Raw genomic sequence first — 45,262 nt, 5'->3', positions numbered from 1 at the left:
GAGGCCCTGCGCGTCACCGCCCGCCTCCGCGACGAACAGGGCTTCGACCTCAACGGCCAGGTCGTCTTCGGCGTCGGCGAGAACTTCCTCCTCGCCGAGGGCCAGTCCGGCTACCGCGCCCCCGGCAACACCGAGGGCGGCCAGTTCCGTATGCCGCTCAGCACCCGCCACCCCGCGACCGAGGTCGCGCACACCGGCCGCGCCGTCTGGCTCGAATCCCCCGCCGAGTACGAGCGCCGCTACCCGGCGATGTGGCACCTCACCTCCCGGCGCGGTCGCGAGGCGTGGGCGTACCTCCCGCTCGTGACCGGCGGCAAGGTCCAGGGCGTCTGGCTCGCCGCCTTCGGCGCCCCGCGCACGTTCAGCGGCGCGGACCGCGCCCTGCTCCGCACCGCCGCCGCCCTCCTCGCCAGCGCCCTCGAACGCTCCCGCACCGGCTCCGCCGAACTCGCCCTCTCGCGCGGACTGCGCTCCAGCATGGGCGCGGCGGCCGACGGCGTCCGCAAGGGCCTGACCGTCGCGAACCGCTACGTGCCGACCGGCGGCGGCCTCATGGTCGGCGGCGACTGGTACGACGTGATCCAGCTCCCCGGCGGCAAGATCGCCTGCGTCGTCGGCGACGTGCAGGGCCACGACGTGCACGCGGCGGGCCTCATGTCGCAACTGCGCACGGCCGTGCACGCCTACGCGGCCGAGGGCCACGGCCCCGACGCGATCCTCGCCCGCACCTCGCGCTTCCTCGCCGCCCTGGACGAGGACCGCTTCGCGACCTGCCTGTACGTGGAGGCCGACCCCGCCACGGGCGTCCTGATGCTCGCCCGCGCGGGCCACCCCCACCCCGTCCTGCGCCTGCCGGACGGTACGTGCCTGATCAAGCACGTACGCGGCGGGCTCCCGCTGGGCCTGCTCGGGGGTGCCAACGACTACCCCGTCGACCTGGTCGAACTCGACCCGGGCGAGATCCTGATGCTCTGCACGGACGGGCTCATCGAGAACGGCGGCGACGACATGTTCACCGGCTGGGCCCGGCTGCGCGACGCGCTCACCGAGGCCGACCCGGACGACCTGGAAGGCATGGCGGACCGCCTCCTGGACACCGTCGAGCCCCCCGACCCGGAGACCGCCCCCGCGCACGGCGGCGACGACATCGCCCTCCTCCTGCTCCGCCGCGACTCCCACCCCGAGGACGGCGCGGGCGCGGTCCCCGAACGCCGCCTCCTCCTCACGCTGCGCCAGGACCGCCCCGAGGGCCTCGCCGAGGCCCGCGAGGAACTGCGCCTCCTCCTCCACGACTGGTCCCGTCAGGACCAGGTGGACACGGCGGTCCTGCTCACCTCCGAACTCCTCGGCAACGTCCTCGTCCACACCGACCAGTCCGCCGCCCTCGGCGCCCGCCTCCTCGGCCACCCCGGCGCCCGGCACCTCCGCGTCGAGGTCACCGACCAGGGCGACGAACTCCCCCACCGGCAGGCCCCCGGCGAACTCGCCTCCTCCGGCCGCGGCCTCATCCTCCTCGACCTCCTCGCCTCCACCTGGGGTGTCCGCCCCGAACCCGAGGGCAAGACGGTCTGGTTCGAACTGGACGAGTCCGAGGAGGACACCGGGGCGGCGGAGAAATCGGAAGAAGAACTCCTCAAGGGCTGGTGACCCGCGAAGCCCGGCCTCCCCGCAGGCCCCCCCGGCGATCCCCGCCCCGCACGGCGGTACCGGCACCGGCACCGCGGCATGGGCGGCTGTCACACCTTGTACTCCCCCCGGGCTTCGGGCGAGATCACCAGGTGGTACTCGCTGTCGGTCGTGCGCTCCAGGCTGATGTACAGGCCGACGTAATTCGTCGAGCGCATCGTCGTGGACAGCACGCCCCAGTGGAGGACCGTGGGCACGTTTCCCTGCCCGGAGATTCTTTTGGGGTCGTGGCTGATCCTGAGTTCCTGAACGCCGTGGTCCGTCCCGTCGATCCAGGTGCGGAAGGCGACGACGACCTCCTGCTCCGTGTCCTTGCCCTCCGTCGGTGTCCACGGCAGACCACCGAAGAAGTCCTCCCGGAAGTAGCGCTTGTGGTCCATCGAGGCGTCTTCCTGGCTCAGCCGGAGATTGCCCGTCGGATTGCTCCCCGCGGACTTCGTCTGTTGTGCCGCCGTGTTGTCGAGACGCTTGAACCAGCGACGCTGCACGTTCGCCGTGGGAAAGGGAGCGGGCCCGGCCGGTGCGGGGTGCGGGACGGCGACGGGCGCGCCCGGTCCGGCCGACGGCGCGGCTCCGGACTTCTTCGGAGCCACCGGCTCGGCGGCGGGGGTCAGCGGCGCGATGTGGGAGCTGAGGCCCGGAAGCTTTCTGAGCCCGGCCGGCACCGGCTTGAACAGGCCGTTGATCGTGGCCGCGATCGCGCTGTCGTTGTCCTCCGGTGTGTCCGGCGTCTTTTTCCTCCGCACCCTTCGCGCCCCGGACTCGGAGCCGATGACGATGTCGGCGCTCTTCTCCAGGTTCGCGATGAGGTCCGTCGTGAGAGGACTGCACGACGTGGTCTCGGCGATGAGGCCGTCGAACCACCGCGACACCTCGCTCGTCACGTCCTCGCCCTCGCCGGCGTCCCAGTCCACCCACGTCGAGGCCTCGTAGTTCCAGCCGAGACCGCCGGCCGTCAGGTTGCTCGAACCGACGAACAGGGAGCGCGGGCCGGGCGAGGAGGCGAAGTAGACCTTGGGGTGAAAGGTCCGCCGCGGGTCGTGAAAGACGTATCCCTCGTCGGCGATCCCGAGGGCGAGTTCCAGGCCCTCCTTCGTGGCCCCGCCTTCGCTGACCCCGAGTATCAGGAGCACCTTGCCGCCCTGGCCCCGGAACTCGCCGAGGGCGTCCCAGACGCGACCGAGGCCCGAGCGCTTGGCCCAGGCCACCGCGATCCTCAGCTCGTCGAAGCCGCCGTCCCGCGCGTGTTCGATGAAGTCGACCAGGTTGGGCTGATCGGCGAAGGGCTGTCCGGCAAAGCGCATTTTCATGGCCGTCAGGGTGGCACAACCGGTTACCGACCGACGTCCCACCGGTGGGGTAGGGTGACGCCTTCAGTAACTGAAGCGAAAGTTGGTTCGATGCGGACTCGGGACGAAGTCAGTGACGACAAGCTGCGCGGGGGCTTCTACTCGCCCGATGTTCTTGTCGAGCTCTGCATCCGCCGGTCCGCCGAACTGCTCGAAGGCCGGTCGGGTCTCAGCGTGCTGGAGCCGTCCGCCGGGGACGGCGCCTTCCTCCGCGGAATCCGGCGAAGCGATGTCGCCGCCTGTGTCGAGCGGGTCGAAGCCGTCGAGATCTTCGCGGAGGAGGCCGCCAAAGCGGCCGATGTCCTGCGGTCGATGGACGTGCGGGGGCACGTGGCCAACGAGAACGTCCTGGAATGGTCGCAGGGGCGCGCCCCGGAATTCGACTGGGTGCTGGCGAACCCTCCCTACGTGCGCTTCCAGTTCATCTCGGACGAGGACAAGCAACGCGCGAAGGAGATCAGTTCCGGGCTCGGCGCGACAGGCAGTTCCGTGTCGAACCTCTGGATTCCCGTCTTTCTCCTGTCCTTGTCGAAACTGCGTGACGGCGGCGTCTTCTCCGTCATTCTCCCGACCGAATTCCTGACCGGAATCTCCGCGAACGCCGTCCGCAACTGGCTCCTCGCCCACGCGACCGATCTCACGATCGACCTTTTCGAGCCGGGATCGTTTCCCACCGTATTGCAGGAAGTCCTCATCCTGAGCGGCCGGCTGTCGAAGGGCGCCGACTCCGGCTCGGTCGTCCGGTTCCACGACCACAACGGCTCCGTCCGCTCCTGGTCCCACCGGGTGGCGACGGCGTCGGGCACGTGGACCAGCTATCTGCTGCCCCCGGAGCAGAACGACGCCCTGGCCGCCGTTCAGTCGATCCCCGCAGTGGGGCGGCTCGGTGACGTCGCACGGTTCAGTGTGTCGACGGTGACGGGTGCGAACGGCTACTTCTGCGTCGACTCGGCCCTCCTTGAGGACTACGGCCTGGAGGAGTGGGCGATCCCCCTCCTGCCGCGGGCCCGCCACGCGGAGGGGCTGATTTTCACCAGTGAAGAACAACGGGACCTGGCCGACGCGGGCCGGCCCGCGTGGCTGCTCAGTTTCGCGGCGACCACTTCCTCCCCCGAGGCTCACGGACCGGCGCGGCAGTACCTCGACGAAGGCGTTCGCCTCAAGATCCCGCAACGCTTCAAGTGCCGCGTGCGCGAGCCCTGGTACCGGGTCCCCGTCGTGCCCGCCGGGGATCTGCTGCTGTCCAAGCGGTCCAACCGCTACCCGCGTGTCATCTCCAACCACGCGAAGGTCGTGACGACCGACACGATCTACAAGGGAAAGATCCTGGCAGGCGCGCCGATCGCGGCGGACGACTTCACCGCCGCGTTCCACAACTCCCTCACGATGCTGTCCGCCGAGATCGAGGGAAGGAGTTTCGGGGGCGGAGTCCTGGAGCTCGTCCCCAGCGAGGTCAGCACCCTGCGCGTCCCCGTCGTCCCGGGGGCCGCCGCGGAACTGCCGGAGCTCGACAAAATCTCCCGGACGCACGACGACCCGGAGGCCCTGATCGAGGCCACGGACAAGATGCTCACCCGGCTCATCCCCGAACTCGACACGCGAACGATGGGCGTCCTGAGCGACGCCCGGCACACGCTGATGGACCGTCGGCTGCAACGCACGCACACGAAGTTCTACGGCTGAGAAAAGCCGACCGCCGTGCAACGGCCCCGGCCGGCAGACCCCCCCGCCCCCGCCACGTGAGAACCCGGGCAGCCGGGGCTTGTCCACGGCCCCTGACGTTGGACAGGGTGCCTCGGTGACTTCTTTCACGCGGCGGTACGCGAGTGGAGACCATGACGGCGTCTGGGCCGACCTGCGCCGCCTCGGCACGGTCCCGGACGCGCCCGACGAGGACTGCCGGGAAGTGGCGTTCGCGACGATGCGGCGGGTGGCAGCCCACGTGGACCGCCTCGCGGAGCGGCTGACCGGCCTCGGGCTCGTGCCGGTCATGCCCGTCCGCGAGCCGGTCACCGCCGAGGACCTGCGGGAACTCGACGCTCTTCGCGCCGAAACCGGCCCCGTACCCCCGGCCCTGGACGCCTGCCTCCGGCAGGTGGGCGGCGCGTGGTTCGCCGGGGACTGCGCCGCGCTGAACGAGTGCTACGCGACGGGAAACCAGTACAGCGCCGCTCCGGTCCTCCCCGACCCGCTGGTGCTCCCGACCGCGCGGTACCTGCGCGAGAGCTGGAACGCCCACCGGGACGCCGCCGAGGACGGCGAGGAGGACTTTTTCTTCGACTTCGCACCCGACGAGTTGCACAAAGCCAACATCAGCGGTGCCACGCACGACATCGACATGAGCGCGTACGTGGCCGACCCGGTCCTTCACGGCGTGGCCGGCCGCCCCGGCATCACCCTGGTCGCCTACCTGAGACTGTCGATCGCCTGGGCCGGAATGCCAGGCTGGTCCTTCGCCGCCCACCACACCCCCCCCCGCAGCCCTGATCCCCCTACGCACACCCCCCGCCTTCTGACCCACCCCGGCGAAGCACGGTCCTACGCCGTCCCCAAGCACCGCCTTCAGCACTCCACGGGGACAGCCCTCCACCACGACCACGCCACCCCCCAACGCCAAAGGGCCCCACCGTTCCCGGTGGGACCCTTCGACGTATTGCCCGGTGAGAGCAATGGCGGAGGATACGAGATTCGAACTCGTGAGGGGTTGCCCCCAACACGCTTTCCAAATGTTCGTACGGGGGTCCGACGGGGGTCATGGGCGTCCTGACCTGCGGCGGAACGTTCGGGGTGGCCCTGTCCGGACGGGGCCGGACGGCGGCGAATGAGACCAGAACTGAGACCCGCCAGCCCCGGCCTTCCGTGATCATCTAGGAGCCCTCGGGGGCTCATCAGGCCGGTGGGGATCCGGTCCTTGAAGCGCTTGCACCGCTTCTGTCAGCTTCCATGGAGCAGTTCCAATTCGGCATGGCATTCGTGATCACGGACTCGACGGCTGGGCCGACGCCGGATTATGCGTCGGTGCCGCAGGCTTCCTTGAGGATGTCGAGGCTCGCTTGGTCCTTTGGCTCGGAACGCCGGAACTGGGGATGGCCAAGGTCCATCTGCAGCGCGGCGTGAAGTGGCGCGGGGTAGCGGGTCCGGTCGGACCACGAGAGTGCCTGGTGGCTGAGTCGGGCTGCGGCGACGGCGAGGGCCTCGCGCTCGTACCCGTAGCGTGTGTGCATCGGAGTGATTTCGCGCGTGGTCATGCTGTACCAGGGGGAGTTGAGCTCGTTCTCCTTGCGCTCGTCAGCGTTCTTTGACGCCTTGCCCGGGTCCGCGCGCCAGCGGGTCTTCCACTGTCCGTGGCGCTTCTTACCGTAGTTGCGGGGCTCGGTGAACAGGAACCACGGATGCCCCTCGGGTCGCTCTTCAGGGTAGTAGAGGTCGCTGGAGGTCTTAAGCGGCTTGGTGGTGCCGTTCTTCAGCTTCTCGGTGACGGATACGAGTCGCGGCATCTCGGCCTGCGCGCAATTCATGCGGATGATGCTGACGGGGTTCCAGGAAGCGGGCAGGCCGCTCCCCGGAAGCCACAGGCGCGGGTCGTTCGGGTCCGGGGGGAGGCCCTGCTTGTTGTTATGCAGGCCCGGCCATACGCGGCGGCTGGCATGGCCGTCGATCATCAGGGCGTACGGGAGCCCATCGAGCTCGTCGCTGAGCTCTTGGAGGGCGGTACGGACGTCCTCGCCGGCCTGTGCCCAACGCTGCATTTCGCCTTGGCCGTCCTGCGTGTGCAGAGGGTAGTTGGAGGCGTGGAAATTGCTCTGCGCCCGCGCATAGTGCTCCCACTGCGGGTGGATGTTGCTCCAACCGAGCATGCGCCAGGTCTCGCCGGCATTGCGGGACGGGATCACCGCGGTGGCGGTGATGATCCTCTTGGGCTGTCCCTTGTACTTGCGATCGGTGGCCTGCTTGCGGATATGGATGCCCACGAAGGCCATGCGAGGCAACGGATAGGGGTCGTCTTCAGGGTAGAGAGCACGCTCGAATCGATCGTCGATCACGCCGCACGATCGGTACAAGTCCAGCTGGCCCATGTAGACGCGGTGGTCTTCGAACGCCGCAGCGGGCCTCTTGACGGTACTGAACGACTTGGTGAACGGGTCGAAGGTGCGGCCGACCAAGAACTGAGACGGCACTCTGGCCTTTGCGAGCTCCCGTACTACCTGGTGTTTGGCGTCATTCTCGGCGAGGGCGGACTTCACCTCGGCGGGCTTCATGCCTTCATGCTCCTCCCCGCGGACGGGGAGCTCCGTCTCGCACCAGGCCGCGAGGAGCACGCCCGGTTCCGCGAACTGGCTGATGAGGGCCTCGGCGTCCGAGGCCCTCTCCTTTCCAGGACCGTGCTTCAGCAGAGCCTCGGCGTTGCAGAAGACTGCCTCGATGCCCTCCGCGAGAGGCGTGGTGTCCCTTCCGTTGGGGTTGGGGTCGATGTGTTTCGGATCGAGGCTGTAGGGGTGGGCGAGGCCATGGATCATGCGCGTAAGGGTCTCGTCTCGGTACCAGAGGCACAGGATCCGGAGCTTGGTGTAGCCGGCTGCTTCGATGGACCGCCGGATGCTATCGGGCGAGGGATTACCGATGAGGTCGATGTAATCCCCGTCGCTCTTTCGCTTCTTCTTCTCCTTCCCCTGCGCCGAGGTGGCGGGTTCGTGGAGCCGCTTGCCGAACACGTTCCCCTTCGACTTCAGCTCGAGCAGAGAGACGGTGTCGCCGAAGGCGCGCCGGATCTGGTCCTGGAGAAGAGAGAGCTGGTAGATGCCGGCGCCGGTACCGACAGCGAAGGAGTCCGTTTTGGGCATGGTCGGCCGGATGGTGCCCGGCGCGGGCGTGAGGATGTCTACCCTCTTACCGTCTTCGTCCCTCAGGTTCAGGCGGTGGCGTTCGTCGGCAACGCGCTCTTCCAAGGCTGTGAGCGCTGTCCGGTCGGCGTCGAGTTTAGCCAGGATCTCCAGCGCGTGTTTGTTCGCCTGGCGCAGGCCCCACCCGTCCAGAGAGAGGGAAAGCAGTGGGCGCTGCGTCCCTTGATCAAGCAAGGCAGTGCGCGCGTGGACCACGGTGTTGTTGACGCGGCGGATGTGTGCGTTCAGGTTCAGGACGGGGTTGGGCTCGGCAGTGTAGGTGGCCATTTTCACCGACACGCGGGACATTGCGTACTGGACTTGCGTCCGCGTGGGGTCCTTGGGACGGGCGGTGGCAGCCTCACTGAGATTGACAGGATGGGCCAGGGAGGCGAACAGCGGGCCGATGGGGTGGTCCCATGCGAGCAGGTCGCCGTCGCTGTCGGGTCGGTAATACACGGCCGCGGTGTTGGTGGACGGCCGCCAGTCGACGATGCGTTCCTTCGTCTCGCCGTCCTTCGTCTCGTACGGCTCGCGGACCGGTTCCACTTCCGTGTCCAAGAGCGGTTTAGCGGCCAGCTTCTTCGCGATGTGCCACTTCACCGCCTGATAGGCCCAGCTTTCAGGGCTGGCCGGCCTGTCGTCTTTTTTGGCGAGGATGTTCTCGGCGAGGCTGAGCGACTGCGGGGTGACGTCGGCCACGAGTTTCGCCAAGGCGGGCTCGTCCATGAACGGGATCTCGTCGAGAGGGATCTTGCGGACGATCCCTTCCAGGTAGGTGAAGACATTCTTGAGGACGGCGGGTTCGACGGGGCTGAGCGTCACCATGAACGCCAGGTCTCTGTCCAGGTACACATACCCGTCAGTGATCTGCTGGAGGACGGTGACCGCGATGGAGTACGGAATCAGGAAGGGGTCGGAGTCCTGTACGCCTGCGATCCGCTTGCTGTTGCGGTTGGCCGTGCTGCCCAGGTCACGCCAGGCTCTGCGCGTCGGCGAGTGGTAGTCACCGAAGCCCCAGACCAGGGCGGTCATGCCGTCCAGGAGCTGTGGGGTGCACTTGATCGATGTGGTGTGTGCGGTGAGATCCCGCTGCGTGCTGCGACGCCCCATGGACGGTCTTACCTCTTCTCTCGGCTTTTCTCCCTGGCAGGGAGAAAAGCCCCCGCCTGCACCAAGGGAGGGCGGGGGCAGATGTAGCTCGTTCAGAGCATCTCGCGATCGAGTCCTGCGTAGGTGAGGAATGCCTGAAGTGCTTGACCGTAGAGCTCGTTCATGATTGCCCGCTGCTCGGGGTTCCAGTCGGCATAGATCTGCTTGATGATCGTGGCCAGGTCGGAGCTGAACTTCTGGTCGTGGATGGCGTGGTCCACGATGTGCAGGGTCATGTCGGTTTCGCCGCGGCGGGCTCGGCCGGCGAGCTGGATGAGCAAGACGAGCATTCCTGCGACGAGTTCTTTGCGCAGGTCGTGGTCCATGTTGGAGAACCGGGCCGGGGAGCGGAGGATCTTGGAGAGTTGCTTCCAGGATGCTTCCCCGGCTCTGCGCAAGTCGGCCAGCGGGGTGTCGCTGCCGCCGACGGGGAGGGTGTTGACGCCGGCGGCGTTGACGCTCGCGTGCAGCCAGTCGGTGTCCTCGATGCTGAGGACGGGCCGGACACAGAGGTAGATGTCGCGGACAGCGGAGCGTGTGCCCACGACGATGTTCAGACCTCGTCCGATGACAGCGAGGGGGGCGATCAGGATTTCCCCGCGTTCGGGGAAGTCCTTCAGTTCCTCGCGGACCATCCTGTCCACATGAGGAGGCAGGTGCTCCTCGTAGTTCTGCTTCTCTGCCTTCTTCACGAGCAGGCAGACCCGGTGGTTAAGACCGTCGGCTTGCGCCACTCCGGAAGCGAGGTGGGCGGCCTGCTCGTAAGAGTTGACCGTGAGAATGGCACGGGCTCGCTCCGGCTCCCGTTTCTCCAGGTAAGCCAGGCGTCGGGCGAGCTGCTGCTCGTAAAGACCCCGCCCGAGATCTCGCAGGGCGTTGGGTTTCAGTTCCGGTGGCAGACCACCGATACGCATCGCGTCGCCGGCGCCACTGCGTACAGGGGTTGCGAGAGCGACGATGGATTCGGGGCGCGTATCGGGCAGCCACCATCGCACCGGGGCGTGGATGTGCTCTTGCACGGCCTGCGGCAGGTAGGCAGTGGCCGACAGCCCCATGACGGGACGCTGCACGCCGGCGGTCAAAAGCGATGTCAGGCCGCCGAGTTCGGAAACGAACGTATGCGGATCGCCTCCGAACGACCGGGACAGGAGCTCGGCCTCCTTCTCCTTGTTGTCCATGCCCTTAACCTGGTAGCCGTGGATGGAGCGGCCCAGCATCGCCAAGGGGTACAGGGTGGCGACCGTGCTGCTGCGCATGGTCTCAAGGATCTTGCGGACCGACCCCAGGTCCAGGTAACGCAGGGTCTGTGCCTGCGCGCGCAGTTCGTCGAGTGCGCCATCGAGTTCGCGCAGCACCGTCCGGGTGACCAGCAGGTTGATCACAGCAGCCTGCCGGTGCGCGTCGGGCACGAGCCCGAGGAGAAGCTTGCGCATCTCGTCGCGGGTGTCCGTGAGATGGTCCTGGCCGCGCTGCGCTGTGAGCGTCATCAGGGCGGTCTGAACGGCGTCCCAGTCCGCGCCTTCGGGGAGGTCGAACTCTTCCTCGTCCGGCTCAGAGCCGTACCAGCGGGCGGGCATGATTTCGTTGAGGAAGGCGAACAGCTCGGGCGGGATGTCCTCGGCCGCAGTCGCTTCGGGGAAGAGGATCTGGAGGATCTCGCGGTCCCGTGAGTGGGCCAGACGCCAGCCGGTGTTGTCGCGGCCGGCGCCGTCGGGGCCGTCCATTTCGTTGCCGGGATTCAGCTTCAGCCCACGTCCGGAGCAGAGCCACAGCAGCAGCATCTCGGCCATGAGGCGGGCATGGCTGACCGGTGAGACGAGCCCCATCTCGTGGACAACAGGAAGGTTCTTCGCGTCGGAGTCGATCTCCCGCAGTGCGGTCGTCCTCTTCCGGGAGGCGAGGGTGATTTCCGAAGTGCAGCGGCTGATCGCTGCTGTCTGGAAGGCGTCGATCTCGTCGATCACCAGGGCATCGCAGGCGCGCAGGGTCATCTCCAGGACGCTCATGCCCCGGGTGCCGCGCGCCTGACCGCGGAACTCCTGCCCGTCCAGCACGACACCGATTCGAGTGCGTCCTTCGAGCAGGTTTGCGTGGTTGGTGACGATGACGGCCGCGTTGGTGGCCCGGTAGAACTGCTGAAACTTGCCGCACGTCGGTGCGAACGGGCAGGTCAGCCGGTTGGAGCCAGTGGCCTCAGAGGTCAGCGAGGTGCAGTTCTCTTCCCCGTAGGGGTACAGGGTGGGCGGGTCCATGAGCGCCCGCTGCGCGCATCCGGTCGACAGAAGGCCGATGTCCGTCCTGGCGCGACGGTCCCACTCGTCGATCTGGGTGGAGGTGCCCAGGGCTGCATAGTCCATGGCGCGCCGGTGCATGCTTGACGGGGACATCAACGGCGTGCAGTGAGTGGGCTCGATGAGCCGCTTGATCTTGTGGAGATAGGCCAGGTCGTTATTGATGTCCCAGGCCATCTCCAAGGTGGCCCGGACGTCTGTGACGCCGAGAGCGATGCGCCGGTCGTTCAGAGCAGCCCATGAGGCCAGAACCCTCACCAGGACGGTCTTGCCGCTTCCCGTGGGAGCGTTGAGCAGCTGCAGATCGCCAGCAGTCAGGTCGAGTTCGGTCAGCGCGCCCGTCGTCGTCTTCATGCTCTTGAAGAACCGCTTGAGCACCTTGTGCAGGTAGCGGACGCTCTTGTCCTGCCCGCTGAGGGTCTTGGCGACCTCCAACAGCTGCTCCACGGTCGGTGCGACCCGGTCACGCGGCGGCCGAGTGTGCACCTGAGGCAGGAACTCATGCCCGGGTGCTTCCCGAAAGTCGGGCGTGGCCGGGATGACGATCTCCCTGCTGGTCGTGCCGTGCTCCGGGCCCAGGTAGGCAGTCCTCGTCTTCAGCTTTCCCGGGCCGGCGAATGCCTGGGCCTTGGGGCGCTTGCCGAAGGTGAAGAAGGGGCCGGTGACGCGTTGCACGTAGCCGAGAAAGTCACCTCCCATACGCGGGATCGCTGCGTCCGCACGGTGTGGATCTCCAGGTGGCAAACGCAGCGAACCTCCGGAGCGATCGGCGATGTCCGGCTCTGATGACAGGACTCCGAGCATGGCGAGCACCGAGGTCCGGAGCTTCTTCGGATCCGTCCAGTCCTGAGCCATCAGGGTCATAACCTGACGGATGAGGTTTCGCTCAGTAGTGGGCAGGTTCGCCCACTCGGACCAGGCTTGCGGCTTTCGGTGCGCGAAGAACGTGGCTTCCTCGAAGCCAGCCAGAACATGCCCCTCGTCGTCCTTGCGTGGGAAGTAGTGGGCGGCCAGCGCAAGTGCTCCGGCGAGGCCGGCCTCCGTGCCCGTCATGTCGCCGCTCATGCCTGGCCCCCCTTGGCGTGGTTGATGACCATCTCCAGGTATTCCGTCGCGGTCATCGCCGCTTTCATCCCGTGTCTGCGGCACACCGCATTGAGCTGGTCCACTTGCTCCCTGCGATGGTCAGGCACCACCAAATACTCGGCGCCGCCTCGGTCGCCGCCGTCCAGGTCGAGTTTGCTGACCAGATGGTTGGACCAGGTGTAGTCCTTGAAGTCGGCCATGAACTGGGGTTCATCGTTGTCGGCATGGGTCATCCACAGGTCGCACTGATCCCCGTTGGGCCACAGGTGCGACGTCCAGGGTGTGCCCTCGAGGCTGGCCGAGACTGCCCGATGCAGGGCCAGCTCGGGAAGTCCGGGTACCACGGTGTATCGCCATACGGGCCGCACCAGCACGACCGTTTCCTCCACCGCTCGGGCCTCCGGCATTAGCGGAACGGCACCGGTCCACAGCGGGGCGAAGCGACCCGAAGGCACTCGGCACTCGAATGTCGGGTGCAGCTCGGGAGCCGTTTTCCGGCGAGTGGTCACGACGAACTCGTATGACGCGCCCGTCTCATCGTGCCAGGGGTACAGGCAGCGTACTTGGCCGCGGATACGCCCGGTGGATCGGTCTGTCGTCACCTTCATCGGCCACTGACAGGCCGGACAGGGCCACCACCAGCCGCTGTACTGCGCGTATTGAGCGATGGGGCGGTAGAAGTCGTTCGCCCGGGAAGGCAGGCTGAGGGTAGCCAGATCCTTCCTTGGGACGGTCGGGTTCTCGACCAGCGTCCTGCGGTGCCTCTCGTAGAAGGGGCCCTTGATCGCGCTGAAGATGGATTCTTGGCTGTACTCGTCATCCAGCTTGGGCTTGGTGACCTGGCCGCTGAACTTCCCGACCTTCTCCGCGGCGCGCATGACACGTTGCGCCTCGTGCCGGAAATCGAAGCCGTCCTCGGTTGCGACGCCGTCGCTCTCCAAGAGCCGTACGCCGGCGAGTTCCTCAGCGTTGATCCACTCGGGCAGCAACCTCTCGAGGGACCCCGCCCGTTCACCGGTGAGTCTGCCCATCAATTCGTCGAAGGCGATGTGGTGTTCGGGACCACATGCCGCCATCAGAATCCCGTGGGCTTCCATGAGGCGGTCCAGACGCCGGGGACCGGTCAGCTCCCCGGCAGCCACCGCGTGTTCACACACCGCGAATGCCTTGACGATTTCCAGCAGGACATGGGTCTGCTGGACCGTGGTCGTGTCTCCGTGTCGAGTCATCGGTGGGGAGGCTACGACACCCCACTGACAATGGGCCTCGGTGTCACTCCGTCGGGTGATCAGGTGAACGTATTTGCGATCGAATCAACGTCGACGGTTGGATACAAGGACCGGTAGGTATCGATGTGGTCCTTGATATGGCATCGGCCGGAATCGGTGAGGAACCAGCGGTAGGGTCCGTGGTCCGCTCCGTCAGGGAGACGCAGAACGATGAAGCCGCGGCTGGGCGTGCGCCCGTCGGGGCTCTGACCCACGGCAAGGTAGTGCGGTCCTCGCCCAGCGAGGCTGCCGTCCACGCCTTGCGTCCCTGCCCGCGCGACACGAACCACGATCTTCCACAGCCACCGCGAGAGTAGCGCTGCAGGCGGTGCTGGAGCGGGAGTAACCCCGAGCGCTGCGCGCGCGACCGTTCTGCCGTGCCGAGTCATCTCTACGCGCGTACGCGGAACATCCCCCAGTCCATCGACGTACAGGCGATCCCGGTAAACGATGATCAGGCCCCGCCTGTCCAGTGCGCTCACGGAGGATCCCGTCCCCGGATCGTGAATGCCGGCCTCCCGGAGCCGCTCCTGGATGCGGGTGAAGCCGACAAGGTCGGCTGGCGCACTGAGTGCCAAGGTCAGTCGTCGCCACGCTGCAGCGGGCGGTTGGGCCTCCCCTGCATAGCGGCTCTGGCGCTGTTCCTCTTCTGCTTCCTGATCCTGATGGAAGATGCACGCCAGGTAGCTGCGCTGCCGCTCGTTGAGCTCACGCCAGGTTGTCAATGCGCTCTCGGACGCGTTGCGAGGTCGACGAGCTGGAAGCGCGGGGGCCGCGTCGTTAGGGCGCGTGCGGCGCCAGGCATCAATGACTACGCGGTCAGGGATTCCGTAGACCTGGGCCAGCATCCGTGCCACTCGGCCTTGGGTTTCGGGCGACAGCCAAGTCCGCCCGCGCACCGGGCGGCCACGCTCAAGGTCACGTATCTTCTCAGCGCTGATGTGCAGACCTTGCGATGCTCGTTTACGGCGAAGCAGCGAAGCGACCTCGGCGGTACTCATACCCGCCCGATGACGCAGATCCTGCAGAGTCTCGGTTCCCCGTTCGCTCGCAGTCAGGTCTTGCGCATCGCAGCGCAGCACCTTCAACAGGCGCCCGAAAGCGCGATCGCTTACCGCTTGCGTTCCGGCCTCCCAGCGGCGTACGGATGCAGGTGAGACGCCAGTGGCTTCGGCCAGCTCCTTCACGCTCATACTTCGGAACTCACGCTGCTGTCTCAGAGCGTGAGGAGTGAGGGACTGTGCCATACCTCCCAGCAAAACGCAGTCGACGGGCCGGAGCAACCACCATCCAGTGGAACAACGCCGAGCGAGTCCGCGAAGACTTCCACGGCAACGCCGAGACAACCTGAGAGGTAAGAGCGTCATCTCGGCGGACAGCGTGAGCTGCGCTTGTCCTCACCGCTGGTAGGACCATGCCTGGCCGCTCTGCCGGTACTGCTCGACAGGGATGGGCTCACTGTCGGCGGCCATACGTGCGGTGTAGAGGAGGCCGTCGAGGTGATCGATCTCGTGGTGGATCAGGCGGGCGAGTCCGCGTTCGTACGTCGTGGTGATCACCTGGCCGTCCAGGGTGCCGGCCACCACGGTGATCCACAGCGGCCGAGGGGCCAAGCCGCGTACGTCGAAGAAGGACAGGCAGCCCTCGAACTGCTCGTCCGTCTCCTCGGAGCGGTCGGTGATCCGCGGGTTCAGCAGGACGATCGCCGGAGCATCCGCGGCAGCGGGCTGGACGAGGGCGGCGGCCCTTCCGATCCCGATCTGTGGTGCCGCGAGGCCCATGCCCTTGGCGAAGGGGTGGACCTGGCCGATGCGCTCCATCGCGGTGAACAGTTTCTCGACGACCTCCTCGGCGACCTCGCGCTCGCTGGGCAGGTCGAACTCTCGGGCGCGCTCGGCGAGGACGGGTGCGCCCTCTTGGACGACGCCGAGGTCACGCATTCGCTCGCTGGGCCGCACCTGGATCACCTGAACTCTCCGTGATTCGTGTCGCGTTCGGGTCGAGCCCGGAACCGCCATTCCAGACGGTACCGGGCGTGGAGGTCTGGCGTGGACGTGCTCCAGGAGAAGACGCGTACCCCGTCCTCCTCGCGCCGGATCGGAGCGGTCCGCAGCGGCGCCGCCTCGGCCGTCATGGACGTCTCCGTGCCCCATACGGCTGGGTCGAGGCCGACGGGGAAGGCGAGTTCGACTTCGAGGTGCTCGGTGGGCAGGCGGACCGCGCGCTGGAACCAGCGGCCCCACTTCTCCTCGCCGACCGAGTAGGCGTACTCGATCCAGACCTCCTCGCCCGGGTAGAGCGGGAAGCGGCCCTGCTCGTTCTCGAACAGCAGCCACACTTCCTTGAACGCGTCGCGGTCGTGCTTCGTCTGCCACTTCATCGTCTCGCCGTGGCACGTCGCGGTCAGTGCGAGTTCGTCCCAGGTCAGCGGGTGTTCGCGGTAATGGGCGTTGGAACGCTCGGGCTCACGGGGGTAGCGGTCGACGCTGATCCGGATCAGGTAGCGGGTGATCGGCTCGCTGCCAGTGTTCCGCAACAGTCGGCGCATCGTCAGCCGGTAGTGGGTGCCGTCGAAGTCCAGGCGGGCGCCGTCGTGCGCCACGATGATCGCTGAGCCCGTCGCGTAAGGCTGCTCGGGGCGGCGCGGGGCGGGTGGAGCCGCCGCCGGGGCCGTTCGGTTCTTGGCGGCCTCGTAGTCCAGCCAGCGCTTCCAGAGGGCCTTGCCCGCGTTGAGGGTCTCCTCCGCGCGACGCGCGAAGTCCCCGGTCGGCTTGTGCCGGCCGGATTCCACGTGGCTCACGTACGACGGGTCGAAGCCCATCTTGAGGGCGAGCCCCCGCTTGGACAGACCGCGCACCTCGCGCCAGTACGCGAGCTCCGCTGCGAACGCCTCGGCGGCTTGTTCGACGGTCGGGCTGTCGTCGCGCTCGTCCATCAAGGCCCCCGCCCCGGCTGCTGGATGAGATGAATGAACCGTGAGTGATCTCGATTCATCATTCTGTCACGCTCCTGGTCGCCGGTTTCCTTCTTCTGCCAGCCCGGGTCTCCACCCGGGCCGAGAGAAGGAAGGCTCAAGCGATGCGCCTGCTGTACCTGCTCAACGTCTCCAACTCCAGTCGGCTCACTGCCGATTCCGGCTACACCTTCGCCGACATGCTCACCCCGGCTCTGGCCGACGCCGGGGTCGAGGTCACCGTGGCCGCTCCCCTCCCGGCCGGTGACGGCCGCGTGGACTTCGTGCGGACCACGTCGCCGTCGACCAAGTACCGGGCCCGCTTCGACCCGAGCGTCGGCGCCATGGTCCGGCTGTTCCGCCAGCAGCAGCCCGACGTGGTCGTGGCCAACCAGATCGAGGCCGCCCCCGCGATCCGTGCCGCGCTCCTGGAAGCCGGAGTGGACGCGAGGATCGCCGGTTACTGCCACTACCTGCCGTTCTCCTTCACCGACACCGGCCAGTTGGTGCCGGACCCCGCGATGGACGACGGTGGGCTGGGCCGCAGCGTGCTGCTGGCCTTCGCCGCCGGTCTCGCGGCCTGCGACCGCGTCCTCGTCCACTCCGGCACCGCCGCCTCGTGGACCGTCGCTGCCGCCACCCGCACCGGCATCGAGATCAGCGACAAGTTGCATGTGGTCCCCGCGCCCAGGGACGTGCGCCTGGTCCGCGACCCCGCCGAGATCACCCCGCCGGACGGCCGAGCTGTCGGCATCTACAACCACCGTCTGTACGCCCACTACGGCACCGACCGCTTCACCCGGCTCGCCCGCCACCTCGTCGCCGAGGCCCCGGTGCGGCTCACCGTGATGGACCTGTTCGGCACCCGTAGCGCCAAGCGGGTCCGGCTGGACCCGAGCCCCGAGCGGAACCTGGAGGAGCTGGCGTCCGTGGACGGCGTCGCCATCGCCTCCGACCGCGGAGACCGCATCCGTTACCGCAACCTGCTGGCCGGCGCCGACTTCGGCATCGCACCGTTCCGGCCCGGCTGCCCCTGGTCCATGTCGGTCATCGACTGCCAGGCGATGGGCCTGCCCGTGATCGGCCCTCGCATCGGCTGGCTGGCCGAGCACCTCGACCCGGAGCTGGTGTTCGACACCGACGACCAGGCCGTCCGCATCGCCGAACGCCTCGCCACCGACCCGGAGTTCTACCTGGTGCACGCCAAGCGCGCGCACGCCTCCACCAGTGACCTGACGCCCGATGCGGTGGCCGCCCGCTACCTGGAAGCGATCAAGTGACCGGCTTCGACGCGGTCCTGCTTTCCTACGACGAGCCGCTGGCCGACTCCCTGCACACTCGCCTGGCCCGCGTGCTGGGCGGAACCGTCAAGCGCCTGCACGGGGTGCGCGGGATGCGCCGCGCCTACCGGCTCACCGCCGAACTCGCCGACACCGAGCAGTTCTTCCTCGCCGACGGCGACTTCGCCATCGACCCCGCCTTCCCCGCCGGGGCGGTGGAGCCGCTGGCAGCGGGCGTGTCGATGCGGGTCTGGCAGGCCGTGAACCCGGTCAACGGCCTCACCTACGGCTACGGCGGTCTCAAGCTGATCCGCACCAGCGCACTGCGGGAGATGGGCCAGGCTGTCGACGTGCTGGCGGCGTTGCCCGGCCGGGTCGAGTTCAGCCCGGACACCGCCGGGGTCACCCTCTTCAACCAGACCCCGTTCCACGCCTGGAAGGCGGGCTTCCGGGAGTGCGCGATGCTCGCGCGCGGCAGCGAGTACGGCATGACCGACTCCTCCGCCCAGGAACGCATCGAGGCGTGGACGGCCGGCAAGGACGGCGACTTCGCCGACTACGCGGCAGCCGGGGCCCGCGACGGAATCGACTTCGCTCGTACTGCGGCCCGTGACCCCGAGCGCTTCGAGGCGCTCAACGACCCGCCCACGCTGCACCGGCACTTCGTCGCGCTGCACGGCGAGCAGGCGGTCGCCGGATGAGTACGGGCCCACTGGTCCTGATCGAGCCGCTGGCGCACCTCGGCGGCGGGCACCACCAGCGCACGCTGACGGCGCTCGCCGCTGCCCGCCCAGGTGCCGTGGTCATCGCCCCGCGGGGGGTCGCAGACGGACCCGGACCGCTGCTGCGGTCCGGCGCCCGCGTCGCCACGCGGCCGGTGGGCCCGGCGGCGAAGACTCTGCTGGCCGCAGCCCGCGCGGCGGAACGCCTTTCAACCGTCGGCAAGCGCGCCTTCCGCTCACGGCGCTGGCCGTTGCCGCTCCGCCGGCTGCCGCACCAAATCACCCTGGTCGCGCGCTGCCTCACCGAAGCCGGATGCCTGCGTACCGCACGCCGCCTCGCTTATCAGCCGACGGCCGTGGTGATCCTCAGCGCGAGCGAAGCCCTGCACGGCATGGCCGCTCTGCTCGGTGGCACCCCGCACCTGCGGTTCGTGCACGAGCTGGCTACCACCGAAGACGCGCCGGTCCGGCTGCTCGGTCGGCTCGCCCGGCGGAGCGAGAAGCGCGTGATCGCCCTATACCCGACCACCGCCGTCCGCGACCGGCTCTCCCCGGTCTTCCCCCACCTCCCAGGGCGGGTAAGGGCGTTCGCGGTCGACGACGGCCAGCCCCTCACCGCCGCCGAACGCGACGGAGCCCGCGCCGCCTTCACCATCTCCACCTCGGCAGCAGCGGTCAGCCTGATCGGCGGCTGGTGGCCCTACAAGGACATCGCCACCATCGACGCGGCCCTGGCCCGTCTCACTGAGCCGCTGCACGTCCTTGTCTGCGGCACTCCGCTGGACGACGCGGTACTCGAACGGTGGCACCGCCTGCCCCGCGTACGGGTGCATACCGTGCCCGGCCCGGTCGGCGAGGACGTACTCCGGCTGGTCTACGCCGCCGCCGACGCCGCCGTAGTGGCCCGGTGTCCCGGTACGGGCAAGGAGTCCGGCCTGGTCATGGACGCCGCCCGGCTCCGTGTCCCGCTGATCGTCTCCGACCACGACCCGGACCTGACCGAACGGCTGGCCGGGCAGCCCTGGGCGCGGGTGGTCCCGGCCGGCGACCCGTGTGCCCTTGCCGCCGCGCTCGACGCTCTGGCGGACGGGCCGCCGGAGCGGCCGGGACTGAAGGCCCCCACGGCAGTGGACATGCCGTCGGCAACCGAGCAGGCCGCCTATTTCATCGACACCTACACCGAGCTGATCAAGGAGCACCGATGATGCCCGCCGCCCCCGCCCTGGTCGCCGTGATCGGCGCGGTCGAACCGGCTCTGCTGACCGCCTGGACCGCCCACTACCGTCGCCTCGGCGTCGAGCGCTTCCACCTCGCCTTCCACTTCGCCGAGCACGTCCCGGACGCCTGGCGTCGCCAACTGCTGGACACCGCCTGGGAACTCGGCCTACCCACAAGCCTGGTCAGCACCGGGCCGTGGCACGAGCACACCAACACCGAACTGCGCGACGCTCTGCGCGAGCAGGCAGGCCCCGGCTGGCACCTGCTCGCCGACTCCGACGAGTTCCAGACCTACCCGGCCGCGCTCAACGACGTGGCGGCGGAGGCCGAGGAGAACGGCCGGGCAGTGGTGGGCGGCCTGATGCTCGACCGAGTCAGCGCGGACGGCAGACTCGCGCTCTGGCGGCCCGAGAGCGGGCTTGACAGGACCTTTCCGCTCGGCGGCCACCTCACCCACCGTCTCCTGCAGGGCGACCCTCGCAAGATCGTCCTCGCCCTCTCGGACGTCACCGTCGCCTCCGGCAACCACCGCGCACCCGGCCGCAAGCCCGACTCGCAGGCCCTCGCCTGCGTCCACCACTTTAAGTGGCGCTCCGGTGTTCTGGACGACCTCCGCCGCCGTGTCGACCGCTTCGCCTCCGGCGCATGGAGCGAGCAGAGCCCCGCCGTCCGGGACGAGGCCGGCCGCCTGCTGGAGCACGTCGACCGCCACAACAGGCGCATCGATGTCTCCGACCCGCGCCTCGGCTTCCGCCACGTCACCCTGGAGCGGATGCCCCACGGCTGGGCCACCGAAGCCGCCCGGATCGCCACCGCCTGGCGACCGCCCCGTCAGAGCCGGCCCGGCTCCACGATCTCCTCGCCCTCGCCGTGAGGCGCCTCGAAGCGGGCGAAGAAGTCGTCCAGCGCCTCGGGGGTCACGATCAGCGCGTTCGCGTCCCCCCGCTGGTTGCGCTCGGCCAGCCTGCGCAGCAGTTCGTCCCGCTCGACCGGGAAGTACAGCAGGCGCCACCGACCGCCGGCCGACTCCACCAGTTCCTTCATCGTGTCGCGGTCTTTGCGCGGCCACAGCCCGTGGTCCCACACCACGTCCCGGCCCTCGGAGACCAACTCGACCAGCCGGGAATGCAGTTCGGCGACGACCGGGGCCTCCTTCTCGAAGTAGGTGTTCTCGGGATAGTCGACGCCGTACCGGCCGTGCCGCTCGTGGACGACCTCGTCCACCGACAGCCGTACCGCCCCCTGCGGCTCCAGCTCCCGCCGGGCGTAGGTCGTCTTCCCCGAACCGGTGATCCCCACCAGCAGGAACACCACCGGAGCACTCTCGGTCACCGGGAACTCCCTTCACCACCACCCATGGTCACCAGCAAGTCTGCCACCACGGCCTACTCAGGAACCGCCTTCCGCCCTCTCCGCCACCTGAAGGAGCACACGCGTGCCCGCCTCCGCACTCGCCCGCCTGCTGCGGGCCTACGTCCGCCACACTCCCGGAACGATCGGCAAGGCCCAGCTCGTCGACCGCTTCCTCGACGACCACCTGCGAACCCGTCCGCTCGACACCAAGGCCCGGTTGCGCTCGGGTGACCTGGTCACCGTCACCACCAGCGACGTCATCCAGCGCTACCAGTACCTCTTCGGCGAGTGGGAGCCGAACCTGAGCGCATTTCTGCGCGACCGCCTGCGGCCGGGGGACACCTTCATCGATGTCGGGGCTCACCGCGGCGCGTTCAGCCTCCTGGCCTCCCACACGGTCGGACCGACCGGCCGAGTCGTCGCCATCGAGCCCACCCCGCAGTTCTACGACGACCTCACCAGCGCGGCCACCGCCAACCACCGGACCAACATCCGCCCCGTCCGCGCCGCCGCCACCGACCACACCGGCACGCTGGCCCTGTACCTGGAGGACCCGGCCAACCTCGGCCACACCACCGCCACCCAGCCCCGCCACTTCCACTCCACCTTCGCCGTGCCGGCCGCACCACTCACCGAACTCCTCGACCAGACCGAGCTCGCCACCGCCCGAGTCATCAAGATCGACGTCGAGGGCGCCGAGGCAGCGGCGGTCAGGGGGCTGCGGCCCGCACTGCCCCATCTGCGTGCGGACGTGGAGCTGGTCGTGGAAGTCACCCCCAAGCTCCTGGCCAAGCAGGGAGAGAGCGCCACCGGCATCATCGCCACCCTGCGCGAGCACGGCTTCCACCCGTACACGCTCACCAACGACTACGACCCGGCCACGTACCCCCGAGCCATGCGCCGACCGAAGTCGCCCGTCCGGTGCGCCGAGCCCCCGAAGCACATGACCGACCTCGTCTTCTCGCGCACCGACGCCGCCCGGCTCACGCTCGGGCGCCGAGCGACCAGGCTGTCCTAGCTGCGGAGCCAGTCTCAGTTCCCCGGACCACCGGAATCCTCAGGCACTTCACCAAGGAGTGGCACCGTGACCACCACCAACGTCATGAACAGCCGCAACGTGGTCAGCGTGATCGTCCACGACCGGAACAACCGCACGATCGCCGCCGTGCTCTACGCCGCCCGCAACTGGTCTCCGCAGCCCGCCTGGACCCTCCCCGGCGGCAAGGCCGAGCCCGGTGAGTCCTTGGACGAGTCCGCCGCACGCGAACTTGAGGAGGAGACCGGCCTGCTCGTCGACCCGGCCGATCTCGTACTCGTCCAGGTCATTCACGTAGAGCAGGGCTTTGACCAGGCCGGGCAGTTCGTCCTCTTCGTCTTCGCCACCGAGAAGTGGACCGGCGAACTGACCAACACCGAGCCGGACAAGCATCTGGCCGCCCGGTGGGTGGCGGCAGATTGTTTCCCCGAACCGGCGTTCCCGACCTCCGCGCAGGCACTGGCCGCCTACCACGAGGGAGGTCCCTCGTTCGTTCGCCACGGATGGCCGGTCACCGCGCAGTAGGCGGAGGCGGGCCCCACCAAGTCCTTTCGCCATGCTCGCGCTCGGAGATTCAGTCGGTCCTCCGTTGGGTGTCAGCGTCGGCGTGCAGGGGCGCTGGCGGTCCTTGGCGCCGGTCGGCACGGCGGGTGTGTGTGGGGGCGTGGCCTGCGGGGGGCTGCTGTCGTGAACTCGGGCAGCCTGGACTCGCTCGACGATGCGGTCGGCGGTGGCGTTGCGGAGCCCGGGACGGCTGCCGGAGAACACCCGAGCCGGGCAGGCCGGGCGGAGAATGGAACCAACCTGGGGTACTCCGAGGGGGCGCGGTGCGGCGCCGGGCCGGAATCCGCAGAGCTTGGGGAGCCGTAGACGTGACACAACGTAGGCGCGTCGTCGTCGGAGCGGGCGTCGCCGGGCTCACCACCGCGATCGTTCTCGCGGAGGCGGGACTGGCGGTGCACGTGGTGGCCGAGGAGATCCCGGGGGTCACGTCGTTGGCGGCGGGGGCGATGTGGGGCCCGTACCTGGTCGAGCCGAAGGCCAAGGTGGACGAGTGGAGCCGACGGTCGCTGGAGGTCTTCCGGGAGCTGGCGGGCGACCCGGCGACGGGCGTACGGCTGACGAGCGGCGTCGAGGCATCGCGTACGGCGGAGGCTCCACCGGAGTGGGCGACGACGCTGCCGGACTACCGGTCGTGCGGGCCGGCCGAGCTGCCGCCGGGGTTCACGGCCGGATACCGGTTCACCGTCCCGCTGATCGACATGCCCGTCTACCTGGGGTACTTGCTACGCCGGCTGGAGGCGGCCGGAGGGACGGTCGAGCAGCGGCGCGTGACCTCGCTCGCGCAGGCGGGACCGGCCGACGTGATCGTGAACTGCTCGGGGATGGGGGCGCGGGAGCTGACCCCGGACGCTGATCTACGGCCGATTCGCGGTCAGCACGTCGTGGTCGAGAACCCGGGCCTGACGGAGTTCTTCTCGGAGGACACGGGAACCTCGTCGGAGCTGCTGTGCTTCTACCCCCACGGGAAGACAGTTGTGTTGGGCGGTACGGCAGTGGATGGCGAGGGTGGCCTCGCGGGCGACGACGAGGCGGCGGCCGGGATTCTGGCCCGGTGCGCGGAGGTCGAGCCGCGACTGGCCGGGGCGCGCGTTCTGGAGCACCGGGTCGGAGCCAGGCCGACCCGCGCCGCCGTGCGCGTGGAGGAGGAGCGGGCGACGGGCGGGGCGCGGGTCGTGCACAACTACGGGCACGGGGGCGCGGGGGTGACGTTGTCGTGGGGGTGCGCGGGGAAGGTGCTCGACTTGGTGAGCCGTGGGCGCGGGGCGCCGTGATCTCTGGGACTCCGTGTCGGTGATGACTCCAGCCGATGGTTTCAGCGGTGCCGTGTGCGGCTGGGCGCGGGAGCGAGGGCCGGGGCTCCCTCGGGTGGGGTGGAGCTGGCGGCGCGACGAGTCTTACGGGCGGGAGCCTTGGGCGCGTCGGCTGACAATGCGCCCAAGTGCCGTATGCGCCAGAGCAGGACGTCGCTGACGTCCTTGGCCGAGTCCAGCTCGCGTCGCGCCGCCGCCTTGCGGAGCAGGGCGCGCGGATCGCCGCCCCCGCGTCGCACCTCGTCGAGGGTCGCCGCAAGCGCGGGCCAGCCTGGCTCGGCGAGGACGCGGTCGGCGAGTTCCGGGAGGGCGTTGTGGAGGGTGGCGGCGTGGTGGCGGCGCTGGGTGGGGGTGAGCACGGTGCCGTTCTTGTGGAGGCGGGCAAGCGGTGCGGCGGCGGCCGTTCGGTAGGCGGCGCGCAGGTGCTCAGCGGCCCGATGGGCCGCTTCGGCTTGCTGCTCGTGGTGCTTGGTCGCGTGCCAGCGGGCTGCGGCGGTGACCAGGAAGACGAGCATGTCCAGCGCCATCGCTGTGGCGGCTCCCTCCTCGCCCCGGCCGAAGGCCGGGCCGCTGTGGACGAGGTCGCGGGCCGCTCGGCGCAGCGCTTGGCTGTGGCCGTGGGCGGCGCGGATGTGGGAGCGGGAGGCGCGTTCGTAGGCGGTCGCGGCGGCGCGTAGGTGCTGGCGGGTGTGCGCGGCAGAGGTCTGGGCGAGGGCGTCGAGGACTTCTCCGGTGGCGGCGACGTGCGCGGCGACCACGGTGTCCTCTCCGTGGTCGATGACGAGGAGCGCTTCCCAGGCGGCGGTCATGGTGCGGCGGCGTGCGAGCGCGGGGCCGTTGGTCACGGGGAGATCCGTCCGCCGCGTACTCTCCGGCGCGGCCCAGCGGGCGCGGATGCGCGGGAGGGAGAGGTCGGGGGCGAGCTTGGAGCCGGAGTACCAGACAGGTTCGTTCTTGCCGTTGCGGTCGCCGGGCTGGGCGACGGTGTAGCCGATGACGTCGCCCGAGGGGGGCGACGCGCGTGCGGACGCGCAGGCCGGCCTCGGAGAGGCGGCGGAAGAACTCCGCGTCGCTGGACGCGCCCGCGACGGCGCTCCGGACGGCTTGGCGGAGCTCTTCGCGGGGTGTGCGGTCACGGTTCCTGCGGGCGGCCTTGTGCTGTTCGGCGGGAGTGGGGCGCTTCGCGGCGGTGCCGTCGCCCGTCCTCACGCGGCGCAGCCCGTAGTCCTTCTCGATGGCGCGGCACTCGGTCTGCGCGCGCTTGGCGGAGAGGTGGTGGCGGGGGCGGCGGCCGTCCTCGCGTACGAGGGTCGCGACGAGGTGGATGTGGTCGTCGGCGTGGCGGACGGCTGCCCAGCGGCAGCCCGCGCCGTCGCCGGGGTCGATGCCAGTGGCGGCGACGACGCGGCGCGCGATGTCGGCCCACTCGGCGTCCGTGAGGGTCCTGTCTTCGGGGGCGGCGCGTACGGAGGCGTGCCAGACGTGGCCGGCGGGGCGGGTGTCGGCGGGCAGGAGGTGCAGCGGCTCGTCGAGGAGGCGGGCGAGGTCGGCGCGGGTGGTGTCCGGGTCACGGCCGGGGTCGGGGGCTTGGTGGTCGAAGGAGGCGACGAGGTGCGGGTCGGTGTGCTCCTCGCGGCGGCCCGGCCCGTAGAGGTAGGCGAGGAGGCGGGCCGTGTCGCGGCCCTGCTTGTGGAGGGACGGGATCACCGGGCCGGCCCGCCCGCGTCCGGGCCGGTCATGCGGGCGGTCAGCCGCCTTATCCCCTCGGCGGCCTGGCGGACGGCGGTGAGGGTGGTCTCCACGCCGGTCGGGTAGACGCCGCTGTTCAGGGCGTGGGCGACCTGGTTGAGGTTGTTGCCGATGTGGCCGAGCTGGCGTTGCAGGCTGAAGAGTGCGGTCAGGGTGTCGCGTCGGTCGGCGATGGTGGCGGCGGTGCGGTCGAGGTCGCTGGCGGCGGCGAGGCCGCTGTGCGCGAGGAATCCGGCCACGCTCATCCCGACCGTTTCTGCCGCCGTGCTGACGGCCGCGAGTTCGGACGCGCTGAGGCGGACGCTGTGCGCGCGGCGCTGCTCGCGCTCGCGGATACGGGCCTTGGCCCGGCGCCCTCCCCGCCGCGCACCGCCCTCGGTCGCCGCCTCCCGTGCCCCCTGGCGCGGGAGCGGGCCCGCCACCCCTGGGGCGGGCTCTGGTTCGGACGCGCCCCCCACGGGGGAGTGTCCGAACCTACAACTTGCTCCGCCTGAACGGTCGGTGGACGACTGCGGCTGCTTGGACGGGGCGGGGGTGTCGCGGTGCTGCTGGTGCATGGCGCTCCTTCAAGGGGGTTCAGTCGGTGGGGCGTTTCAGTTCGGCCTTGAGCTGGCGGACGATCTCGCCCGCGTGGTCGCTGGCGACGCTGTATCCGGCCTCGCGCACGGCCTTCTCCAGGAGGTCGCGGGACAGGCGGCCCCGCGCGGCGTGGATCTCGTGGGCGACGCGGCGCAGGTGGTCGTCTGAGGCGCGGGGCTTGCGGCCCGGGGAGCGGTGAGGCTCGGGAGCCGTACCGGTGGCGGGCGGACGCGTCCCGCCACGCCCGTCCGGCTTCTCCGGGCGGACGGTGTCGTCGGGCCGGGCTGTTTCCGGGCGGGCGACAGGCTGAAAGGGCGCTCCGCCCGGGTGCTCCCGAGGCCCGTCCGCTGCCCGCCCGGCTGTGCTCACCTGCGTGGGGCCGGGCCGCCCGCCCGTCCCCGCCCAACGCGCGGGCAGGTCGACGGTCGCCAGATCAGCGGCCTGACGGCGGGTCGCGAGCTGCCGGAGGAACTGCCCGTCGCGGGTGGGATCGGCGTCGATCCCCGCCCGTGCGAGCGCCCGCGACAAGCGGCGGACCACGCGCCGCCCGGACCGCCTCGCCCTCCGCCCGGGCGGCATCTCCGAGAGCCGGGCGGCCAGGGCGACGGCCCGCCGCGCCGCCCGGTCCTGGACGATCTGCTCGGCTCCCCGGTCCTGCTCGACGATCCCGAGCCGGGCCAGCAGCCGCTCACGCCCCTGCCGTACGAGGACCGCGCCCAGCCCGCGCGACGCGGCGTCGGGCGCGCGGTGCCGGAGCTCGATGCCCATCGCCGAGTGCCAGAGCACGGCGGCCATCACGGGTCCGACGAAGGCCCGCACCGTACCCCCGACAGGCCCGGACTCGGCGTACGCGGGAAGTGTCTGCACGGCGGTGATCACCCACACCAGGACCCCGGGCAGCCCGGCCGCCCGCCTCGGCCCGTGCAGGTTCTGCCGCGCCAGCAGCGCCATCGCGAACAGCGCGAGCTCGGCGGCGCCGAACATCACCGTCCGCTCAACACCGTCCCGCATGTCGAGGTGGTGCGCCGCGAACCGCCAGCTCGTGTCCGCGCTGTACGCGGTGCAGCACGCGGCGGCGAGCGCGGCGACCTTCACCGCGACCGTGCCGCGCCCGCCCGTACGGACTCGCCGGAGACGGCCGGCGGCGAGGAGGGCGACCGCGACGAGCACTCCGCCGACCGCGAGCGGCGCGGTTCCGAGCGGGTTGGTCACGCCGCCTCCCGCTCGCCGCGCGCCACGGCGAGGTCGCGGCGCGTCGGGTGCGGGGTGGCCCGGCGTGCGTTGCCCCGCGCCCGCCCGTCCGGGCTGACCCGGCGGCTGCGGCACGCCTCGCCCGCCCGCGCCCGGCACCACGGGCACGGGACGCCGAGCGCGTCCGGGAGCCCCTCCCATACGGCCGCCTCCCGCGCGGTACGGGCCGGGCGGTACGGAGCGAGCGCGGCCCGCGCCTCGGCGGGGATGCGGGACCCGACGGAGCCGAGACGAGCCGCGACGTCGCGGTGCGGGCCCCCGCTCGTGAGCTGCCGATGCGACGCGGGGGCGGCCTCACCGGCCGCCACGGCCCCCCGCGTACGGGCCAGTTCGGCCTGCCACGCGGCCGTGTCGTCGGGGTCGGCGGCCGGGGTCGGATCGGTGTGCCGGTCGAGACGGTCGCGGCGGTGCGCGCGCCAGGCGCGGGCGATGTCCACGGGCAGCGGCGGGTACGGCGAGGCGAGCACCTGCGCGCGCACCGTCTCGCGGACGTCCCAGCCCTGGCCGGTGGTGAAGGGTATGTCGTGCAGCAGCTCGTGCCACTGGGCGAGCTGGTCGCGGGTCTCACCCGGGTCCGTGCGGATGGTGCGGGGGTCGAGGCGGCCGAGGTAGGCGAGGACTGCGGCGATCTCGTTGCGTTCCATGGTGGCGGTCACTCCGTTCCTGTCGGTTCGGCGAGGGCGTCGAGGAGGGCTTGCAGGTGGGCATCGGCTCGGGTCATGCCGGTGGCGGGCCGTGCGCCACCGAGGGCCGGGGTGGGCTGCGGCGGGGCGGGGGTGTGTTCTCGGGCGATCCACGCACGCCAGTCGGCAGCCCAGGCGGCGGCCGGGCGGGGCGTGCTGGTCACCCGGTAGGCGCGCCATTTGTCGTCGGCGGCGCGCAGCCCCGCCTCACCGAGGCGGGCGAGGTGCCCGGCCCGGCGGGACCACTCCCGGGAGGCGGCGTCGGTCTCCCACTGAGCGGCGGGGATCGGGGCGGGACTGCTGCTGTACCTACCGTTCACCTTCGGTTCACTACGGTTCTGGGGGCCGGAAAACGCACCCCCAGCGGGCCGGAATCCGCTCCCCGAGGGGGCCGTTATCCGTGCCCCCGGGTCGCGATCCGCACCCTCGACCGGTTCGTGTTCCGGACCGGAGGAGGGCGGGGCCGATTCCCCGGCCCTCGACGGCTGCTCGGGTCCGGTCGCGGCCAGCGGCAGGCGGTAGTACGTCTCGCCGCGCGGCCCCTTGCGCCCCGCGATCTGCTCCAGCTCACCAGCGGCGACGAGCTTCGCGAGGGCTGCGCGCACGGCCGTACGGGAGGCGTTGGCGCGCTTCATGAGGCTCGGCACGGACGCGTACGCGACACACCGGCCGTCGCAGCAGCGGTCGGCGATCAGGGCGAGGACCAGGCGGGCGGTCCCCTTGCTGGTGCTGTGCTCCCACACCCACTCGCGGGCGTCGTGGCTCATCGGGGCGGCTCCTTCGGCAGGGCAGGCAGGCGCGACGGCCCGCGTACGGGCTCGCGCGAAGATCAGGGGGGTGGGGGCGGCATCGCCCAAGGGGTGGACGGCGGCTACGTATCCGCAGACCAGAGGGCTGTCGGCACCCGGCGTCCCGGGCCCCACACCAACACAGCCACACCCTCGCGCGAAGATCCACTACTACGCCGAGAAACCCCACAGCTCACGGCGAACAGGTCTCGGAGCCCCGGCTGACGTCGTGACCCGGTTCGTCAGCTGATGAAGATGATCTGGAGCCACACGACGGCCTGAGCCTGCCTGGGCATCGGTGATGGCGGGTGAGGGGGCGAAGGCCTCGGGGCGGCGCTGGGCTGCCTGAGTCAGCCGGAGAGCGAGAGGTGAGCCGCGAGACGCGCCGCGCTGCGTGGACTGATCGTGGTGGTGAATCCCGCGCACACCCGCCGGAGAGCGGCCTCCCGGTCGGAGTGCGGTGCGGCGAGCGCTGTCCGCACTTCGCGGGCCGCGCTGAGCGCGTCATCGGCGTCGGGCAAGGAGAGGGAACTTGCCGCCGAGGCCCCTGGGAAGTGCCGCGCCGCGCGCTCGGCGTCTCCATCGAGCGGGGCTTCTGCCGAGGGGCAACCCTCTTCGTAGTGAGATGGCACCTGGGAAGGCATGCACGTACTCTGGTCCACGGAGCTCCTCACCCGGCAGGCCAATACGGGGCGGCAACCCCGGCCTCCGGCTTTGATCGTTCAGGGATGGATGGTTGTGCGGTGGAGCCTCTACGTCGGCCCCGGTGTTCGTAGCACCGGGGCCGTTTGCGTGCGCGGAGGTCGTCCGCCGTCGTGCGGTTGGCTACGACCATAGCCCACATTTTCGGCCGCGCAATGGCTTGCATTTCGATCCGCAACGAGCTTTAGTTGACGACGCTGGTGCTCGTGGGCGTCGTGACACGTGAGGGGTGTGATGAGCAGCGAAGAAGGCGCGCAACGGGCCGGCCCTGGACGCCCTGAGCCGGAGGACCATGTCGCCGCGCGCGTGAAGATCGAACGTGAGACGCGCGGCTGGAGCACGGTGAAACTCGCCGAGGAGATGGCTGCCGTCGGCCACCCGATCAACCAGTCAGCGATCTGGCGTATCGAGAGCGGCAAGCCCCGTCGGCGGGTCAATCTCGATGAGGCCCTCGGCTTCTGCAAGGTCTTCGACCTCACGATGCAGGACCTGACCGGCCCCCCGGGAGAGCTGGCCACGCCTCGTATTCGACAGCTGGTCAGCGAGTACGTCCAGATGACCTTGGAGTATCGCCAGCTACGGGCGGCGATCGACCGCAACCAGATGCACCTGCACGAAATCGACGCGGAACTCAACGCCTACGGGGACAAAGGCCCCGAACAAAGAGGACAGCTCGACGAACTCATGCAACGCGAAGAGCGGGCCGCGCGGCGCAATCTGCACCCTTCCCGGGCCCACCTACGGAACCGGGCCCACCTGCGGAATCGGCAAGAACCCCCGGCCGCAGATTAGGTCTACTCTGCCCTTCACGGCGCTACGAACGCCGCGAGGCCCGCGCGCGACGACTCACGTCGTCCGCGGGTATCCACCGCCCCATCCATCCCTGAAAGAAAACGCCGCGGCCGGGCCAACGGGAGTTGCCGCTCCCCGAGGCCCTGCCGCCGTGGCGCGAGGAGCACCTCCATGCCTCAGTCCCCCCTGCCTGTGTCCGAGATAGCCCGGCTTCTGGGCGTCCCCGAGGACGGCCTTCGCCGCCTGATGGACGAACGCCGCTCGGCCCCCGACACGACCCTCGCCGCCCTCACCGTCACCGAAGCCGCTCGCCGGATCGGCATCGGCCGTACGAAGCTCTACGAGTACGTCACCTCAGGCGAGATCACCTCCGTGAAGATCGGCAGCCTGCGCCGTATCCCCGCCGAGGCAGTGAACGAATTCCTGGCCCGCCGGGTATCGGCGAGCGACTTCGGCGCCGCCGCGTGACGCGCGAATCCACCACGAAGACCAGGCAGCCCAACGGCGCCTCCACCGTTTACCGCGGTAAAGACGGTCGTTGGCACGGCCGTGTCACCGTCGGCGTGAAAGACGACGGCACCGCCGACCGACGCCACGTCAGCCGCAAGACCCGCGCCGAAGTCACCAAGGTCGTGCGCGAGCTAGAGCGCCAGCGCGACAGGGGATCCGTGCCCAAGGCCGGCCAGTCCTGGACCGTGCAGACGTGGCTGACCCACTGGGTCGAGAACATCGCCGCCGCCCACGTCTCGGAGAACACGATCGACGGCTACCGGGTCGCCGTCTACCACCACCTCATTCCCGGCCTCGGCGCCCACCGTCTGGAAAAGCTCGACCCGGAGCACCTGGAGCGCTTCTACAAGAAGATGCAGGCCAACGGCAGCGCCGCAGCCACCGCGCACCAGGCTCACCGCACCTTGCGCACCGCCTTGAACGAGGCCGTACGTCGCCGCCACCTGATCTCGAACCCGGCCTCGGTGGCGAAGGCGCCCAAGGTCGAAGAGGAGGAGGTCGAGCCGTACACCGTCGAGGAGGTACGACGACTCCTGGCCGAAGCGGGCAAGCACCGCAACACGGCCCGCTGGGTCATCGCGCTCGCCCTCGGCCTGCGTCAGGGCGAAGCCCTCGGAATGCAGTGGGATGACGTCGACTTCGAACTCGGCGTCATCCGCGTACGGCGAGGCCGTCTGCGTCCCCGCTACAAGCACGGCTGCGGCGACCGCTGCGAACGCAAGCCCGGCTTCTGCCCCCAGAAGATCAACATTCGCCGTGAGACGAAGAGCGCCAAGTCACGGGCCGGTCAGCGTCCAACCGGCGTCCCCGACGAGCTACTCCAGCTCCTCCGCGAACACCGCGAGCGTCAGGCGCAGGAACGATCCCTGGCCCGCGACCTCTGGACGGAGAAGGGGTACGTCTTTACCTCGCCGACCGGCGAGCCCCTGAACCCGAACACGGACTACCACAAGTGGAAGGAGCTGCTGAAAGCCGCAGGCGTCCGAGACGCCCGTCTCCACGACGCCCGTCACACGGCCGCCACAGTGCTGCTCATCCTCGGCGTCTCCGACGCAGTTGTCGACGCCATCATGGGCTGGGAGCCCGGCAAGTCCGCCCGGATGCGCCGCCGCTACCAGCACCTGACCAGCCGCGTCCTCCGGGACACGGCCGCGAAGATCGGTGGGCTGTTGTGGGCTCCCGAGACGACCACCACGCAGCTGGACAGCAGCCGCAGTCCCGTGCCTGCCGCACTCGCGGTCTACGTCGCCCACCTCGGCGAACGGCGCGTCGCGTTCAGGCGCCGGGAGCACGCGGCCACGGTGGTCGCTCGATGGAGCGACGACTGGCCCGACCACACGGCAGAGATTGAGGAGTGGGACCGTTCGCACTGGGAGCAGGAGGGCGCGAGCGACGGGCGCGCTGTCCGGGATCACGTACCGGACAGGGCAGTGATCTACCACGCTCAAGCACGTTTCCTGCCCGGAGGCGACCGAGCGGCGACAGCTGCTCCGGACCAGTGGTCCGTGCCGGCCTGGGACTTCGAGACGGACCGTTACACCACCAAGCGGTCCACGTGGCGGACTGCTCGACGGCGTGGCCCGCAGCAAGAAGTCGAAGCCCAGGTACGAGGCACGGACGAGGCAGCCGTCAACGCCGCCTTCGTCGAGGCGTGTGCACAGGCTGTGGACCGCGCCCGGAACCCCGGAAGGTACGGCGACACGGATGACTGGTGACGCCTGCGGTCCCACCCCCGGGAGGCGGCCGAGCCCGTGAGAAGAGCGATGGCCCGACGGGCAAGAGGCGCCCGTCGGGCCATCGCGCTCCCTCAGTCGACGAGGTAGTGAGCTTCGATGTAGGCGACGGTGGAGCTGTACGGCTCCCCCACCGGCTTCAGCATGTACCGGCGGAAGACGGCCGCCGCGGCACGGCGGACCCCGCGGTTGCGAGCCTCGGCGTTGTCCCAGGACCGGGCGAGGGTGCGCTTGACGACCTGGTCGATTTCCTCAGCCAGGTTTCGCTCCGTGACGGTGAGGCCGGGCGGAGCGTGGTCGTGGATGATCCGTGACAAGACGCCCACGTGGTCATCGTCCAGCACCACGGCTTCCTCAGGGTGCTTCTCAGCGTGCACGACTGCTTGGGCGACTCGGAGCGCTTCGGCCAAGAACTCCATTGCGTCGTGGGCATTCTGGATGATCCTGTCCCGCAGCTGCCTTATCCGCTCGGACAAGGCGGTGTACTTCGCCGACCCCGGTTCGACACCTCTGTCAAGGGCCGCCTTGATGTGATCCAGGATCTCCGCCGCGGAGGGGGGTCTCTTTTCCTCGCCGTCGTCAGTGCCAGGCTTGGGACGGACGAGGGCCAGCAGTTCCTTGAGGATCGAGATGCCCTGGGCATCCAGGACGAGAGGTTCCTCCTGCGAGGCAGCTACCGAGAAGGAGTGGACGTGGGCGTTGATGATCTCCAGGACCATCGGCCCCAGTCCGCGGAGCCGCTCCTTCCGCTCCTCGTCGGAGGACTTCTTGAACAAGGTCGTGTAGGCGGACCCGAAGAGCCCGAACCCACCTTCATACTTGGCGACTCGCTTGTCCGTGTTGATGAGCGGGTACAGGCGGGCCAAGAGTCGGTAGTCCTTGCTGAAGACCTCGGCGGCGTCAGAGTTCGCGTCCAGAAAGCCGTTGATGGCACGTACCGACTCGTATCCGTGGGCAGTGAGATCGAGGCCGTCCACCTCTGCCAAGAGGTCTTCGATGCGGGCGAAGATCGTACGGAACTCGGCGACCAGCGCGGTCAGGTCGGTGACGAACCCTCCGCCCTTGTCCGCGGATCCCTCTGAGGTCGGGTCGGCGACAGCACGCTGGACCTCTTCCGCCAGGCTGATGTAGTCCACGACGATGCCGGTGGTCTTCACGAACCCGGTGGGGGACACCCAGGTGCGGTTCGGGCGGGTGATCGTCTGGAACAGATTGTGAGCCTTCATCGGCTTGTCCAGGTAGAGGACGCCTTCGTTGGGGGCGTCGAACCCGGTCATCAGTTTCGCCGTCACGACCAGGAAGCACAGTGGATCGTCAGGAGAAAGGAACCGCCGTTTCTGGGCTTCCTCGTCGACCTCGGAGAGCCGATAAGGCCGCATAGCAGGGTCCTCGGACTTGGCGTCCGAGACGTGGATGTTCACCTCGGCGGTGATCCGCTCGTGCTTGCCGACCTCGGCAAACACCTGCGATGCCTCGTAGCTTGTCAGCAGCTCGTTGATCTTGTCCGTGTATGCCACGGCCAGCTCACGGTTGTAGGCGACGACCTGTGCTTTGAGGCCGTTGCGGTAGGTGCCGGAGTGCGGCCTGGACGAGTACGAGGTCCGCCGCTACGTCGGCTGGTACCGGCACATCACCCTGGCCATGCTCGCCCACGCCGTCCTGACCTCACTCGCAGCCCAAGCCGCCGACGAGCCCGAAAAAGGGGGCTTTGGAAACGAACCTCTCTCGCCCCGCTCACCGTGGCAGAAATCAGACGCCTCCTGGACACTCTCCTTCCCCGCCCCCGACCCCACCCCGACCCAGTCACCCACGCACTGAAGTGGTCAGCCTGGAGAAGACACCACCAAGCCACCGCCCGCCGCTGCCACTACCAAAAACGCAGCTCAGGACACGAACCGCTGCTGGAGTACTAAGCCGTCCGTCTACGGATAGGTCGGTGACAGCTCGCAATGGTATCTATGCCAGACTATGACCATGAAGTCGATCGCCCCGCGCTCTCGCTTGCTTTCTGTCGCTTTGACGATTTGCTGCCTCTCTCTGGCTGCTTGCAGTTCCAGCTCAGGTTCTGGATCATCACAGATTGGCTTTGTGGCCGGCGATTCTGGCGTTTCTACCGTCCCAAAAGCAAAGCGCGGCAAACCTATCGAAATCACTGGCAAATCACTTCAGGGCAAGCCCCTCGACCTTGCAGGCTATAGAGACAGCATCGTCGTACTGAATGTGTGGGGGTCATGGTGTCCCCCATGCCGCGCCGAGGCGTCGAATCTCACAAAAGTCGCCACGGAATACAAGAATAAACAAGTTGACTTCATCGGAATCAATACAAGGGACGATAACACCTCCCTTCCCCTGGGATTCGAAAAAACCTATAAAATCAAATATCCGAGCTTCTTTGACCCCTCGGGGCGGATTATTCTAAACGCCTTCCCTCCCGGCACATTGAATCCGCAATCAATTCCCACGACCATCGTCCTGGATCGTGATGGGAAGATTGCCGCCCGCGCTATCGGGGCAGTAAGCACGGCAAAGCTCAAGTCAATGCTTGATCCCCTGCTTGCCTAAAATTGGTTCTACCTTCTGGTCACGAGTAGATGACTTTTCGCATGTCGGATATGGTCACGCCCTCCGCGTTTCTGAGCAATCCACTTCACCTCTTTCCTCTGCGCGGGAGGGTGAAATGGACTGGTCAGCGGGTCTCGTGGCCAGGAGGGCCCCTGTCGTTGGCGTGGTGATTGAGCGTTTTCAGCGTGGCTACTGATCGGGTGATGGGACGGCGTGACGTTGAGGTACGCAACGGACAGGGCTCCCGTGCCGTTGAGTGAGGTGTTCGACGTCTCAACTCAGCAGCACAGGAGCCCTGTTGGTTCCGTATCCTGCCGCACTCGACCTGCCTCACGCCCTGGTCGAGTGGGTCACGATGCTCATCGTCACCCGCGAGGGTGACCGGCGGTGCAAACTCCCGCCGCACCGCCGTGCGCTGGTCGCACTCGTGTACCTGCGCCGCCACGAAACCCTCGCCCGCATCGCCGCAGCCTTCGGGATATCCGTCGGCACCGCCCACTCCTACGTCGCGTCGGTCACCGACCTACTCGCCGAGCAGGCACCGGGCCTGCTCAAGACGCTGCGCGTGCACGATCCGGACTTCGTTCTCCTGGACGGCACGCTCGTCGAGTGCGACCGCGTCGGTGACGGCAGGGCGGACTACTCGGCGAAACACAAGCGGCACGGCGTGAACGTGCAGGTAGTCACGGACCCGGCCGGAGAGATTTTGTGGCTGTCGCCGACACTGCCGGGCCGCACCCACGATCTGACGGCAGCCCGCACGCACAAGATTCTCCGGATCTGCGAGCGCCAGGGCGTCCCGATCCTCGCCGACATGGCCTACATCGGTGCAGGCGGCTGGGTCACCACCGCCAAGCGCCGTCCGCCGGGCGGTGAACTCACCCTTACCGAGCGGACCGAGAACCGGGCCCTGTCCGCGGCCCGGGCACCTGTCGAACGAGGCATGGCACGACTGAAGTCCTGGCAGATCTTCCGCAGATCCCGCATCAGTCCCAACCGCATGAGCGTCATCGCCAAAGCCGTCCTCACCCTGGAGAGTCAACGCTGAAAACGCTCATTGCTGCTGGCCGGTTTAAGAAGCCATCTCATTTGGGTGACTCGGTAGTCTATGAGTCATGGTGGGGCTTGTTGAGCGGCTGGTGCCGGACGAATTGTGGCAGTTGTTCCAGCGGGTGGTGCCTGAGGCGCCGTCGCGGCCGCAGGGTGGTGGTCGGCGTCGGCACGGTGACCGGGAAGTGCTGGCCGCGATCGTCTTCGTGGCCACGTCGGGTTGTACCTGGCAGCAGCTGCCTTCGGCGTCGTTCGGCCCGTCCGGAGCGACTGCCCACCGGCGGTTCTCGGAGTGGTCGAAGGCCAGGGTGTGGGCCAAGCTCCACCGCCTGGTCCTCGACGAGCTCGGTACGCGCGGGGAGCTGGACTGGTCGCGGTGCGCGATCGACTCGGTGAACATGCGGGCCTTGAAAAGGGGGACCTGACAGGTCCGAATCCTGTCGACCGGGGCAAGTACGGGTCGAAGATCCACCTGATCACCGAGCGGACCGGTCTGCCCATATCCGTCGCAATCTCCGGTGCCAACGTCCACGACAGCCAAGCCCTTATCCCGCTCGTGAAGGGCATACCGCCTATCAGCTCCCGCCGGGGCCCCCGTCGACGCCGACCCGGAAAGCTCCACGCCGACAAGGGATACGACTACCGCCACCTGCGGCAATGGCTGTCCGGACGCGGAATCCGGCATCGCATCGCCCGCAAAGGCGTCGAGACCTCGCAGCGACTCGGCCGACACCGCTGGACCATCGAACGCACCATGTCCTGGCTCGCCGGCTGCCGACGACTCCACCGACGCTACGAACGCAAAGCCGACCACTTCCTCGCCTTCACCAGCATCGCCTGCACCCTCATCTGCTACCGCAGACTCACCAAATGAGATGACTTCTAAAGCGCCGACTTGGGCTGGGGGCCATGCACACGTTGCCGCGGAGCGATGCCGCAGAGCGCCGGCGAAGCCGGTTCGTGGGTGCCCATGGCTGTCCGCCCCGCCAACTGAGACCAAAACTGAGACCAGATACGTCGAAGGGCCCCACCGCGAACGGTGGGGCCCTTCGACAATGTGCCCGGTGAGGCACTGGCGGAGGATACGAGATTCGAACTCGTGAGGGGTTGCCCCCAACACGCTTTCCAACTGTGCATCCAGCCGTCCGGGCGTGTTCGGGCGCGTTCAAGGGGCAGGTCAAGCGCGGGGAGTGAACGCGTACGAACGGCTGCGGTCGGTGGCGTACTGGACAAAGAACAGGACAAGCGGCGGCAACTGCGCCCGGTCTACGAGACCAGTGCGGACGGAAGCAGCCGACTGGAGAAGCCAGCGTGTCGCAGCCGCTCGCAGGAAGCGACGACCCACGCTTCACAAGTTGTCCGTTCGGATTGCAGGGGTGCCTGAGAGCCTCCGAGCAACTGAGTTCGCCGCAGCTCTGGCCCGCGCTCGGAGACGTACGGACGGGGACGGCCGTCTCCGGAACAGTCCAAAATTGAGACCACGACTGAGACCGGAGCGTGTCCGCAAGCAATCCGAGTAGGCGCGAGGTGAGGGGCGTTGTCAGACTCGCCGCGTAGGCTCAGCTCATGGAAAAAGGGGCCATCTCGCGCGACGACATCCTGAAGACCTTGCAGGAGTACGACGACCTGGGAGCGGAGTCGTTCCTCAGCCTGTACGGCTTCAAGCCTGCCCGGAAGTTTCTCATCTTGCACGAGGGCAAAGAGTACGAATCGAAGGCAGTCGCCGGGGTAGCCCACAAGTATTCCCATGGGAGGACGCTGAAATGGGACGAGTTCAGCGGCGGGGTGGGACATGCGGTGGACTGGCTTAAGCGTGAAGGCTTCCAGATCGGGGTTCCGCGGAGCCCGAAGTGGGCCCGTGACGAGCTGATCCTTGCGTGCGATGTCGTAGCTCGGAACGGCTGGCGGGGGGTCTCCTCTGCGGATCCACGGATCGGAGAGCTGTCCGACCTCCTGCAACTCCTCGGCGCCTACCCGCCGGAGCAACGCTCGGCTGAGTACCGAAACCGCAACGGAGCGGCCCTAAAGACACACAACATCGCCAGCTTTCATCCTGACTATCAAGGCAAACCCACAAATGGCGGACAGCTGGACCGTGAGGTGTTGCAGGACTTCCTGGAACGGCCGGCAGAAATGGCGCAGGCTGCTGAGCTGATTCGTGCAGGACTGCGATCCGGTGAACTCCAGCCAGCACCCCTCAACGAGGATGAGGACCAGGACGACGACGTCGGCGCGCCCGAGGGGCGCGTCCTCTACCGGCGCCACCGCACCCGCGAACGTAACAAGGGACTGCGCAAGAAGAAGATCGCGTCAGTCCTGAAACAAGGAGGCGCGCTCTCGTGCGAGGCGTGCGGCTTCGACTTCGGGAAGTTCTACGGGGAGCGTGGTGACGGCTACATCGAATGCCACCACGTAGTGCCGCTCCATGAGGCGGGCGAAGGAACCACGAGGCTGGCGGACCTCGCGCTGATCTGCTCGAACTGCCACCGAATGATTCATCGCAGTGCGCCCTGGCCCACGCCTGCCGAGTTGCGACTGGTGGTTTTGGATAGGGCTGGTATGCAGGAAGAGGGCCTGCCGCGGCAGCGCCCAGTCGCGAGGACCGCGGACAAGTAACAAGCCTCGTAGCTGCCGGTGTGACCACCGCTGCCCAATCCAGCTAGAGCTAAGGATCGAAGGGCACAGATCCGAGTCCCGTCGAGGGCACCCCGTCGTCAGCTGGGGTGCCCTCGGTTGTTGCCGCGCCGAGACTGCCAGCCACGAGCCCATGAGGAACCATGAGTACGAACGTCCGGAGGCAGCATGAACGAGGCCCGTTACGCTGGTGTGCACCATGGCCGAACGGAGTGTGCGCCGCGTATGGGACCCAAGACGAGCAAGGTCTACGAGACGCTGCGGGGGCGTCTGTCGGGTGGCGAGTACGGCGCTGGCGACAAGCTGCCCTCGGAACGGAAGCTGAGCGAGGAACTGGGGATCGGGCGCACCGCGCTGCGGCAGGTGCTCGCGCGGCTTGTCTCCGAGGGTGCGCTTGAGGTGTACGGGCGCAGCTCATACCGCGCGCCCGGCGCCGTGAGCGTCGAGCAGCCGCATGACGTCGAGCCGTGGCGTATCCACGGTGAGCGCGACGTCTACGACAACGAGTGGGTCAAGCTCCAGCTCTGGGACGTCGAGCCGCCCGGCGTCGAGCGGTTCGAACATCACGTCGTGCGGCTCCAGCACGTTGCCGTGACCGCCGTCCTGGACGACCGGGACCGCGTGTTGATGATGTGGCGGTACCGCTTCGTACCGCAGCGCTTCGGCTGGGAGCTGCCCGGCGGGATCGTGGACGAGGGCGAGACCGCCGCCGAGGCTGCCGCCCGGGAAGTGCTGGAAGAGACCGGGTGGCGCCCGCGCGACCTGGAGCACGTCGTCACCTTTCAGCCCATGGTCGGCATGGTGGACTCGCCGCATGAGGTCTTCCTCGCGCGCGGGGCCGAGCGCGTCGGGGAACCGACCGACGCCGAGGAGGCTGGGCACATCGAGTGGGTGCCGCTGAGCGACGTGCCGGGCCTCATGGCGCGCGGCGACCTTATGGGCGCGGGCACGCTCGTCGCCCTGCTGCACGTGCTCGCGAACCGGCCCGGACTCACGTCCTCTCGGTGAGCTTCTCGATTCGGCGGCGCTGGCGGGCGGAGCCCGTACGGCTCGCGAGGAGGCGCGCCTCGCGCAGGTGGGGGCGCGCCTCCTCGTAGTCGCCCCGCACGATGTGCGCGTGGGCCAGGTCCGCGAGGAGTCCGGCCCGCGCGCGGACGAAGCTCGGGTCCATGACCTTCAAGGCCGCGTAGAGGCTCGATACGGCGTCGTCCTCGCCGAGGAGCGCGAGCACGTTGCCGTGCCAGCGGGTGAGATGCGCGCCGTTCAAGAAGATGCTCACCATGTCGGGGTCCCGCGCGTCGGTTCCCTCCGGGATAAGGCGCAAGGCCGCGTCGAACGCCCTTTTGCAGGCGTCGCCTTGCCCGGCGTACGCGTGCATCTCCGCCTCGGCGGCGTACAGCCATGCCCGCAGACGCGGGGACGCGGCCTCGCCCGCCGTCCGCCTGGCGTCCTGCACCAACTCGGCGGCGAGGGCGGGTCGCCCTGCTTCGCACAGTACGTACGCCTGCTCGCCCATGGCGTGCGCCAGGTACATGGGCTCCTCGGCGTCCCTCGCCGCGTGCTTGGCCGTCTCGTAGTGGCGCCACGCCCGCTCGATGGCTCCTGCGTCAATGGCCTGCCACGCGGCGAGGGTTGACGCGCCAGCGAGCGCCAGAGCTACGGGCCGACGCGCACTCGGAAGGACCGCGAAGCTCAACGCCTCTTGCAGCGCCGAAAGATGCCCTGTCATCTGGTCTACGAGGCCGGAAGCGCCCATCTGGCGGTCCATCGACCTGAATAGCTCGGTCTGAGCGTTGAACGTCTCCACCATCGAGCCGCCCACGCTCGCGGCGGCATCGATCCGGTTCAACAGATCGTCGTACCCGTCTGCGGATGGCGGCGCCATGGCGGGCGCTCCCCGCAACTCTGCGTCTGTAGCACCGAGGAGGGGCCGCAAGATCGCCGCGTACCGATCCGAGATGGCGCGCTTCCCGTTCTCCCACTCGGAGACGTAGACCCGAAGGCTCGGCATCGAAGCCACGTCCACGAGGTGCTGTCTGGCGTACCGCTCGATTTCACGCACGAGCCGTTCCTGCGACCAGCCGCGAGCCGTGCGCGCGGTACGAAGCCCAGCGCTCATGCCCTCACCTCCGAGCCTGCCGTCCGAGTCTTCACTAAACAGCATGGCGCACAACCTCGCAGGTCAACAGCCCCTAACAGGCCGGTTGTTAACCGATCCAATCTTCCGGAACCCCCGCCCCCGCAGGTCTCCTGGAAGGGCACCAAGCGAAGCTGGGCCGGACTCTCCGGCCGATCCGCTTGACTCTGGTGCGCACCAGATGCAATCTATTGGTGCGCACCAGATGGCGGGTCATTGACCGGTCTCTCTGGTGCGGGGCGGACTGCTCTGCGGTTCGCCAAGGGGCCCGGGACAGAGCGGGCCGAGGGCGCCGGGGTCCTTTGCATTCACCCGAGGGCTGAGACCGAAAGGTCACGTCTCATGTGCCTGAAACGGGAGCGCGCTCCCGAAGAGACCGCACCACCTTCCCCGTCCCGGCTCCCCAAGGGGGCCGGATGTACCCACCGCGTCGATTGCCTCGGGCGTCGCTCGTACTGGACCGGTACGAGCGGTAGCGCCCTTCGCGTCATCCCGCCGCACTCACAGCGTTCCGGTCGCGGCGGCCGGCTGCCTCTCCTCCTCGTCCTGTCCGCGTGGCGGTACGAGGAGGAGCGCAGGGAGCCGGAGTTCCGACCCCCAACGGCGTGAGCCCCCGGAGTTGCACCTCCGGGGGCTCTGTTCGGGCCGTTGCCACCTACCAGGGAGATCACGACCCATGGATCACATCGTTACTGTTCAGGACGCCGTTACGGCGTTCGCTGACTGGCTGGAGCCGACCGCCGCCGAGCTGGCGGCGATCGAGGAGGAACTGCCCGCGATCCTCGCGGACGTTGACCTCCTCGACGCGCAGATCCTCACGCTCGACCGCCCGCTGTCCGAGCTGGACGCGGCCCGGCTGCGGCGGGCCCGGCGGCGGGTGCTGCGGGAGCGGGCCGTTCTGGCGAACGTCGCCTTCGGGCGGTGGGCGGGCGGTGCGGCGTGAGTGGCATCCGTCTGGAGGACTTGGGCGCGGCGCTGACCGCGCTGCGACTGCTGGTGCTCGACCACCCGGAGCTTCCCGCGCCCACGGCGAGCGTGAGCCCCATCTACCCGGACCGCTTGCGGCTTGACTTCCACGACGACGCCGCCGACTTCGAGGCATGGCGTGAGGCTCTGGACGCGGACCCGGCCACGGTCGTACTGCGGCGGTGGGGGGTGGACGGCGGGGCGCTCACGGTGTGCACGGCGTATGCCGGTGCGACCGTCGAGCTGATCGGGTACCTCGCCCTGCCCGTCCGGGAGGAACTCGCCGGGAGGGCCGCGTGATGGACAGTGTCCACGCCTCCGCGCGGGGTGTTCACGTGCGTTCGGCCGAGCGTGCGTTGTCGGTCGGGACGTGGCTGATCGTGTCCGGCGCGATGCTCTACTCGGTTCTCACGGTCACGCCGTTGATGGCGGACCACACGGCCCCGTCGTGGCGGTGGACGGCTCCGATCCTGCCCCTCGTGGTGGACGCCGCTGTCGTCATCGTCGTCCGCCTCGATTCCGTCCTCGCCCGCTTGGGCGGACAGGGCGGGCGGTGGCCGGTGGTGCTGCGGTGGATGACCGGCGCGATGACCCTGGCGCTGAACACGACGGCTTCCGCGCTGGCGAAAGACCTGGTGGGAGTGGCCGTGCACGCGGTCGCGCCGCTGCTGCTCATCGTCACCGCGGAGACCGGTCTTGCCTACCGGCGGGCCATTACCCGCGCCCTGGACGACCTGGACAAGCGCCAGACGGCGGAGCGCGAGCGGGCCGCGCAGCGCTCTCGTGAGGACGCTGAGCGGCGTGCTCGTGAGGGTGAGGCGCGGGAGGAGCGCGAGGAGCGCCGCCGCCGCGAAGAGCGCGAGCACGCGGCTCAGCTCGCCCGTGAACAGCGCGAGCATGAAGCCGCCCTAGCCCGTGAACAGGCCGAGCGGGAGGAGCGCCGAGCGGCCGAGGAAGCCCGCCGAGAGGCGGAGCGGACGGCGGGTGAGCGGGCCGAGCGTGAACGCCGTGAACGCGAGCGTGAACACCAGGAACGCGCCCGTGAACAGGCCGCCCGCGAGGCCCGCGAGAAGGCCGAGCGCGAGCGCCGCGAGAAGGCGCTTCGTGAGCAGGAGGACGAGCGCCGTGAACACATGCGCCGTGAGCGTGAACGCGCTGCCCTCCTCGACGCCGCCCCGGTCTCCGAGAAGCTCGGCGAGGACGAGGCCCGCCGCGTGGTGGCGCTCGCCTTCGAGACCGGCCTGTCCATTCGTGAGGCCGTGGCCGCGTGCGGGTGGTCGGTGGGCTGGGTCTCCAGCCGCTACGCCGAGCACCGCGACAACAAGGCGGTGCCCGCATGAGCGCTCTCGACCTCCTCGGCCTCGTGCCGCTCGCCGGGTGGGCCGCCCACGTGACGGTGCTGAGCCGGGGCCTCACCCGCGCCCGCCGTGACCCGCTCACCGGGCTGTGGACGCGCGACGCCTTCACCCGCCGCGCCCGCCGTCTGCTGCGCGACAGGCGGGCCGTCGTCGTCCTCGCGGACATCGACCACTTCAAGCGGATCAACGACACCCACGGCCACGCCGTCGGCGACGCGCTCCTCGCCTCCGTGGCCCGCCGTCTCGACCACGCCACCGGCGCGGACGGGGTGTGCGGACGCTTGGGCGGGGACGAGTTCGCCGCCGTCCTGCTCGACAGGGACGGCACCGCCGCTGACCTCCTCGCCCTGCTCCACGGTGTCCTCGCACGGCCCGCCGAGGGGCAGCCGGCCGAGGTCGCCACGACGGTTTCGCTCGGCTGGGTCCGGGCCGCCGACCACCCCGGTGGGGACCTCTCCTCGCTGCTGGAACGCGCGGACGAAGCGATGTACGAGGCCAAGCGCGCCGCGCACGGGCCCGTACGCGCTCCGCTCGGCCGCCGCCTGTGGCACGGGCTCACTGCCCGGCGGGGCGGACGCCGTGCGGGGGTGGCGGCATGAGTACGCCCCTCGCCGCTTCGGCCCTCCATCGTGCCGTCCTCACCGCGCACGATTTCCGGTGCTGGTGCACCGGGCACCAGGCCCGCACAAGAAGGGTGAGGGGCGGTGCGAGGCCGAGCACGACGGCTGGACCAGCAAGCACGGTCGCCGCGTCCGCCTCGTCGCCGCCCCCGCCGACCTCCTCACCCCCGCTCGTGTCGCGGTCACGCTCTCCGCCGAGGAGCTGCGGGCCTGGTGCCCGGACTGCTGCGACCACGCCCGCCGCGCCCAGAGCAAGACCGCCACCTCCGCCGTGCCGGAACAGGACGGCCTCTTCGAACTCTGACCCGCACGCAAGGCAGCCCGGCCACGCAACCTCTCACAGCACCGTGGCCGGGCCTACTCCCAAGGAGTGCAGTCATCATGACGGACACCGTGGCGCCCCCGAAAGTCTCCGAGGTGGCGCCCCCTTCCGAAAAGGCCACCCCTACCCCGATCCCGGCGGCGGGGTCCGCCGAGGAGCACACGCCGGGCGGCTGGCCCGTGGTGCCGCTCGCCTTCTCCGGCGCGAACACCGTCGTGAGTACCGTCGCGGCGGCGAGCATCGCCGGCGGCCCGGTCGGCCTGGCCGTGGCGGCCAGCGGCCTTGCCGCCCTCGGCGTCGCGGCCTCCCGTGCCGCCTTCCGCGCGAAGCCCGGCACCCGCCGGGCCGCGCGCCGCACCGCGGCCCGCACCGCCAGCCAGGCCGCGCGCACCAACAGCGCCCGTCCCGCGCTCGGTTCCCGCAACCCGTCCACGTCCTCCGGGCGTGGCGGGGGCTCGCGCGTGCCCACTCAGCGCCGCGCGCAGGGCGGAGGCGCCTCGACGGCGGGCGCGAAGTCGTTGAGGTCCCCCGGCACGGGTTCCTCTCGCTCCGTGACGGGCGGCGGGGGGCGGTTGCGGCAGGTGAAGGCCCTCCGTGCCGCCGAGCGAGCGGACGGAGGTACGCGCGGAGAGCGCCGTACGGGGCTGCGGGACGCCCGGCGTGCCGTCGCGGACGCCC

37 protein-coding genes and 3 pseudogenes are annotated in these 45,262 nt (G+C 69.2%); 25 read left to right on the top strand and 15 right to left on the bottom strand.

All coding sequences use genetic code 11. The features are described from left to right. Nucleotides 1-1,647: ATP-binding SpoIIE family protein phosphatase (locus tag SSBG_RS13815; RefSeq protein WP_106429338.1), on the top strand; the 1,647-nt coding region annotated here is incomplete at its 5' end. 89 nt (nt 1,648-1,736) lie between these two features. On the opposite strand, the gene SSBG_RS13810 is transcribed toward SSBG_RS13815, so the two are convergent. Then, complete coding sequence (locus tag SSBG_RS13810; RefSeq protein ID WP_078491297.1) at nt 1,737-2,996, bottom strand: phospholipase D family protein; 1,260 nt, start codon at nt 2,994-2,996, stop codon at nt 1,737-1,739. A gap of 90 nt (nt 2,997-3,086) precedes the next feature. Between SSBG_RS13810 and SSBG_RS13805 the strand changes: the two genes are divergently transcribed. Together SSBG_RS13805 and SSBG_RS13800 are read left to right on the top strand one after the other, a co-directional pair. Beyond that, nucleotides 3,087-4,718, top strand: coding sequence for an Eco57I restriction-modification methylase domain-containing protein (locus tag SSBG_RS13805; protein WP_008746734.1), 1,632 nt, complete (start codon nt 3,087-3,089; stop codon nt 4,716-4,718). A gap of 115 nt (nt 4,719-4,833) precedes the next feature. Then, complete coding sequence (locus tag SSBG_RS13800; protein WP_008746733.1) at nt 4,834-5,802, top strand: hypothetical protein; 969 nt, start codon at nt 4,834-4,836, stop codon at nt 5,800-5,802. A gap of 241 nt (nt 5,803-6,043) precedes the next feature. Here the strand turns inward: SSBG_RS13800 and SSBG_RS13795 are convergent, their stop codons facing one another. The 6 genes from SSBG_RS13795 to SSBG_RS13770 all read right to left on the bottom strand — a co-directional run bounded on the left by SSBG_RS13795 (nt 6,044) and on the right by SSBG_RS13770 (nt 16,647). Beyond that, nucleotides 6,044-8,950: an RNaseH domain-containing protein gene (locus tag SSBG_RS13795; RefSeq protein WP_234010521.1), complete on the bottom strand. Its 2,907-nt coding sequence runs from the start codon at nt 8,948-8,950 to the stop codon at nt 6,044-6,046. A gap of 170 nt (nt 8,951-9,120) precedes the next feature. Further along, entirely contained in the window at nt 9,121-12,423 is a 3,303-nt protein-coding gene (locus SSBG_RS13790) for a hypothetical protein (protein WP_037869715.1), read from the bottom strand. Further along, nucleotides 12,420-13,673: a hypothetical protein gene (locus tag SSBG_RS13785; RefSeq protein ID WP_050776768.1), complete on the bottom strand. Its 1,254-nt coding sequence runs from the start codon at nt 13,671-13,673 to the stop codon at nt 12,420-12,422. Before SSBG_RS13785 ends, SSBG_RS13790 begins: the two co-directional genes overlap by 4 nt. A 59-nt stretch (nt 13,674-13,732) precedes the next feature. Next, nucleotides 13,733-14,959: a helix-turn-helix domain-containing protein gene (locus tag SSBG_RS31150; RefSeq protein WP_037869714.1), complete on the bottom strand. Its 1,227-nt coding sequence runs from the start codon at nt 14,957-14,959 to the stop codon at nt 13,733-13,735. A 150-nt stretch (nt 14,960-15,109) separates the two neighbouring features. After that, nucleotides 15,110-15,679: a peptide deformylase gene (locus tag SSBG_RS13775; protein WP_199781367.1), complete on the bottom strand. Its 570-nt coding sequence runs from the start codon at nt 15,677-15,679 to the stop codon at nt 15,110-15,112. After that, nucleotides 15,676-16,647 carry a helix-turn-helix domain-containing protein gene (locus tag SSBG_RS13770; RefSeq protein WP_037869713.1) on the bottom strand — a complete coding sequence of 324 codons (972 nt, stop codon included), beginning with the start codon at nt 16,645-16,647 and terminating at the stop codon, nt 15,676-15,678. Before SSBG_RS13770 ends, SSBG_RS13775 begins: the two co-directional genes overlap by 4 nt. 143 nt (nt 16,648-16,790) lie before the next feature. On the opposite strand from SSBG_RS13770, the gene SSBG_RS13765 reads away from it, so the two are divergent. The 4 genes from SSBG_RS13765 to SSBG_RS13750 are packed head-to-tail and all read left to right on the top strand — an operon-like array spanning nt 16,791 to nt 20,759. Beyond that, complete coding sequence (locus tag SSBG_RS13765; protein WP_037869712.1) at nt 16,791-17,945, top strand: glycosyltransferase family 4 protein; 1,155 nt, start codon at nt 16,791-16,793, stop codon at nt 17,943-17,945. After that, nucleotides 17,942-18,646 (top strand): hypothetical protein, encoded by a 705-nt coding sequence (locus tag SSBG_RS13760; RefSeq protein WP_008746727.1) that lies wholly within the window; start codon nt 17,942-17,944, stop codon nt 18,644-18,646. The genes SSBG_RS13765 and SSBG_RS13760 overlap by 4 nt, the downstream gene beginning before the upstream one ends. After that, the gene (locus SSBG_RS13755; RefSeq protein ID WP_008746726.1) at nt 18,643-19,872 is read left to right on the top strand and encodes a glycosyltransferase; all 1,230 of its coding nucleotides are present in this window, start codon (nt 18,643-18,645) and stop codon (nt 19,870-19,872) included. The genes SSBG_RS13760 and SSBG_RS13755 overlap by 4 nt, the downstream gene beginning before the upstream one ends. Beyond that, on the top strand, nt 19,872-20,759 hold the full coding sequence (locus SSBG_RS13750; RefSeq protein WP_234010519.1) for a glycosyltransferase family 2 protein: 888 nt from the start codon (nt 19,872-19,874) through the stop codon (nt 20,757-20,759). The genes SSBG_RS13755 and SSBG_RS13750 overlap by 1 nt, the downstream gene beginning before the upstream one ends. Here the strand turns inward: SSBG_RS13750 and SSBG_RS13745 are convergent. Next, nucleotides 20,717-21,217, bottom strand: coding sequence for an AAA family ATPase (locus SSBG_RS13745; RefSeq protein WP_008746724.1), 501 nt, complete (start codon nt 21,215-21,217; stop codon nt 20,717-20,719). The genes SSBG_RS13750 and SSBG_RS13745 overlap by 43 nt on opposite strands. A 103-nt stretch (nt 21,218-21,320) precedes the next feature. Here SSBG_RS13745 and SSBG_RS13740 point away from each other — a divergent pair, with 103 nt between their 5' ends. The 3 genes from SSBG_RS13740 to SSBG_RS13730 all read left to right on the top strand — a co-directional run bounded on the left by SSBG_RS13740 (nt 21,321) and on the right by SSBG_RS13730 (nt 24,109). After that, nucleotides 21,321-22,256, top strand: a complete 936-nt coding sequence (locus SSBG_RS13740) for an FkbM family methyltransferase (protein WP_008746723.1) — start codon at nt 21,321-21,323, stop codon at nt 22,254-22,256. Nucleotides 22,257-22,322: 66 nt separating this feature from the next. Continuing rightward, nucleotides 22,323-22,799 (top strand): NUDIX domain-containing protein, encoded by a 477-nt coding sequence (locus tag SSBG_RS13735; protein ID WP_008746722.1) that lies wholly within the window; start codon nt 22,323-22,325, stop codon nt 22,797-22,799. Nucleotides 22,800-23,146: 347 nt separating this feature from the next. Further along, the gene (locus SSBG_RS13730) at nt 23,147-24,109 is read left to right on the top strand and encodes an FAD-dependent oxidoreductase (protein WP_008746721.1); all 963 of its coding nucleotides are present in this window, start codon (nt 23,147-23,149) and stop codon (nt 24,107-24,109) included. A 41-nt stretch (nt 24,110-24,150) separates the two neighbouring features. On the opposite strand, the pseudogene SSBG_RS13725 reads toward SSBG_RS13730, so the two are convergent. From SSBG_RS13725 to SSBG_RS13705, 5 genes and pseudogenes are all read right to left on the bottom strand, one after another. After that, a pseudogene (locus SSBG_RS13725) lies at nt 24,151-25,855 on the bottom strand (relaxase/mobilization nuclease domain-containing protein). Beyond that, nucleotides 25,852-26,454 carry a MobC family plasmid mobilization relaxosome protein gene (locus SSBG_RS36150; protein WP_420790273.1) on the bottom strand — a complete coding sequence of 201 codons (603 nt, stop codon included), beginning with the start codon at nt 26,452-26,454 and terminating at the stop codon, nt 25,852-25,854. Before SSBG_RS36150 ends, SSBG_RS13725 begins: the two are co-directional and overlap by 4 nt. A gap of 19 nt (nt 26,455-26,473) precedes the next feature. Next, nucleotides 26,474-27,688 (bottom strand): hypothetical protein, encoded by a 1,215-nt coding sequence (locus SSBG_RS13715; RefSeq protein ID WP_037869709.1) that lies wholly within the window; start codon nt 27,686-27,688, stop codon nt 26,474-26,476. Beyond that, a complete protein-coding gene (locus tag SSBG_RS13710) occupies nt 27,685-28,371 on the bottom strand; it encodes a hypothetical protein (protein WP_037871443.1) in 687 nt (228 codons plus the stop codon). The genes SSBG_RS13715 and SSBG_RS13710 overlap by 4 nt, the downstream gene beginning before the upstream one ends. An 8-nt stretch (nt 28,372-28,379) precedes the next feature. Next, nucleotides 28,380-29,177 (bottom strand): DNA-binding protein, encoded by a 798-nt coding sequence (locus SSBG_RS13705; RefSeq protein ID WP_037869705.1) that lies wholly within the window; start codon nt 29,175-29,177, stop codon nt 28,380-28,382. 957 nt (nt 29,178-30,134) lie between these two features. Here SSBG_RS13705 and SSBG_RS13700 point away from each other — a divergent pair. The 3 genes from SSBG_RS13700 (at nt 30,135) to SSBG_RS13690 (ending at nt 32,917) form a co-directional block, all read left to right on the top strand. After that, on the top strand, nt 30,135-30,692 hold the full coding sequence (locus SSBG_RS13700; protein WP_037871442.1) for a helix-turn-helix transcriptional regulator: 558 nt from the start codon (nt 30,135-30,137) through the stop codon (nt 30,690-30,692). 171 nt (nt 30,693-30,863) lie between these two features. Next, complete coding sequence (locus SSBG_RS13695; protein ID WP_008746716.1) at nt 30,864-31,160, top strand: helix-turn-helix domain-containing protein; 297 nt, start codon at nt 30,864-30,866, stop codon at nt 31,158-31,160. Beyond that, a complete protein-coding gene (locus tag SSBG_RS13690; RefSeq protein WP_037869703.1) occupies nt 31,157-32,917 on the top strand; it encodes a tyrosine-type recombinase/integrase in 1,761 nt (586 codons plus the stop codon). The genes SSBG_RS13695 and SSBG_RS13690 overlap by 4 nt, the downstream gene beginning before the upstream one ends. Nucleotides 32,918-33,009: 92 nt before the next feature. Here the strand turns inward: SSBG_RS13690 and SSBG_RS13685 are convergent, their stop codons facing one another. Beyond that, nucleotides 33,010-34,452 (bottom strand): type I restriction enzyme subunit R domain-containing protein, encoded by a 1,443-nt coding sequence (locus tag SSBG_RS13685; RefSeq protein ID WP_008746714.1) that lies wholly within the window; start codon nt 34,450-34,452, stop codon nt 33,010-33,012. Between the two features lie 58 nt (nt 34,453-34,510). On the opposite strand from SSBG_RS13685, the pseudogene SSBG_RS31145 reads away from it, so the two are divergent. The 6 genes and pseudogenes from SSBG_RS31145 to SSBG_RS13660 form a co-directional block, all read left to right on the top strand. Continuing rightward, nucleotides 34,511-34,753 (top strand): annotated as a pseudogene (locus SSBG_RS31145) (IS701 family transposase); the annotation flags it as partial. A 150-nt stretch (nt 34,754-34,903) separates the two neighbouring features. Further along, on the top strand, nt 34,904-35,497 hold the full coding sequence (locus tag SSBG_RS31140; protein WP_008746712.1) for a TlpA family protein disulfide reductase: 594 nt from the start codon (nt 34,904-34,906) through the stop codon (nt 35,495-35,497). Nucleotides 35,498-35,795: 298 nt separating this feature from the next. Then, nucleotides 35,796-36,545 carry an IS5/IS1182 family transposase gene (locus SSBG_RS13680; protein ID WP_008746711.1) on the top strand — a complete coding sequence of 250 codons (750 nt, stop codon included), beginning with the start codon at nt 35,796-35,798 and terminating at the stop codon, nt 36,543-36,545. A 67-nt stretch (nt 36,546-36,612) separates the two neighbouring features. Further along, nucleotides 36,613-37,421 (top strand): IS5 family transposase gene (locus tag SSBG_RS13670; protein WP_106429290.1). Its coding sequence is split into 2 segments (ribosomal slippage): nt 36,613-36,961 and nt 36,961-37,421, totalling 810 coding nucleotides; the frame shifts between segments, so codons are not numbered across the junction. A gap of 692 nt (nt 37,422-38,113) precedes the next feature. Continuing rightward, nucleotides 38,114-39,163, top strand: a complete 1,050-nt coding sequence (locus tag SSBG_RS13665) for an HNH endonuclease (RefSeq protein WP_037869701.1) — start codon at nt 38,114-38,116, stop codon at nt 39,161-39,163. A 243-nt stretch (nt 39,164-39,406) separates the two neighbouring features. After that, the gene (locus SSBG_RS13660; RefSeq protein ID WP_008746709.1) at nt 39,407-40,189 is read left to right on the top strand and encodes an NUDIX domain-containing protein; all 783 of its coding nucleotides are present in this window, start codon (nt 39,407-39,409) and stop codon (nt 40,187-40,189) included. Here the strand turns inward: SSBG_RS13660 and SSBG_RS13655 are convergent. Then, nucleotides 40,173-41,300: a regulator gene (locus SSBG_RS13655; RefSeq protein WP_078491480.1), complete on the bottom strand. Its 1,128-nt coding sequence runs from the start codon at nt 41,298-41,300 to the stop codon at nt 40,173-40,175. The two genes, SSBG_RS13660 and SSBG_RS13655, sit on opposite strands and share 17 nt — an antisense overlap. A gap of 694 nt (nt 41,301-41,994) precedes the next feature. Between SSBG_RS13655 and SSBG_RS13650 the strand changes: the two genes are divergently transcribed. From SSBG_RS13650 to SSBG_RS13625, 6 genes and pseudogenes are all read left to right on the top strand, one after another. Next, nucleotides 41,995-42,261 (top strand): DUF6284 family protein, encoded by a 267-nt coding sequence (locus tag SSBG_RS13650; RefSeq protein WP_008746707.1) that lies wholly within the window; start codon nt 41,995-41,997, stop codon nt 42,259-42,261. Beyond that, nucleotides 42,258-42,584 carry a hypothetical protein gene (locus SSBG_RS13645; RefSeq protein WP_037871439.1) on the top strand — a complete coding sequence of 109 codons (327 nt, stop codon included), beginning with the start codon at nt 42,258-42,260 and terminating at the stop codon, nt 42,582-42,584. Before SSBG_RS13650 ends, SSBG_RS13645 begins: the two co-directional genes overlap by 4 nt. Then, nucleotides 42,584-43,624 (top strand): DUF2637 domain-containing protein, encoded by a 1,041-nt coding sequence (locus tag SSBG_RS13640; protein ID WP_037871438.1) that lies wholly within the window; start codon nt 42,584-42,586, stop codon nt 43,622-43,624. Before SSBG_RS13645 ends, SSBG_RS13640 begins: the two co-directional genes overlap by 1 nt. Continuing rightward, nucleotides 43,621-44,241, top strand: a complete 621-nt coding sequence (locus SSBG_RS13635) for a GGDEF domain-containing protein (protein ID WP_008746704.1) — start codon at nt 43,621-43,623, stop codon at nt 44,239-44,241. Before SSBG_RS13640 ends, SSBG_RS13635 begins: the two co-directional genes overlap by 4 nt. Nucleotides 44,242-44,305: 64 nt before the next feature. Next, a complete protein-coding gene (locus tag SSBG_RS13630) occupies nt 44,306-44,566 on the top strand; it encodes a hypothetical protein (RefSeq protein WP_234010516.1) in 261 nt (86 codons plus the stop codon). Between the two features lie 77 nt (nt 44,567-44,643). After that, nucleotides 44,644-45,262: pseudogene (locus SSBG_RS13625) on the top strand (hypothetical protein); the annotation flags it as partial.

Source organism: Streptomyces sp. SPB074 (genome assembly GCF_000154905.1).
GTDB lineage: Bacteria > Actinomycetota > Actinomycetes > Streptomycetales > Streptomycetaceae > Streptomyces.
Note: the sequence above shows the minus strand (reverse complement) of the source record. Positions and strands in the feature narration are given on the sequence as shown.

Coding starts and splice junctions, on each gene's coding strand:
- SSBG_RS13700 (WP_037871442.1), top strand. CDS start 30,135: ATGAGCAGCGAAGAAGGCGCGCAACGGGCCGGCCCTGGACGCCCTGAG.
- SSBG_RS13785 (WP_050776768.1), bottom strand. CDS start 13,673: ATGACTCGACACGGAGACACGACCACGGTCCAGCAGACCCATGTCCTG.
- SSBG_RS13805 (WP_008746734.1), top strand. CDS start 3,087: ATGCGGACTCGGGACGAAGTCAGTGACGACAAGCTGCGCGGGGGCTTC.
- SSBG_RS13640 (WP_037871438.1), top strand. CDS start 42,584: ATGGACAGTGTCCACGCCTCCGCGCGGGGTGTTCACGTGCGTTCGGCC.
- SSBG_RS13755 (WP_008746726.1), top strand. CDS start 18,643: ATGAGTACGGGCCCACTGGTCCTGATCGAGCCGCTGGCGCACCTCGGC.
- SSBG_RS13660 (WP_008746709.1), top strand. CDS start 39,407: ATGGGACCCAAGACGAGCAAGGTCTACGAGACGCTGCGGGGGCGTCTG.
- SSBG_RS13810 (WP_078491297.1), bottom strand. CDS start 2,996: ATGAAAATGCGCTTTGCCGGACAGCCCTTCGCCGATCAGCCCAACCTG.
- SSBG_RS13655 (WP_078491480.1), bottom strand. CDS start 41,300: ATGAGCGCTGGGCTTCGTACCGCGCGCACGGCTCGCGGCTGGTCGCAG.
- SSBG_RS13770 (WP_037869713.1), bottom strand. CDS start 16,647: ATGGACGAGCGCGACGACAGCCCGACCGTCGAACAAGCCGCCGAGGCG.
- SSBG_RS36150 (WP_420790273.1), bottom strand. CDS start 26,454: ATGCACCAGCAGCACCGCGACACCCCCGCCCCGTCCAAGCAGCCGCAG.
- SSBG_RS13650 (WP_008746707.1), top strand. CDS start 41,995: ATGGATCACATCGTTACTGTTCAGGACGCCGTTACGGCGTTCGCTGAC.
- SSBG_RS13795 (WP_234010521.1), bottom strand. CDS start 8,950: ATGACCGCCCTGGTCTGGGGCTTCGGTGACTACCACTCGCCGACGCGC.
- SSBG_RS13665 (WP_037869701.1), top strand. CDS start 38,114: ATGGAAAAAGGGGCCATCTCGCGCGACGACATCCTGAAGACCTTGCAG.
- SSBG_RS31140 (WP_008746712.1), top strand. CDS start 34,904: ATGACCATGAAGTCGATCGCCCCGCGCTCTCGCTTGCTTTCTGTCGCT.
- SSBG_RS13695 (WP_008746716.1), top strand. CDS start 30,864: ATGCCTCAGTCCCCCCTGCCTGTGTCCGAGATAGCCCGGCTTCTGGGC.
- SSBG_RS13635 (WP_008746704.1), top strand. CDS start 43,621: ATGAGCGCTCTCGACCTCCTCGGCCTCGTGCCGCTCGCCGGGTGGGCC.
- SSBG_RS31150 (WP_037869714.1), bottom strand. CDS start 14,959: ATGGCACAGTCCCTCACTCCTCACGCTCTGAGACAGCAGCGTGAGTTC.
- SSBG_RS13790 (WP_037869715.1), bottom strand. CDS start 12,423: ATGAGCGGCGACATGACGGGCACGGAGGCCGGCCTCGCCGGAGCACTT.
- SSBG_RS13710 (WP_037871443.1), bottom strand. CDS start 28,371: ATGGAACGCAACGAGATCGCCGCAGTCCTCGCCTACCTCGGCCGCCTC.
- SSBG_RS13705 (WP_037869705.1), bottom strand. CDS start 29,177: ATGAGCCACGACGCCCGCGAGTGGGTGTGGGAGCACAGCACCAGCAAG.
- SSBG_RS13750 (WP_234010519.1), top strand. CDS start 19,872: ATGCCCGCCGCCCCCGCCCTGGTCGCCGTGATCGGCGCGGTCGAACCG.
- SSBG_RS13765 (WP_037869712.1), top strand. CDS start 16,791: ATGCGCCTGCTGTACCTGCTCAACGTCTCCAACTCCAGTCGGCTCACT.